Genomic DNA, 43,110 nt, shown 5'->3' on the forward strand with positions numbered 1-43,110 from the left:
CGGCGACATACAGGTACCTACTCCAAAAGGGCGCCTGACAATTCGCATCCCAAAAAACAGTTCAACCGGCAAACGGCTCCGACTTAAGGGCAAGGGCGTACTGCGCGGTGAAGAAGTGGGAAATATGTATGTCACCCTGAAGGTGATGTTGCCGCCTGATCGGGACATCGGCCTTGAGAAGCTGATCAAGGAATGGGGCGTCACGGGAGGGATTGCGCTGAGGCGCAAAGCAGGGCTGAATTGATGAAAATAAAAGTCCCGAACTTGCCCCCTGCCCTGGAGCGGCACAGAAAAGTCTGGACCCAGGCATTTATAAACTTTTTCACCAACAACGGGCTGGACGCGGCGGGCAATATGGCCTTTCTGACCATGCTGTCGCTTTTCCCAGCCATTATTTTTCTGGTCGCCATTTCCGGCTTCATGGGCCAAACGGAACGCGGACTGGAAGCCATCCAGTTTATGTTATCCCTGTTGCCCCCTGAGGTCGCTAAGGTCATTGAAGGACCAGTGCGTGGCATTATTAAAAATACCGGCGCCGAAATTCTCACCGGGTCCATCGTTTTTACCATCTGGTCCGCCGCAAACGGCATTGAGGCGGCCCGGGGTTCCCTTATCAAGGCATTTGGACGGGAACACGCACGCGCCATCTGGATCAGGCGGCTTGAGAGCATCGCAATCGTGGTGTTTGGTGCCATAACGATCGTCGTCGGTATGTCAGTGCAGGTTTTGGGCCCGCCGCTGGTTTCGGCTTTTACGAGCCTTTTCCCTGAAGTCATTTCCAGCGGCCTAAACCTCCTGTGGAAATACCTCAGCCTGCTTGTCAGCCCGGCTGTGCTTCTGCTAGGCCTATACACGATGTTCATCGCCTTGACCCCGCGTCGCATCCATAAAGCGGTTCGACTGCCTGGGTCTTTGCTTAGTTTGCTGGTACTTCTGGCCACAGCTCGTGGTCTCAGCATCTACCTCAAATACGTAGGAAATTATGACCTTACATACGGCTCGCTCGCTGGCGTCGTAGTCATGCAACTTTTCTGCTTCTTCGTCAGCTTGGGTTTTGTTCTGGGCGCAGAACTGAATGCTGCCTACACTTTCGAGGGGCGTGAGAAGAAAGAGCCCGACAGTCTGGATGAGGATATTGAGGCGGAAATGCCAGAGGACTTTCAAGAAGCATTAACCAAGGGTGACCCTGTCGAGCAGACTAACGATACTGGTGCCACCACGGAGGGCAAAGACAGTTAAGCGATTGACGGAGAAGGTTCTTGGTGTAGGATGCGCCAAAAATTCGGCCTAACAGATAAAAGAGGGGCGACAATGACGAAATTAATGGAAGGAAAACGCGGGCTGGTCATGGGTGTGGCCAATGACCGCTCAATGGCGTGGGGCATTGCAAAGGCATGTGCAGAACAAGGCGCTGAGGTGGCTTTCACCTATCAGGGTGACGCGCTAAAGAAACGCGTAGAACCACTCGCAAACTCTATCGGTTCCGACTTTGTTGAGCCATGTGACGTCTCGGACGGGGCATCAATCGACGCCATGTTTGAAAAGCTGGGTGAGAAGTGGGACAATTTGGACTTCTTCGTCCATGCAATCGGCTATTCGGATAAATCCGAGCTGCGCGGGCGCTATATTGATACTTCGCTCGATAACTTCCTGATGACGATGAATATTTCCGCCTATAGCTTCGTCGCTGTTGCCCAGCGTGCTGAAAAAATGATGCACAATGGCGGCAGCATGGTGACACTATCTTATTACGGTTCCGAAAAGGTGGTTCCACATTATAATGTGATGGGCGTAGCGAAAGCTGCGCTTGAGTGCAGCACACGCTATATGGCACGCGACCTTGGTGAGCGCGGTATCCGTGTGAATACCATCAGCGCAGGCCCGATGAAGACGCTCGCAGCATCCGGTGTTGGTGACTTCCGTATGCTGCTGAAATATAACGAAAAAAATGCACCACTTCGCCGCAACATCACCCTTGATGATGTTGCCGGTGCTGGTCTTTACCTGTTGTCGGACCTGTCGTCGGGTGTGACGGGGGAAACCCATCATGTGGATGGCGGATTTTCCACCACCTGTATGCCCACAGACGATGAAGCCATGAAAAAGCTCATCGAATTTATGGAATAAGGCCAAGACACTCATGTCCTACAATACCTTCGGCAGATTGTTCCGTTTCACCACGTGGGGGGAAAGCCACGGCCCGGCGCTTGGTACCACCGTTGATGGTGTACCCCCCTTGTTGGAAATATCTGAAGCCGACATTCAGGTATTTTTGGACAAGCGCAAGCCGGGGCAAAATAAATATACTACCCAGCGGCGTGAGCCAGACGCGGTGAAAATCCTTTCGGGCGTATTTGAGGGTAAAACCACCGGCACGCCGGTCCAACTCATGATCGAAAACACCGACCAGCGCTCAAAAGATTATGGCGATATCGCCAAAACCTTCCGCCCTGGTCATGCTGATTATACCTATATAGCGAAATACGGCATCCGTGACTATCGTGGCGGCGGACGGTCAAGCGCGCGCGAAACAGCCGCCCGCGTTGCCGCTGGCGCCCTTGCCCGTAAGGTATTGGGTGATGGTATCACTATCCGTGCCGCTATGGTACAAATGGGCCGTTCCAAAATCGATTACGACCGGTTCGATTGGGCAGAAGTCGACAACAACCCCTTCTTTTGCCCCGATGCCAAAATGGCGGAACAATGGGCCAAAGAACTGGACAGCATCCGCAAGGCAGGCAGCTCAATTGGTGCAGTGATTGAAGTGGTTGCAGAGGGTGTGCCCCCTGGCTGGGGCGCTCCGGTGTACGGCAAGCTCGACGCTGATCTTGCCACGGCACTCATGAGCATCAATGCCGCCAAGGCGGTTGAAATCGGAGCCGGTTTTGAGGCCGCATGTCTCACCGGCGAAGAGAATGCCGATGAAATGGTGCCCGGTACAAACGGCAGGCCCGAATTTCTATCCAACAAGGCAGGCGGTATTCTCGGTGGCATCTCCACCGGACAGCCGATCGTCGCCCGTTTTGCTGTCAAACCGACCAGCTCGATCCTCACGCCACGCAAGAGCGTGACCTTGGACGGTGAGAGTACCAAAGTGATGACCAAGGGTCGTCATGACCCCTGTGTCGGCATTCGCGCTGTCCCCATTGCGGAAGCGATGATGTCACTCGTGCTGGCTGACCACAAGCTATTACACCGCGCGCAGTGCGGGAATTAAAGCGGCAAAAGCTGGCACGTTTCCGTTTTCTCACGTAAGTTACAGTCTCCATTGCAGGGGATGTTCATGAAAAGATGGCTCAAATACATAGCCGCTGCGCTTGTCGCACTGCTTTTACTTGTCATTTACCGTGCATGGACGCCGGACATTCCGCATGAGGTATTGGTTGCGAAGTATGCCACCGGCGCGTCGGATTTCCTTGACCTGCCTTCTGGCGCCCGTGCCCACTTCCGCATGCGTGGCAATTTTGAGGGGCGTACGCTTGTTCTGCTGCATGGCTCTAATGCGTCGCTGCATACATGGGAGGCATGGGTAGGTGCGCTTGAATCAGACTATTTTATTGTCACCGTTGACCTCCCCGGCCATGGCTTGACTGGCGAAACCCCGAGTAACGACTATACCTATAAGGGCATGGTTGCTTTCGTCGATGAATTTGTCTCCGCCCTGAATCTCAATCATTTTGTACTTGGCGGCAACTCGATGGGGGGTGGCGTCACACTGGCTTACGCGCTAAAGCACGAAAACAAACTGGATGGCCTCGTGCTCGTGAATGCTGCGGGCACCGCGCCGCCCAAGAACACAAGGGTGAAAATCAACCGCCCAGTCGCCTTCGACCTCGCCGGCCACTGGTACAGCGACTGGATTCTACAAAACATAACGCCGCGAAGCATTGTCGAAGAAGGGCTGAAAAAAAGTTTTACAGACGACACAAATGTTACCGACCGGAAGATTGATCTCTATTGGGAACTGGCCCGTCATCCCGGCAATCGGAAAGCGACGGGCAAGCGGTTTGCATGGTACAGAGAAGGGCATTCTTCGCTAGATATTGGCAGCATCACCCTGCCCTCACTCATCCTTTGGGGCGAAGGCGACCAGTTGATCCCGGTGGAAACCGGCATAGTGATGCGTGAAAAACTGGTGAACAGCGAACTTGTCGTCTATCCAGATGTTGGCCACTTGCCGATGGAGGAAATCCCGGCAATATCAGCAACGACTGTACGGAATTTTTTAGCAAAGCTCGACACAAGACCAGACAGCGCCTTACCTCTTGGTGAAGACACCAACTAGCTCAAGGTGGGGCGACCACAGAAACTGGTCCACCGGCAGAACACTTTCAAGAACATAACCCCCATCCGCCAAGGTTCTTGCATCACGGCTGAAAGTATTGGGGTTGCAGGAAACTGCCACCACGCGCGGGACGGGTGACTTAGCGATTTCTGCTACTTGCGCTGCAGCGCCTGCTCGTGGTGGGTCAAACACTACGACTTCAATCTTCTCAAGCTCTCGCGCACTGATGGGTTGCCGAAACAGGTCACGATGCCGGGTTATCACTTGGCTAAGTCCTGTGGCAACCGACAATCCCACCTTCATAGCGTCAAGCGCGCCTTTGGCACCTTCCGCAGCCATCACCTGATGATCTCGCGCCAAGGGAAAAGTAAATGTACCAATACCAGAGAAAAGGTCAGCTACGCGGCCATAGCCCTTGCACGCCTCGAAAACAGCACCGACCAGCGCCTTCTCGCCCTCGGCGGTTGCCTGAATAAAGGCTGCTGGCGGCAGAGGGACACGATTCCCGGCAAAATCCATAACTGGCTCGCGCCGGATTGCCACAGGGTCCAGAAAACCGCTATCCTTCCAATGCAGCGCGGCAATATCGTGCGTATTGGCGAATTCCACCAGCCGCTCGCGCGCGGCGAGATCAAGCGCCATCGGGGCATCAATCATCATGTCCACACCACTGGCCGTCAGCGTCATATGCACGCCCGCAGCCATTTTGGGGGCGAGCGTTGCGCTCAAGAGAGACCGCAAAGGGTCAAAGAGAGCGCTGAGCTCTTGCCGCGTAACCGGGCACATGTTGGCGTTAATTATCTTGTGACTTTGGCGCTCGTTAAACCCTAGTACCACACCACCAGCAACTTTCATGGCCTTGAGGGCGATACGGCGACGGCTTGCAGGCGGACTGATAAGGGGCTCAAGCACCGGCACGCCCTCAAAACCATGTTGATTGAGTGCCATCGTCGCGCGGCCTTTAACCCAAGCACGATATGTATCTTTATTCATATACTGAAGCTGACAGCCGCCACAGGCGCCAAAATGCACACAGACCGGGTCAACACGATCAGCACTTGCCGAAACAATCTCAACAAGGTCCGTGTATATGCTATTGCGGCGTTTATCTTTAAGTGCCACACGCGCGACATCACCTGGCATCGTGAGAGGTACAAACACCGGCACACCGTCGGCCGCACCAACACCATCGCCTTGCGCACCTAGCGAGGTGATTTCGACATCCAGTAGTTCAGCGGTCATCTTTTACACCGTGAATGAGAAATTCGATATTGCCCTCAGGGCCCTTGATCGGGCTTTCAGTGATACCGCGAACGCTCCAACCGTCCAGTCCGCCCAGCCATGCACGAATATCCGCACATACTGCCTCATGAAGCGCCGAGTCACGCACCACACCGCCCTTCCCTACATTCTCACGCCCGACCTCAAACTGAGGTTTGATAAGCGCGATAAGCTGCCCGCCCCCTTTCACCAGTCCCAAGGCGGCCGGCAGCACTGTTTTGAGCGAAATAAAGCTGGCATCACAAACAACAAGGTCAATTGCCTCTGGTATTTCGGTGTCCGTGAGGTAGCGAGCGTTGGTTTTCTCAAGCACAATAACCCGATCATCGTTCCTCAGTTTCCACGCAAGCTGTCCGGAGCCGACATCCACGGCATACACTCGCCGCGCACCGTGTGTAAGCGCTACATCAGTGAAGCCCCCCGTCGATGCACCCACATCAATGACGACCGCATCCGTCACATCTAAAGCAAATTCAGCCAGCCCTTTTTCAAGCTTCAGCCCGCCACGACTGACCCAAGGGTGGTCTTTGCCGCGAACGTCAAGCGGCTGATCTTCCTTGATCTGTTGCCCGGCTTTCAGGACCTTCGTTTCGCCGGTAAATACCACACCCGCCATAATAAGCGCCTGTGCCTTGGCCCGGCTTTCGGCAAGGCCGCGATCCACCAGCGCCACGTCAGCCCGGATTTTTACGGCCATGGCCCTACCCCTGATTATTGCTTGGTGCCTGCGGCTACTTCGGCATTTTCTTGTCCAAGGTCATTCCGCCCCAAAGCCTTGAGGACAGCGGCCAAAATGCCGGAAGCATTCAAGCCTGCATCCTCATACATCTTCTCAGGTTTACCGTGGTCCTGAAACACATCAGGTAATTTCAGTGCGCGGACCTTGAGATTGCCGTCAAGAATGCCCTCGTCGGCCAGAAAATCCATCACATGTGCGCCGAAGCCACCTATCGAGTTTTCCTCGATGGTAATAACCAGTTCGTGCCTGGCAGCCAGATCACGAATAAGCTGTTCGTCCACTGGCTTGGCAAACCTGGCGTCCGCCACTGTTGTTGAAAGCCCACGCGCTTCAAGCTCATCGGCTGCCTTAAGTGCCTCACTCAGGCGTGTCCCAAGCGAGAGAATAGCCACTTTATTACCCTTCCTGACGATACGGCCCTTGCCGATCTCAAGTATCTTGCCTTCTTTTGGCAGCGCCACGCCCGTACCTTCACCGCGTGGATAGCGCACGGCAGACGGACGGTCATCAATGGCATGGGCTGTTGCGACCATGTGAACCAGCTCAGCTTCGTCAGCAGCCGCCATAACAACCATATTGGGTAGACTTGCGAGATAGGTCACATCAAAGCTGCCTGCGTGCGTCGGACCATCCGCGCCCACAAGTCCTGCACGGTCAATCATAAAGCGCACAGGCAATTTTTGCACCGCCACGTCATGAACAATCTGATCGTAAGCGCGCTGCAGGAAGGTTGAATATATGGCCACAAACGGACGGTAGCCTTCTGTTGCCATCCCCGCTGCAAAGGTCACCGCATGTTGTTCGGCTATACCCACATCAAAGGTACGGTCCGGGAACCGTTCACCAAACTTATCAAGCCCGGTACCAGACGGCATAGCAGCGGTGATCGCCACCACCTTGTCGTCTTTTTCCGCAATTTCGCCAAGTGCTTGTGCGAAAATATTAGTATAGGTCGGCGCTTTGGGAGAAGATTTTTTACGCTCCCCCGTCACCACATTGAACTGGGGTACCGCGTGATACTTTTCCTGATTGGGCGCTTCAAACGGATGGCCATGGCCTTTTTCTGTCACCACATGCACAAGGATTGGACCATCCTGTGCGTCGCGAACGTTTTCCAGCACCGGCAGAAGGTGTTCCAGATTATGCCCATCAATCGGGCCCACATAATAGAAACCCAGTTCGTCAAAAAGGGTACCACCGCCTACAGCCATGCCTCTGGCATATTCTTCCGCCTGACGCGCGCGGTCCGCGAGCGGTCGCGGAAGCATATCAATCAGCTTCTTACCAAACCCCCTGAGGCTGAGAAACGTATGCGAACTGACGATCTTGGCAAGATAAGCGCTCAAGCCGCCAACCGCCGGCGCAATAGACATGTCATTGTCATTAAGGATAACAACAAGTCGATTGCCCGCCTGCTCGGCGTTATTCATGGCTTCATAGGCCATACCGGCACTCATGGCGCCGTCACCAATGACGGCTATAGCCTTGCCCGGATTACCCGACATTTTATTGGCGACCGCCATACCCAACGCCGCGCTGATTGACGTGGAGGAATGCCCCGCGCCAAACGGATCAAAATCACTTTCGCCGCGCTTGGTAAATGGCGAAAGCCCATCGGGCTGGCGAATGGTGCGGATACGGTCGCGACGACCGGTCAAGATCTTGTGAGGATATGCCTGATGGCCTACGTCCCATATCAGCCTGTCATCCGGCGTATTGAAGACATAATGCAGCGCGACAGTAAGCTCGACGACACCAAGGCCAGCACCAAAATGCCCGCCAGTAACGGAAACGGCACTGATCATTTCTTGCCGAAGCTCGCCCGCCAGTTGCTCAAGCTTGGTCGGCGACAGCCGCCGCAGATCTTCAGGGGTCAAAACGGTATCCAGCAATGGCGTTTCGGGGCGTACGCTCAACTCTCTTGTCCTTCTAAAGCGCCTGAGAAACTATATTATGTCCGGCATTAGTGCCAATTATATCATTAATGTCTCAGGCGCGTCGATTTATAGCAAAATGCGCGACTGCGCGCAAAAGCGATGCTTTATCGTCGAAACCCGCCAAATGTTCAATAGCCTGATCGGACAACATCCGCGCCTGATTACGAGCGCGTTCAAGCCCCATCAGGCTAACCAGCGTTGCCTTGCCCGCATCAGCGTCTTTACCGACGGCTTTTCCGACTTCGTGTTCTTCGCCTTCAACGTCCAGCAGGTCATCGGCTATCTGGAAAGCAATACCGAGGTCGCGGGCATAGCCCTGAATACTGGCGCGTGCCGCTTTACTGGCATGCCCCATAATAGCACCGGCCTCAGCAGAGAAACTGATAAGAGCACCCGTTTTCATCTGTTGCAATCGGTGGATAAAATTTTCATCCATATCGTAGCGGTCTGCAGTCAAATCAATGATTTGACCCCCTACCATGCCGTGGTGTCCTGATGCCCGTGCGAGTTCATTCACAAGGGTGAGCCTAACGAAAGGATCAGAATGTGTCTCTTCACTGGATAGAATTTCAAATGCAAGGCTTTGAAGAGCATCCCCTGCCAAAATAGCAGTCGCCTCATCGAACGCTTTATGGACAGTCGGCTGCCCTCGGCGGAGATCGTCATCATCCATCGCGGGCAGGTCATCATGAACAAGAGAGAAGCAATGGATACATTCAATCGCCGCAGCAACACGTAAAGCTTGCGTACGGTCGACGCCAAAAAGTTCCGCACTCGCCAAAACCAGAAAAGGACGCAAGCGCTTCCCACCTGAGAAAACCGAATAGCGCATTGCCTCGACAACACGGTCTTCAGGACCACCCGGCAATGCCAAAAAGGGGTCCAGAACTCGTTCGATCGCGGCAGATGTGGCAGCGAGCGCTTCTTTCAAGGGGCCGTTATCTTCCACGATAAAGCCCATCTATTCCACATCAAGCGGCGCAGTGCCAGCCGCTTTACCGGACGTGTCCAAGGTGATTTTTTCGATTTTGGCCTGCGCGTCTTTCAGCTTGGCTTCACAATGCGCCTTGAGGGCAGTGCCCTTGGTATATATTTCGATAGAGTCTTCCAGCGAGGCGTTACCGGATTCCAGTTTTGCCACCACCTCGTCAAGTGCAGACATGGCCTGCTCGAAACTCAATGTTTCCATGTTTTCAGTATCGGTCGTCACGTCTGCCATCCGTCTCATCCGTCATCGAAAATCAAAATCCGTAAAGTTATCGGGCAGTTATAAGCCTGCAAACGCACGGAAGCAAAGATTATTGCTGCGACTAAGTTTCAATAAACTTCTGCGAGTGCTCGCATAGATATACCCGGAAGCTCGATTGTCTCTGAAAGCAGGCTCTCCGGCCGGAGATCTCCAAGCGCGGTAAAATAATTCACGCCATCGCGCACCTCTCTTCGCGCTAGCCCCAGTGCTTCAAGTAGATGCAGGTGGGCAATGGCCTCGCCTAATGCCAAGTAAAAATCCATCCCTGTTATCTTGCGCCTAAACAAGGCAGGAAAAGTCTCAACAGGTGAGCGGCTTTTCTGACACCATTCATGCAGCGTTGCAAGTTTATCAATATGCCCACCGATCAAGGCATCAAGGCGTTGCTGAAGGCCAATGAAGACACGACCATGGCTGGGCAACACCATTGGATCCCCGGGTATGCTGCGCATACGGTCAAGACTGACAATCCAATGTGCAAGGGGATTTGCCCTCGGCTCCCGCGCGTGCACCGAAACGTTTGATGTGATGCTGGGCAGTATCTGGTCACCACCTATAAAAAGCGGTTCATCAAGGCATGACAGGCACGCGTGTTCCGGACTGTGCCCGCGTCCGACGACGACCCGCCAACGCCGCCCCCCCATCTTGAGTAACGAACCATCCTCCAAGCGCCTATATGTAGCAGGAAGCGGCGACACACCGCGTCGATAGTTGTCGAACCTTGCCTCTCGGATCGCGGGCTCATACGAGCGAGCCACTCCATTTTCAAAAAGGAAGCGAATTTCATGTTCGGGGACATCTTTGGTCCCGCCCAGCCAGAGCGAGGAAGCCAGAAGGTATTCGGCTTGTGTAATTAAAAATTCGGCGCCGTGCCTTTCCGCGAGCCAACCTGCGAGCCCGAGATGATCGGGATGCATATGCGTCGCCACGACACGGCGAATTGGCCGGCCGCCGAGCAAACTATGTTCAAGCGTCTCCCAGGCGGCCTTTCCACGGGCTCCATTCGCCCCGGTATCTACCAGAGTCCAGCTATCACCTTCATCAAACAAGTAGACATTGATATGGTCAAGCGACCACGGCAATGGAATTCTCGCCCAATGTAGCCCTTCGGCAACCTGGAGCGTTCTGGCGCCCCCCGGTACATCTGCAAAGGCGAACACAAGCCCCTCCTTTTCGGCGCGCTCATGTTCACGTTTCTCGGCCTCTTTGCGTTTTACCGCACGGTGGTCTGCCACATCCGAACCATCAAGCTCTGACGCAGACCCCTGTCGATTTGTACTGTCCATACTCATGGTTCACGGCAAAAGTCTGGCTCAGTTGCGCGCGAAACTCTCCTCTTCCATTTGCATCAGGCTCCCTGCCCCGCTCCTGATAGGAGCTAGAAGCGCAACTGCAGAAGGCAACAGCTGTTCGATAAAAAACTGCGCTGTTGATTGTTTTGCCGCGCAAAAACTTGGATTGCCGATGCCCGACCTCAGCCGCGAAGCTGCCTCCTCCGCCTGAACTGCAAGCAAGTATGCTCCGGCCACGGTACCAAACAACCTAAGATACGGCGTTGCTGCGGCGGCCGTGTCTACAATTTTATCAACACCATTGGCGAACATGTGTTCGGCCGCCTCCTCCAGCACAGCAATGCCCGCCTGCAGTCCCGAAGCAGAGGCTGTACTCAGGCTCTGCATTTTGCCGGTTACCTCTTTCATCTCAGCAATGAAGGCGCGCCAATGCGCGCCGCCCTCAGTCATGAGCTTTCGCCCGGCAAGGTCAAGCGCCTGAATGCCGTTCGTGCCTTCGTAAATCGGTGCAATGCGACTGTCACGATAGTATTGAGCGACACCGGTTTCTTCAACGAACCCCATGCCACCATGTATCTGTATCGCCAGCGAGGCCGCTTCGACACCAATATCTGTAGAATAGGCCTTCGAGACAGGCGTGAGCAGATCAGCTTCTCCCTTCGCTTTCGCCCGTTCGCTGGCATCTTCATGAACGTGAGCCCGGTCCAACGCCCAGACATTGCGGTAAATGATGGCGCGCGCGGCCTCAGTGGTGGCGCGCATGGTCATCAGCATGCGGCGCACATCGGGGTGGTGAATGATGGTGACGCTTTCCCGACTTCCGGATCCGACAGCTGCCGATTGTACCCTGTCTCGTGCAAAAGCCACGGAGTGCTGGTAGGCCCTTTCGGCCACGGCGACACCTTCAAGGCCTACACCGATACGAGCGTGGTTCATCATGGTGAACATATTTCTCATACCCGCATTTTCGGCCCCAACTATATAGCCGATGCAATCGTCCTCATCACCAAAAGACATCACGCATGTCGGACTTGCATGAATACCCAATTTATGTTCAAGGCTCACACAGCGCACATCATTGCGCTTGCCGAGAGATCCGTCGTCGTTCAGTAGAAATTTCGGCACCAGAAACATTGAGATGCCTTTGGTTCCCGCAGGCGCATCAGGCAAGCGCGCCAGAACAAGGTGAATCACATTCTCCGCAAGGTCATGATCGCCCCACGTGATGAAAATTTTCTGCCCTGAAATGCGATAGCTGCCATCAGCTTGCCGTTCGGCCTTCGCCCTCAAAGCCCCGACATCTGACCCCGCACCCGGTTCGGTCAGGTTCATTGCACCAGACCATTCACCTGAAATCATCTTGGGAAGATACGTGTTCCGTTGTTCATCTGTTCCATGGGCGTCAATCGCTTCAATCGCGCCAGCGGTCAGCAAAGATAACAGGCTGTATGCCATATTGCCAGAAGTCACCATTTCCGTAACTGCAATGGAAAGTGTATGCGGAAGCCCCTGCCCCCCAAGTTCGGGTTTGGCTGACAAGGTGGACCATCCGCCCGTAACATAAGCCTCGTGCATTGGCTTGAAAACATCCGGTGTGACAACACCGCCATCTTTCAGGCAAGCCCCAATTTCATCGCCAACCCTGTTGGTCGGGGCAATCACGTCGCTCGCCAACTTACCCGCCTCGTCAAGTACTGCCGCGACCAGATCCTCCGTTGCTTCCTCAAATGCCTTGTGTGAAGCCCACTCTTTCATCCCGCCGGCGGTTTCCAGAGCAAAGCCAATCTCTTCCAGAGGTGCGCGATATTCACTCATGATCTTTATTCCTTTATTCGGCTATTCGGCGCCAATTAAGCCTTTCGCAGTCAACATGTGGAAATAGCCATTGTCAGTCACTGCCTAGTCGCCTATCAGCTATGGTAATAGTAAAGCTTTGTCCGTTTGAGCGGAAATTGTGCATGGCAATATATAACACTCAAGTCGTTTCTGAACACGAAGATGGTGCAATTTCAAGAGCTGTCGAGCTTTTGCGCGCCGGAAACCTCGTGGCCATTCCTACAGAGACTGTCTATGGCCTGGCCGCTGACGCTACGGAACATTGTGCAGTGCAGCATATATATAGTGTGAAGGGGCGCCCCTCAAATAATCCGCTTATCTGCCATGTGTCCGGCATTGAAATGGCCAAAAGCTATGTCGAGGTCCCACCGCTTGCGGAAAAGCTGATGCAGCGATTCTGGCCCGGCCCCCTTACGCTTGTTCTGACGCGGCTTCAGACAGCGACTGTCTCCCCGGCAGTCTCAGCTGGCTTGAGCACACTAGCCATACGGTGCCCGGCGCAGCATACCACCCGCCAGATTATCGCGGGCCTCGGTCATCCGGTAGCGGCGCCCAGCGCAAACCTTTCAGGTAAACTTTCCCCAACATGTGCCAAGGACGTAGAAATCACGCTCGGCGGAAAAATACCGATGATTCTGGATGGCGGCACCACAAGCGAAGGCATCGAGTCGACAATCATCGGTGTTCGTGATGAACGCCTCTATCTGTTACGCCCCGGCACAGTAACACCCGATGAGATTACCGAAGCCATAGGCCTGCCCGTATACGATAGAGATGACACTGAAATCAGTGCCCCTGGGCAAATGCTTAGCCATTATGCACCTGACGCTCATGTTCGCATGAACGCGACTGAAGCTCATGAGGGTGAAACTCTCATCGGCTTTGGTGCCATCGAAGGCAGTTTCACGCTTAGTCCTGACGGTGATCTGCGGGAAGCCGCCAGGAACCTGTTCAAACGGCTGCGCGATGCAGACAAAACTGATACAAAAACGATCGCTGTAGCCCCGATCCCGAACCATGGGGTTGGAATAGCAATTAACGACCGACTGAAGCGCGCAGCCGCGCCGAGAAAAAATCAATGATCGAGCAAAAGCATATTGACCAGTTACGCGCAATCGCCGGGCCTGGCGGCGCAACATCCGACACAACAACGCTAGAGCCACACCTGCGAGAATGGCGCGACAAATTTCACGGCCACACACCAATAATGCTTTTACCTGATAATGTTGAGACAGCGTCGCAGCTTGTTCGCTATTGTCAGCAACACAACGTCAGCATCGTATCTCAGGGCGGCAATACAGGCCTCGTAGGAGGCAGCACCCCCGGCCTGGAAGGCAGGACCGAGGTTCTGCTTAGCACCAAACGTATGAATAAATACTGCGTCGTTGATGAAGACGATTTTTCGATTACCGCAGACGCGGGCTGTACGGTTGCTGAGCTTCAGGAAAAGGCCGCGGAGAAAGGCCTCCTGTTTCCGCTTTCTCTTGCTTCAGAGGGAAGCTGTACTGTGGGGGGTGTTCTGTCCACGAATGCAGGCGGCATTCACGTATTGCGCTACGGCACCACGAGGGCGCTAACATTGGGATTGCAGGCCATATTACCCGGCGGCGACCTGATTGACGAACTAACCGCCCTCAGAAAAAACAACACCGGCTATAATCTGAGCCAACTCCTGATCGGAGCAGAAGGTACCCTTGGGCTCATCACCCGGGCGACCTTCAAGCTTTACCCACGTGAAGTGCAAAAACATACATGTTTACTTGCCTTGGATAACCCGGAAAAAGCTTTGCAATTGCTTGCTTCGGCACGCATTGCCAGTGGCGACCGAGTATCCGCATTCGAATTGATGCCCCGGTTCGGCATAGATCTGGTACTCAAACACATTCCCGGTACGAGCGATCCTTTGGCCAGGCCTTATAGCTGGTATATTCTGGCAGACATTGCCACCAGTCGTGAAGACACTGCGCTCGCAGCTGACATTGACGACTGGCTTGAAAACTCCTTTGAAAACGGTCTGGTCGTCGACGGGGCTGTCGCTGCATCATTAGCACAAAGCGCAGATTTTTGGCGCCTGCGCGAAAGCATGTCTGAGGCTCAGAAACTGGAAGGAGGCAGCATCAAACATGATATTTCCGTCCCGGTTTCGAAAGTTCCTGCCTTTCTTGAGCAAGGAAGCAAGGCCATTGATGACCTTATTCCGGACGCCCGACTTGTTGCGTTCGGGCATTTAGGCGACGGCAACATTCACTTTAACATCATGCAACCTGAGAATGGCGACAAAACAGAATTTCTCGCGCGCTGGGAAGAGGTGGCCATTCTTGTACACGACATCGTCATCGGCTTCGGCGGTTCGATCTCAGCCGAACACGGTATAGGTACCTTAAAAAAGGAAGAACTCACGCGGGTCAAACCTGCCGCCCTCTTGAACGCAATGACTGCAATCAAAAAAGCACTGGACCCAAATAACATCATGAATCCCGGAGTGTTTTTCGCAGGTCACCTTCCTTCTACTGATTGCGGGGATTAATGCCTGCCTTGTCGGCGTAAAAAGCCTGAATTTTCAAAAGGTCGCCGGACATATCACCTGTCGGCCAGAACGTGGGACCAATCCCCACCTCGCGGGTTTTGCTGTCAAGGAACACAAGAACAATTGGAACGTTGGCTGCTACAGCAATACGGTAAAATCCGGTTTTCCACTTTACCACCCTGGAACGGGTTCCCTCCGGGGCGACGCCCAGTATCAGCTTGGGACTAGCAGCAAACACTTCTTCAGCCTGCGCTACAACACCCGCGACACCAGAGCTTTCCCGGTCAACCGGGATACCGCCAAGCCAGTAGAAAAGGCGGCCTAACGGCCCTTGAAACAGACTATGCTTACCCAAAAACCGCACCTGTAGGCGCAGCACACCAACAACCGCCATAAAAATAGGGAAATCCCAGTTACTGGTGTGAGGAGCAGCCACCGCAACAAACTTTGGGTATTTGGGTACTTGCCCAACCACCCGCCATCTTCCAAAACGTAAAACGAGCCGACCAATGCGGTCCAGAAGGAAAACAAAAAGGCGATTACGATAAATAAGCTTGGACACCTGAAACTCCCCCCAACCCCCGCGGGAGAATTTCCCTATCTCAAAAAAATTAAGCGGACAAGAGAAATCCCGTCCGCTAAATAGTTTAAAGCGCGACCCCACTCAGGCAAAATGAGGTCGCGCTATTATACTCGTTTGAGTACCTATCAGATCTCAGGCAAAATCTGTAAGGCAAGTACATAACAGCAAACGCTGTGCCATTTTTTTAAATGATAAAAATCAATGCTTTATCAAGCTTCGTCTATATACGGGACACTCGATGTCATAGTCCGGCGTGCCAATTTGAGACATTGGATCATATTGATACAATGCATCAGCAATTGTCACTGCGGCCTTGCCCTTCTAAACCCAACAAGACCCAGTCCATGGTTTGCCGTGTTTCATCAACTACCGCGATAGAGCCTGTCATAGGCGATGAGTAAAACACCGATCACAGACCTTGAAAAGCCTGCCGTTTCCAGTAGCCGGGCAACGATATTTCTGTTTCCTGGCACCAGCTTCGCTTCAACCACAGCATAGGGACGCCCCAAGCGCACGGCCACCGCCATGGTAAACAGGCGCACGTTGCCGTTCTGAAGATAGGTAAGTAGTACATCGGATGTCAGCGCGCCGACAGCACTTAGCTGGCGCAAATAGTTTTGCATCTCATTCAGGGGGGCGATTTCCATCGTTCTCGAAAATACGCGCCTATTCGCCATAGACACCAGATAAGATGCATAATCTGTTGCCAGCCCGAACTTTTCTGACAGGTATTCCCCGTACCGCTTTGAAACCTTGAAAATGATCCGCTCCACAACGTCCGACGATAAATCCGCACGTGCTGCCAGCTTTTCCATCAAACCCCGCTCTTCTCGGAACCTGTCAACGACACGATTTTGACTTCGGGGCGAGACATCCGCAGTATCATTATTCATCAGGTTTGAAACGGCGTCGAGGCCAGCCACGTCACTGATGGCAAAACTAACGGCCTCCGACAGATTAGACCGTTGTGCTATCGCCTCCTGTTGCCCACTGCCGCAATTGCGCACAATTTCTTCCAGAAAGGCGTCATCGGTTGCTTGTGAAGCAACAAGAAACGGCATGGAAACCTGATCGATGTCCTGTGCCAGCTTGCTCAGCAATTCGGACGGAAGAAAACTGCAACTCCTCAATTCTTTGGCGAGAGCATCTCGCACAGACACCGCCACGTCTTCCACCAGCAACTGAGCGAGTTGCAGGGCGTCTTTTTTTTCATCGCCGTCATTTTCTCGCGCCAGTATTTTACCGACTTTACGGGCGATTTCGACCCTGGCATCAAGGTCAATGCTCCGAAGCTCCTGCATCTGCCACACGTCAACGTTCATAATATGCACCCAACCCCGCTGCAGAGTTTGCCACCGACTTTATATCGGGGCTACAAATTTGCTGTTGGCATGAACACTCCTAGGAAAAAGTGATCTTTTTTAGACCGCCGGCGAAACGAACTGCATTATCCTGATAGATCTTTGCGGATAAACTGATCATTTCATGCTCCTGATCAGTCAACTTTCGCACGACGCGCGCTGGGGATCCTACGATCAGAACACCGGGGGGAAACTCCTTGCCTTCCGTGATAAGGCTGTTAGCGCCCACGATAGAGCCCTCGCTAATTTTGGCACGGTTCAGAATCGTGCTCCCCATACCTATGAGGGTACGATCTGCAATACTGCACCCATGCAACATAACCTTGTGTCCTATGGTGACATTCGCACCAATATTGATCGGGGCGCCAATGTCGGTGTGCAGGACCGATTGATCCTGAATGTTACTGCCCTCACCCACAATAATTGGATCGTTATCTCCCCTGATGGTGACACCAAACCACACACTTGAGCGGGGTGCGAGCTTCACATTTCCAATAACCGCAGCATTGTCAGCAATCCAGACGGATGCATCCTCAAGAACCGGCCTGACGCCATCTAATTCATACAGCATAACTTCCCCGTACCTTTATAATCAGACTTTCACATGAAATTGGTGGCTTGCCAATCCTTAACAATAATTCACACAGGACAAAAACACACCAATAGGCTATGCAACGCGGTACCCGATAATATTTGGTACCGCGATGAAAAAGATCGAACATAATGAACTTGAATGGCGTGACAATGCGCCTGTATCCACGCATTTTGGTGATGTCTATTATTCCGCCGAAAATGGTCTGGCTGAAACAGAGTTTGTTTTTATCCGCGGTATCGGTGGCCCTCAGGTCTGGCAGGAAACACACCATTATGTGATCGGCGAGACCGGCTTTGGCACGGGCCTGAATTTTCTGGCAACATGGAAGGCCTTCAGAGAGAGCGGCGCCCGTGGCAGGCTGACATTCATATCGGTTGAAGGCTACCCGCTGACTGAAGAGGCGCTGAAGGCGGCTCACGAAACCTTCCCCGATGTTGCCGCATATGCGGCTGAACTGCGGGCGGCGTGGCCCCCTGCTGCGCCGGGTTTTCACACACGATGTTTTGACGGTGGACAAGTTACTCTTTTGCTTCTGTTCGGCGAAGCAGTAACTGCGCTCAGACGACTGAGAGCCAAAGTCGACGCCTGGTATCTTGATGGTTTTGCCCCAGCAAAAAATCCTGCAATGTGGTCAGACGATATGCTGGATGAAATCGCCCGTCTTTCAGAACCCGGCACACGGTTTGCGACCTTCACAGCAGCTGGCTTCGTGCGTAGAGGCTTGGCCGAACGCGGCTTTGAAGTGACCAAGGCGCCGGGTTATGGCCGGAAGCGAGAACGCCTTGTAGGCACGGCGTTAACGCCAGCGCCTCGAAAACAACATAAAGACACCATTCCGGAATGGGCTACGCTTCCTGTGGCGAGCGACGGCCCCATAGCTGTGATTGGCGGCGGTATTGCTGGGGCTAGTGCCGCACATGCTCTTTGTCAACGGGGCCGCGATGTCACGCTGATTACCGCGCCCTCTGCCCCCCAGGCCAGCAGCGTACCCGCTGCTATTTTGGCCCCGCGTTTCCTGCTGGATACTCAACCCGTCGCCGAATTTTTTACCAGCGCCTTTGCCTTCGCCGCCACCTTCCAGCCTTTTCAGGCAGCTTGGGCAGACGTACCCGGCATCAACATCTTGCCCAGGAATGAAAAAGACATGCAACGCATGGCTGCCATCGCAACACACCTTGGTTGGTCAGCCGACTGGCTTGAGCCAAGCTCGCGCGGGTTTATTCTCAAGCGTGGCGGCAGCCTTGATACAGCGCGGGCCTTGCACACGTTAAGGGCTGGTTTACCTGCGCGCGACGCGACCGTGACAGCGCTGGAGCGCACCGGCGCGGGCTGGCTGATAAAAAGCGACAACGACCGCATCATGGAAGCTGCCCATGTGGTGCTCGCCTGCGGCATCAATTCTTCCGCTCTTTTACCGCATCATTCCTGCCCCACCCTGCGCCCCAACCGTGGTCAGGTGGAGCTGATCTGCGCGAAGGCCATGGATATGCCGGATCAGTCCCTTGCTTATGGCGGCTATCTGATCAGTGAGATCGGTGGTATTCGCACTCTAGGGTCGACCTTCGACCGCCTGGATACCGTGGAACCTGACTCGGATCAGCCGCAGGCTGCCGCCCGCGCTCGCATCCTGAAAGCCTTTCGCGAGGTAACAGGCAAGGAAATCACAGAAGAAATGCTGGTGAGCTCCTGGGCCGGGATCAGAGCCACCACACCAGACCACCTGCCCTATGCGGGCCCTGCCTATGACGGCACGGCAGCAAGGGCACGCTACGCACCACTTGGCCTTGACGCCAACACCCGCGACCTTGGCCCTACCCCTGTTGAGGAAGGCCTCAGTATACTGAACGGCCTTGGCTCAAAGGGCTTTCAATATGGTCCCATCCTTGGCGACTATCTGGCCGCAAGCCTGTGTGGCGATCCCCTGCCTTTGGCGACCGACCATATCGCGCTACTACATCCTTTACGCCGATTGATAAAAGATATCATCAAGGGTCAATCCTCGTCCGACAACTGACGCGCCAGCTGCTCCAGTTCCTTCAGTTCACGCTGTTTGCGGCGCAGATAAGGCAACATGGCAAGCAAGACGACAACGATGACCGCAAAGCCAAGGCATAGGAACAGTTCAAAGTGAGCCACGCGTTCCTCGGTCGCTTCTTTTGTGCCGTCATAAAGAACCCAATAAGCCAGCGGTAACATCGAAAGGGAAATAATGCCCAGCCAATTATTTGCTTTAACATATAAAATGGCGGATTGCGCTCGTCTGATCTGTAATTGCACAAGTGACAGTGCGGTGTCCCCCGGCTCACCCCATGCGTTTTTTCGGATGCGAAACGCGGCATAAAGACCACCAAAGCTCAGTAGCATACCAGCGCAGGCCAGAAGGAGTTGTGGCAGGGAGCCCACGCCATAAAGCAAATAGGCAAACACACCAACACCGGCGATGGACACCAATAGCTCCAATACAAAATTGAAACGCATGCGCCACCAAACAAAACGCGCCGTGCGGGCCATGCGCGCCATGTCCACCGGCGGGCTGTCTTGCCATATATCCTTGAGGTCATCCCAGTCTGGCTGCTCAGGTTCTTGTTTGCGGTCACTCATTTTGCGCCTCCCTGGGCGACGCCTCGGCCCCGTGTCATGTGAATTTTTAAGGTTTCCTTAGCGCGACTGAAACGTACCATCGCGTTATTTTCGGATATGCCCAATGCGTCGCCAATTTCCCGATGGGAAAAACCTTCAAGCGCCAGCGTCGTCACCTGCCTGAGGTTGAGAGGCAAGGCACGCACAGCGGCAACGAGATGCTGTCTTTGTTGCCGTTTCTCAAGCCGGTCTTCCGGCCCATCCGCGTCGCAAGCCATATCGTCTTCAAGTTCAGCTTGTTGTGGTCTGTTCGCCGCTTTAGCAACGTGCGAGACCGCCCTGTTTTGGGCAACACGGGCAATGAAGGCTTTGAGGCTACCATCGCCGCGAAACTTCGGCAGCGCCTGCCAAAGGGCAAGAGAGACGTCCTGCAACACTTCCTGCTGAATAGCCGGATCGGCCTCATAAGAGGCAACGATCCGGCTCAGCATGGGGCCATAGTCTTGCAGTATTTTGTTAAACTCCAACGCCAAATGGCCCTCCCGGCAGCTTCAGTCATGCTTCCGCGAGCATATGTTCGCTTGATAGCCGTTTGATCGTCAAGCTCAGGCACAGGGCGGTACCAACCAGGCCTGCCGTCATGGCGGCCAGCGTCAACTGCACATCCACGACACCGGCAAAGAAAATACTGCCAAGACTTTCCATGTCAGAGAATATCGGCAGGTAATTCACAAAGTCCGGCAACTTGCTGTCGCCGTAGATTTTGGAGTAACCTACAATCGCGGGCACCATCATCATCATCGACATATAAGTCTGGCCTTCCTTGAAGCTTTTGGCATGAATGCTAACCACAAGCTGGAGCGAGGCCACGAACATACACAAAGTCACGAGTTGCAGCAAAGCCAGCATCATGCCCGGTGCCGTCACCTTAAGCGTGAAAGGCAACAGATCTGCAGGCAGCAGATTGATAACGATCAGGTTTACCGCCATGGTAGCCAAGGTGCCGATCAACCCGAAGCTGGCAATCATGGCCCACTTTCCGATGGTAATTGTGGCGCTACTAATCGGCATAACCATAAGGGATGCGAGACTTTGGCGCTCCCGCTCACCCGCCAGGGCATCAAGTGCAACACTCAGGCCCACGACAAAGGGAGCAAGGGTAAAGAGTAGCATCACCATGTTGCCCATGACCTTATTAATAAAACTTGCCTGCGACACGTCACCCTTTGATATTTGCATCGGCGTCATAAGCCCCGTGGGAACGCCGCGCGCAACAAGTCGCACAGCCGCAATCTGCTGATTGTAGCCAAGCAGTGCCTCACTGGCCTTCATGCCTCTCTCAGATGTGGCGCGTGAAGTTTCGTCCACGTAAATCCAAACGCTCGCCTGTTGCCCACTGCGCAGGCGCTCGGCATAGTTGTCGGGCAGCACCACCAACGCGTCCGCACCTTGTGGCAGGCCTGTTGGCACTGTTTCGCTCTCGGAGGCGGTCACAGCATAACCTTCGCGCTCGAGATAGGCCACAAGCCCCGGTGCCTGTGCCATGCCGTCAATTGCGATGGTTGTTTTTACATCAGCGGCCCGGTCATCGGACATCAGGTAGAAGAGAAAACCAAACAGCAGAGGAAAGCCGAAAACGTAGGAAACGACTGCAATCAGCGCACGTTTGTCGCGCAGCATGTCTTTCATTTCCTTGCGGTAAATAGTCCCTATTGCGCGGTTCATGCGGCGCTCCTTTTCGCAGTATTGATTGCTTCATTCGTCAGCGCCACAAAGGCTTCCTCAAGGTTCGGCTGACCACTTTCCTTGACCAGCGTCTGCGGGCTGCCATCGGCACAGATCAACCCCTCAGCCATCATCACCACATGATCCGACAGCACCTCGACTTCGGCCATAACGTGCGATGACAACAGCACACAGTGCCCCTCAGCCTTGAGAGCAAGCAATATCTCGCGCAACAGGCGGATACTCATCACATCAAGGCCGCGGGTGGGTTCATCAAGCACAATATTCTGCGGCTTGTGCACAATGGCACCAGCCAGCGCCACCTTCATGCGCTGCCCCTGACTGAAACCTTCGGTGCGCCTGTCGAGGATATCATCCATCTGCAGAAGGCGTGTTACCTCCTCCACGGCATCGTCCCGTGCGTCACCGCGCATACCTTGCAGTTCAGCGAAATAAGCGATGTGTTCCCGCGTCGTCAGTCGGGTATAAAGCCCAAACTGGTCAGGAAAAACGCCAAGACGTGCCTGCGCCGCAATCGGGTTTGTCAGTACGTCGACCCCATCAACCAACACCGTGCCGCTGGTCGGACGCAAAAGCCCGGCGACCGAGCGCAGCGTGGTCGATTTGCCAGAGCCATTGGCACCCAGCAAGGTCGTGATCAGGCCGTCTTCGGCGGTGAAGCTCACATCGCGCACCGCTTGTACGTCGCCGAAATTCTTGGCAATACTGTCTACTTTAATCATGGTGCCGCTCCTATTCCGTGTTGCCGTTGAGGCCAACCGCAAAAGGCAGGCGCTTGAGATGATCAAAGCAGGAAGCGTCCAAAGCTGAAACATCCAGCGTTTCGACAAATTTTGCCATAAGGCTCGGCATGCAACCGACATAACTGGTATTATGGCCGGTGCCTGGAACCACAATGTGCCGCCCGTTCGGGAAGCCTTTCACAAAATGCTCGCCCATCGACGGCGGCGTAATCGGGTCGAGATTGCCCGAAAGCACCAGCGCAGGCACGTCGCTTCCGATCATGGTTAAGGCGTCAGGCTCCGGTGGTGTGCTAACCCAGCCGTCACAACCCGCTTTCCAGAACTGATAATAGCTATCGCCCGCAAAGCTGCCCTCGCCCGCCACACGGGCTTGTTCTGTAGTTAGGCGCGGTACCTCATCACCGCACAGAATGGAATATGTTGTGCCCAGATACATGCTTTCTGAAACCGCCGTACCGCCAAGGAGTGACGCAATCAACGGCCCCAGGTCGCCATTCACGGCCTGGTCAACCACCAGAGGAAGATAGGTTGTGGTATCGGCCAGGTAAAATGCGCCGCGCAGTGCTTCAACCGCGTAGCCATGCAAAAACTTAAGCTCCATGGGTTCGCCGGTGACGGGGTCTGTCCCGCTATAGCGTAACTCTCCCGCCTTCGCCTTCGTCATCAAGGTGTCGATATCTGCCTCGAACGTCGGGAACCGCTCGGCGCACACGGCGTTGTTCGCACAGTCTTGCGCGATCAGATGCTTGGCGCGCTCAGCACTTTGTGCGGCGGTCTCAAAAAGCGAAACATCGGGCGGCAATACACCGTCGACAATAATACTGCGCACCCGTTCCGGATACCGCCTGAGATAAAGCGCAACCGTGCGCGTACCGTAGGAGCCACCCCAGAGATTAAGCTGAGTGTAACCCAGCCGCGCGCGCGCCTCTTCGGTGTCGCGCACAAGATTTTCCATGGTAATATGCCGAACATCGATGCTGGCGCTCTCCATGCATTCCCGCGCCATGGCGGTTAAGCCTGACAATGCCTCCGGGACTGCGTCTCCCTTACATTGCACGCCGGCGGAACGCCCGGTCCCACGTTGGTCCAGTAGGACAATATCCCGTTTGGTCCGAATGGCATCGAATGCCACGCGCGTCAGCGCGCCATACTCACCCGCTGCTTGCCCTGGTCCACCGGCGAAGACGACAAAAGCATCCTCCGCTGGCGTGCCTGCCTTGGCGGGGACAATGGTGGCGTGAAGGGTTATGCTGCCTCTTCCCGGCTCGCTGTAATCCAGCGGCACCTCGAAACTCGCGCACTTTACACGCTCCTTCACGCCTGAAAGGAAACAGGGTTTCAGGGTATCTGGTTCATCGGCTTTTAGTGCACTGCTTATGGCGACACACCAAAACGCCAAGCCTGCTGTCGCTACTCGGGTTATGTTTTTCACTCTGTTCTCCTGTTGAACCAACGTCCTCAGAACATACAGTCTCAGGGGAACAGAAAACCTTACAACTTTTTTTTAGCCAACCGGGCAGGATCAGGTGCGCCGGGCCACCACATGACCGTCCAGCACCTTCTCTTTCAGTTTACCGCCTAGCTCGTTGAGATGGTCAAACTCATGCTCGAATGTGCCGGTCCCCTGAGTAACGGACCTCAATTCAATGATCAGGTCTTGCATCTCGGATGCGGGCATCTGCGCGTCAATCAGATCCCAACCCGGCCACCCCGCGCGGGCGTCAAACCCCATAATCTGCCCCCTGCGGGACGTAATCATGCCGTTGATCTTGGCCATGTGGATTGAAGGAGCCATCACACGCACATGCTCAATCGGTTCCAGAAGCACGGGCTCACACCCCGGTAGCGCGTCAGCCATGGCCATGCGCCCGGCGGTTTTGAACGCCATGTCGGAGCTGTCTACATTATGGCATTGCCCGTCCTTCAAGGTCACGGCCACATCCACGACCGGAAAGCCAAGCGGGCCTTGCTTAAGGTATTCTTTCACCCCAGCTTCTACACTCTGGATATATTGTTTGGGGACGGAACCGCCGTGAATATTTTCCTCAAACTCGAAACCCTGTCCAAGTCCGCGCGGCTTCACCTCAATCACAACATCGCCGAACTGACCATGGCCGCCGGACTGTTTTTTGTAACGGGTGTGCTGCAGCTTGGACCGACGGATGGTTTCCTTATAAGGCACACGCGGAAACGAAAAGGCGACACCAACACCGTATTTATCCACAAGCCGCGCCCTCGCTGTTCGCATATGAATCTCGCCCTGACCCCATAATAGCAATTGTCCGGTGTCCTCCCGGTGCTCAAGCTCAAAAGATGGGTCTTCCTCGATAAGCTTGGTAAGCGCTTCCGACAACCTTGCTTCATCTTTTCGGTCGTGTACCTCCAGCGCCTGAGCGTATACGGCATGAAGATGCTCCGGCTTCTGTGCGCCGGTGCCACCAAGCGTGTCCCCGGCAGCGGCTCCTCCAAGCCGGGCGATGGCGACAATATCGCCTGCATTGGCCTGACCGATTTTCTTAAGTTCCGGCCCGGATATTTTAAACAAACCGCTGATCTTGCTGTCACCAACCTGATCACCGTCTTTCACCGTTCCTTTGAGCACACGCGCGAATGAAACCTTGCCCATATGAGGCAGGTATTTTGTCTTCAGCACATAAGCAACCTTATCTTCGCTCTTCGGCGGCATCAGGCGGTTGCAAGCCAGGCTGAAATCCGGCATCTCGTGCCGCAGCACCTTCATCAAACGTCTGAGCCCATAGGAGTTCAACGCACTTCCCATCAGCACCGGCATGATGTTGCCTGCGCAAAGGTCGGCCCCAAGGTCTTGAAATATCTCCTCCGTGCCCGGGTCGATGTCTTCCAGTAATTCCTCCATCAAGTCATCATGAAAGTCCGCGAGTCGCTCCATCATCTGGAAGCGTTCATCAGCAACCTGCTCTATATAACTTGCCGCAGTTTCAGTAATCTCGCGGCTGCCATCGACCCCGTAGCGATAGGCACGGCGTGAGGCCAGATCAACAAAACCATTTATCTTACCATCCTCGCGGATAGGAACATGCCTCAGTACGCTTGGCAGCACACTGACCTCATCAAGTGACCTAGCCAGATCCCGGATGTGCACATTGCTGTGGTCGATTTTATTGATGAACAGCAAATGGGGTATGCCACCCGCCTCAAGTTCATGCAACAAAGGGCTTAAAGCCTGTAGTTTGTCCGGCTCCGGCTCCGTCACGACAATAGCGACGTCCACAGCATACGCGGCGTTACGCATTTCCTGCATAAGTTCAATAGACCCGGGGCAGTCGATAAATATATATCGGTCGCCCAGATAGCCCGCCTCTGCAACATTGATATCTACCCCCATGGAAAGGGCTTTGGCTTCAACACCGTCGTCAGCAAAAACCCGCTCGCCATTGGCACGGCGGCGGGTCGTATCTGTCATGAAAAGTATGTTCTCAAGAAGCGTGGTTTTACCGCTTGAATATGGGCCCACGAGTGCCACCACCCGCGGGCTTGCCTGAGTGCCATTGGTCATTGATCCCTCCGTCCATGGGTCGTTTTGCAAGGTTAGCGGAAACACGGTTCCGCGCTCGACCGGGCGTAGGCATGGATTGCTTTCATAAAGCGGACAGCTGTAAACCTACCAGACGGATATCAAATTGCAAAAAAGCCGATCCTTTTTTTGAGGAATACACAGTAAAATATTAGAAATTATAACTTATTTCGCAGGAACACAAAACGGCCTGCGGTTTGTCAAAACAAAAATTATGGGCGCGCGAGTCGGAAAACATGTACATCATCATCGTCAGACTTTTGTTGATATTGCGGTGCAACATAGCTATCTAAGGCACAACACACCGCCGGAGAAAATCATGACCACACACCGCGCCGTTGAAATTGTAGAAGTTGGCGCCCGGGACGGGCTGCAAAACGAAAAGGTACATTTCTCAACCGAGCAAAAAGTGAGCCTGATTACCCGTGCCATTGATGCGGGGCTGAAGCGCTTGGAGGTTGCCAGCTTTGTGCACCCGAAGCTTGTACCTCAGATGGCTGATGCGGAAGCCGTTATTGCCGCCCTGCCTGACCAAAAGGACGTGGAATACGTAGGCCTTGTTCTAAACAAACGGGGTTACCTGCGCGCCCTTCAAACCCGTGAAGGCAATAAAAGAGGCGTGGATGAGGTTGGCTGTGTGGCGACAGCGTCAAATACTTTTGGGGAAAAAAATCAGGGCCAGACAAGGGACCAGTCCGTCGAGGTCTGCAAAGAAATCATCAAACTGGCAGCGCGTGATGGCCTGAAAGCGCAGGCAACCATTTCAACCGCTTTTGGCTGCCCATTCGAAGGCGAGGTGGAATTAGATACCGTAGTCGATATGGCCAAATCTCTCGCAGAAGCTGAGCCGCGCGAGATCGCTATTGCTGATACAATCGGCGTTGCGACACCCTATCATGTGAGCAGGCTTATGGCCCGGCTCAAGGAGACATTACCCCACGTTACCTGGCGCGCCCATTTTCACAACACCCGCAACACCGGCATTGCCAACGCCTGGGCGGCATATGAAGCAGGTGCAGCCGTACTCGACAGTTCCATCGCCGGGCTCGGTGGCTGTCCGTTCGCACCGCGTGCCACTGGCAATATCGGCACCGAGGATTTGGTCTATATGCTCAACCGCTCCGGCGTTGACACCGGCGTAGATCTTGAAAAGGCCATTGAGTTTTCGCATTGGATTGAAGGAATTTTGGCACGCCCAGTGCCATCGATGGTTGCCCATGCCGGCGGCTTCCCCCATCCGCAGTAAAACCGGGACACCCCATCAGCTGGAACACCCCGGTCTTTCCTGACGCCGCACTTCTATTGAGCGTCGGCAAGCAAACGCTTTCTATCGCCCTGTAGAGTAGCAAGAGCCTGCCTGGACAATGCATTGTCATCGAGACGAGCGGCGCGCTCATAATCTGCTTGTGCAGCCGTAAGGTCACCCCGCGCCTTATGCACGTTGCCCCGGTTCACATAGGCGCGCCAGAACATTTTGTCCTCTCGAATTGCCCGGTCACAGGCGCCTTTTGCTTCATCGAGATTACCGCGAGCATAATCGATCGCACATAGATTATTAAGGGCCGGGACCAGACGATCACGGCCAATATCAGCCTTCACAGCCCGACGGAGGTGTTTTGCCGCACCGTCAAGATCACCGGAACGCAATGCATTCATGCCGCGCTCAATATTTGCATCCTGCCCAAAATAAAGTGTTTTAACCGTCTGAGCCTCTGCACCTCCAGTTAAACTCGCAACTGCGAAAACCGCGCCAACTGCTATAGACTTCGTAAGCTTGAACATTATTTGTCTCCTCGCATCGGGAACACCGGTTCCCGCCATTAGGGCGGCTCGCTCACCGCCGGTGAAGCCTATATGGCAATGCGCGAATGAATAGTAATTGACAAAATGTGCAGGTCAGATATTCATATTTGAATTGCAAGGCAGCGACAGGTAAACACGGCGAAAAAGGACAGCAAGGTGCTCGACTGGGAAGACCTCAAATATTTTCTAGCCATGGCGGAACATGGAAGCCTGTCTGCAGCCGCCCGGAAGCTGAAGGTTAGCCAACCAACATTATCCCGCCGTCTGACAGCGCTTGAGGAAAATATCGGCGCGGAGCTTTTTGCCCGCACCCGGTCCGGGCTGGAGATGACCTTGTTGGGCGAGCAGATGCGTCATCATGCCCGGCACATGCAAGATGATGTTCATGCAATGGAACGTCTGGTAACCGGGCATGACAGCAGCCTGTCAGGTAGTGTGATGATTTCATGCATAGAGGCCGTAGGCGCTGTATGGCTTGTGCAGCAACTGGGCAAATTCATTGATCAATACCCCGGCATCACTGTCGATATTAAGGTGGATAATGCAGTATCCGACCTGTTGCGACGGGAAGCTGATATCGCCCTCAGGATGTTTCGGCCGGTGCAAAATGACCTAGTCGCTAAGCGTACGGTGACCATGAATTACGGCTATTATGCCAGCAAATCCTACCTTGAATCCCACGGACACCCGCAAAGCCTTAAAGATTTGGGAGACCATAACTTTATTCTGCCCCATGACGAGATACTAACCCACACCAAGACAGACCCGAGACGGGTTTATTCCCTTTCACGCTCGGCAACATTTCGGTCAAACAGCATGATGGCTCTGTCTACGGCGGTGGAGAGCGGCTATGGCATAGGCGCCTATAGCTGTATGATGGCTTTGCATAGGCCAGATCTTGTAAGACTTTTTGATGATCTCGTCGTGTTCAGCACCGACATTTGGCTGGTAAGCCACGCAGAACTGCGCCGCAGTGCCCGCATACGCGCAATGTATGACTATCTGGGTGACATGCTCTCAAGCCATAGTGATGCCTTTGCGGGCCGCCTGGCTTCTACCGCCGCTTGATAGAACCTGGTTCAGCTACCGCGCACCTTACCAACCCAGTTGATAGGCTTTGCCTGCATCCGGGCCCGGTAATCGCTCCAGGACGGGTCTGCGAGATGTGTCTGAAAGGGTAGCCTCTCGGCCGGAATGAGGCTCCAGACGAGTCCCCCAACCTGCCGGCAAGGAAAAACAAGCTCGCCAAGACGACTATGCCAAGGCTTGCTATCGCCAAAATCGTCGAAAAAGTCCCATGCAACCAACTCCCCCCGGCGCAGCCCAACGCTTTCTGGGCAGCAGCCTAACATGTCTTCTACGATATCCCCCATCTCGGACTGCTCCTGCGCATTGCCGATCAGACAAAACTGTTCCTGCCCTTCAATATCGCGTAATAGAAAGCCACGGGAGTTTGGCAGGTAGTAATATTCACTATACGGGAACATGGTGTGAATGCTGTGCATCAACTCAACCGTATCGAAACGGTCCAGACTATGATTGCCGGACACCCTTAAAGCCTTCGTAAGCGGCTCCAGTTTGTCAGCCATATATTCTCGGTGAAGTTCCGCCATCATTGTCTTGATTTTAGGGAGGGCATCCGGGTCGTTTTTCGAAACAAAACGGTCTATCAGACCGTCATTAAAGGCTGCAATCGTAGCCTCATCGCTCATCTGGCCGGTCAACAAAACAGTTTTTACACCCATATCTGCAATATGTGCACAGAATTCCAGCCCGCTGGTAGCGGGCATGACCTGATCTACAATCACAACCGAGATCATCTCGAAGCGGGAGTCCGACATTGCCAACTGGCGTAAGCGAGAGGACTTCAACAAAAGCAGATGGTCGCCAACCTGTGCCCCCGAACCCTCGGCATGGCTGCTGTAGCGCTCAAACACATCAAAGGTGTCGTCCGCGATCTCTTGGGCACGAGCAAGACACTTCAATGCGCAACCTGGCGAAGAATACCCGAGCACGGCAGCATCCCGCCCCAACACAGCTTTCAAGGATGCCAAAAAGTCCTCATCGTCATCAAGCAATAACGCTGTGCACGGGTGATACACTGGGATTTCTGGATGATAGGAACCGATCATAAACTCTCCCCGGCTGGCAGCAAAACACGGAACTCGGTGTATTTACCCGCTTCCGAATAACACTCGACATCTCCGCCAAAACTTTCAACCACTCGCTTGCAAAACGCAAGTCCGAGACCGGCTCCGCCACTGGTATCCGTGTAGAATCTCTCGAATATCTTTTCCCGATTTACCGACGCAATGCCCCTGCCGGTATCGCGGACACACATAATATTCTTTTCTTTCACTCGGGAAAAATAAACTTCCACGGTGCCCTTTTCCGCCGCAGCGACCGCAGCAAATGCGTTTTTCAACAGGTTCATTAGCACGTGCGCCATCAAGAGGTCGTCGCCCCAGAAAATGAAATCTTCTTCTCGGTGAACCTTGATCAGGGTGCGCTCTGTCTCGGTAAGTGGATAACGAGCGAGTACGTCGTCAAGAACCTGCTGCATCGAATGCTGGTTAAAACCACTGTTATCAAAACTCTCCTCGCGCACATTGAGAAGCAGGCAATCAATGATATGCGATGCTTTCTGAACATGGCGATTAAGTCGTTCCGAAACCTCCATATAATGAGATTCACCGGAGGGTACGATTGGCTCGACGTCCAGATCAAGCTGTTGGAAATGTTCAAGCTCAAGACGAATGCCAAGCAGCGGTGTCCGCAATTCGTGCGCAATTGACCCTGCAAGAGCAACGGCCTTTCGTTTATTGGCACGAATGACCCACTCCTCCGCCCACTTCATGGCTAGTGCACCAGAAGCTGCGAAAAAAACGACAGGCAATGCCTCGAGAATATCATAAACAGCAACTGGCTGGTAAGGCTCGTAACGATATGCAAGATACGCCAATGGCATACCAATTAGAAACATGAGAAGGAAGGAAACTGCGTCCGCAACGATGGCGAGGTAAAGCACTGCACAGATCAGCGATCCGAGCCAAATTCCGGATGCCCCATTCTGCAGAAACATATAGGTAAAGAAAAAGGGAGCCGCAAATGTCAACGCCACAACAGACAGGCAGTAATGGAATCTCTCATGGCCTTTTCGAGTGTAGTCGGAAACAATCCACAATACAGCCAATACAACGCCAGCGATGCGTAAATAAATGTTCTCGTATGATTGCGGAAAGAGGTATGCCCAAAAGTAATAATAAAGCGGGAAACCTAGAATAGAGAAAAAGAGCCCAACCCGCATTTTCGCTCGGATATACTCAAAATCTGTCACAAACTTCGAAAACGGCCTCATCTTAAAATCCACTAAAAGTTGTTATTTAGTAGAATAATGAGCGAAATTAATCTGCGATAGTTTCCTGAACCATTTCAGACGCGACGTTTCAGCGAAGGACCGCATGATGCTAAGCTCATTTAAAAATAGTAGTTACATTACCTATGAATGTAAACATGATAGTCCACGGTTTATAGACGCCATCGTGGAATCAATGATGGACCCCACGGGTCATGTCCATAGGGGGCGGGCTGCCCTTACAAATTCCCCTGCTCCGCATAATTCCGTGCATATGCAGTCAAATGATTACCTGTCGATTGCAGCCGACCCACGAATTGCCCGCACAAAAGCAAAGAAACTTCTGGAGGAAGGGCATGGCGACGCCATCTCGCGCGTTTTTGCACACACAAGGCAGGATATGCACCGCGAGTTTGAATACCGCATGGCAGCACTGACCGGCGCGGAAGACGCTGTTCTGATGATGTCTGGCTATAACGCCAACACCGGGCTCGTGCAGGCCTTCGCCAGACCAGAGACCCCTGTCTACATCGACATTATGGCGCACGCTTCATTGTGGGAGGGTATCCTGTGCGCCCGCGCTAAAGCACGCCCCTTCCGCCACAACAATGCTGAAGACCTAAGGCGAAAAATCGCGCGATATGGCCCTGGTCTCGTCATTGTTGACTCGCTCTACAGCACCAACGGCAACCTCTGCCCTTTAAAGGACTTTGTCGAGGTGACCGAAGAGGGAAATTGCGCCATCGTAGTTGATGAAACTCACTCTTTTGGCTGTCACGGCCACGCCGGAGGAGGTATTAGCCTGGCCGAAGGTCTTGCGGACAGGGTCCATTTCCGCACCATTGGGCTGTCAAAAGCCATTGCCGCCCGAGGTGGCGTTATCGTTGGCTCTGCGCGCAACATGGAATTTCTGCGCTATGAAGCCCGCCCCATGATCTTCAGCACCTCAGTATTGGGTTACGAGGTGGCAGGTTTTAATACAGCGCTTGATATCATCGCAGCCGAGCCATGGCGGCAGGAAAAGCTGCATGCAAATCACAGATACCTCCGCGCCGGCCTTTTGGCGTTAGGTTACGATGTAAGTGATTCGGACTGTCAGATAATATCGATTGTCACCGGCAACCTGGAGAATACGGTTCTATTTCGTCAGTATCTGGACAAACACGGCCTGCTTGGGTCCGTCTTTTGTCCGCCCGCCACGCCGGACAATAAGATGTTACTCCGGTTGACCGTCAACGCCAGCCTACAACCACAAGAGTTGCAACATGCGCTTGATGTCTGCGAATCCGCACTCAATGATCTCGACATGTCAGGCTGGCCATCCCTACTAAATTGACATCTCAATCGCGGGCAATGGAATGCACCACGTGCACTTCATTACCCACTCCGTGATATGTCAGTTCATCAAAGCAGTTTTTAGCCATTGTGATACCCCGCCCGTGCTTTTTCCCGTGCGCGGCATCTGCGGTGACAAATGTTCTATGGTCAAACCCCAGGCCGGGGTCCTTGATGATAATGCGCAAAGCGTCGTCATCTCGTGAAAACTCAACATTTACATAGTTGCTCGCATAGGCAGGCATCGCGCGTCGACGAGAGATTTCAGTATTTAGCTCACCCGCCTCCAGCAATTTTCCTTTTTCATCATGACCTATTCCGAGGCAACCATGTTCAATCGCGTTCACAAAAAGTTCCATCAATCCGACGGCTGTTCCAATTGGATCAGTACTGGCGGCAGCAAGCCGGGTGGCGGCCTTTTTGGCTTCGCGACGAGACTGAAAGGTGAAACGTCCACGTTTTGCATCCGGGCTCAGCGACGCAAAATCAGGTGACCGGTGAATAGCCACTGCCGTCAGATCATCAGGCAATTCCTTCGGTACCAGATGATAGAAACGGTCCAGCAAGCGTTCGACCAGCGTAACCCTGGGGCCTTCTCGTTCGCATCCGGCGACAAAATCAACAAGTCCCTCTTCCGCCATGAACTTACCGTCAGCGCCCGGCGCTTCCGTCAGTACGTCGGAATAACAAAACAGGCTCTCGCCTTCATCAAGCCGATCATACTGATTTTCATAGGTCGCCGACTTGATGATGCCTACCGGCGTCCCTGAACTGTCCAGCAGGCGAATATCCCCGCCCGCTGACAAAACAAACGGCCTGGGCGCACCAGCGCCAGCGTAAACCAACTCTCCGGATCTGAAGTTGAGCACCGCATAAAACATGGTTGCAAACTGACCAAGCGGAAAGGCTGGCTGTAACGCTGTATTGAGTAGCCCTAAAAAGTCTGCTGGATTCTCGCGGAATGCCTCAAAACGAGCCATCGTCGCGTGAACGCGGAATGTATTGAGAGCAGCGCTCACACCATGCCCGGAAATATCCAGCACAAAAATACCGACCCTGTCGGCTCCAATAGGCCAACACCCCCAAAGATCCCCACCCAGTTCAAAAGATGCTTTGTAAAAGGCTTCGATTGTGGAGCCACAAAATTCCTCGAGGGAGGTTACCGCCTTTTGATCAGGCAAGAGCGAATGCTGCATTTCCCTTGCCATTGTAAGCTCTGCTTGAATGCGACTTTGGAAATTGCTCAAACTGTTGATGAGGAACCTATTATCAAGGTGCATGCATACACGAGCTAACAACTCTGGCTGGTTTATCGGTTTGGAGACAAAATCTGTCGCGCCCGACGCGAACACCTGCACGCGTTCTTCCGCTGTCTCGGAAGCGGACTGAACAAGTATAGGCAAATTTGCGGTTTCAGGCCTAGCCCGCAAGGTACGACACACCTCATAGCCCGATACTTTAGGCATATTGAGATCAAGCACCAACAAATCAGGAAGCTCTTTTTCCACGAAAGAGAGGGCCTCAGCGCCATCGGCAGCGTACCTGATATTCGAGAAACCGCCTTTTTTAAGACAGGCCCCGATCATGGTACGCATCAGGGGCATATCATCCACAACCAATATCTTGGCAGCACGGACGCCTTCGGCAACCTCTTCCACCCGGCCCGGAATCAAGCCTGTACCTGAGCCCAGATCAGACACCGCATTCTCCGTTACGCACTACCTTAGCCCTGCAGCAGGTCAGATAGTTTAGTCAATTTAAGCATACTGGCAACGTGACCCTGGGCACCTGTCACACTCAACTTCCAGCCGTTGGTATCAGCTTGCTCCTTGGCAATCAAAAACATTCCAAGCCCGGCGGAATCAACCATTTCCACATTGGAAAGATCAAAGACACAAGTGTTGATATCTTTGGTAGACAGGTCTTTCAGAAGCTGACGGAAGGCTACGTTTTCCGAAAAGGTAATATCGCCTTTAAATACTACCGTTGCAGAATTGTCATCTCTAGTTTCGATCCGGTATTCCATTCGGTTTCCCCTGTTCCTGAAGAAGCTTACGATAAGTGAGAAATGCGGCCACAACAAGCATTGCTTCAGAATAAGAATTGTGAGCGCACCGCATGTTCTGTCGTCGTTTTGGCTGATGTTACAGTGATTTAGTTAATTGAATTTAAACAAAATAGCCAAACTTTCTACACTCGCTTTTTCCTGATATCCTCAATGATCGCCATAGCAGCATTGTGTCCGGGCACTCCGGTTACACCGCCACCGGGGTGTGCACCTGAGCCACACAGGTAAAGCCCTTTTAGCGGCATTCTGTAAGCAGCGTGCCCCAACACCGGTCGGGCGCTGAAAAGCTGATTGGGTGTCAACTGGCCATGGAAGATATCACCATCAACCAGGCCAAACTTGCGTTCAAGATCAAGGGGGGAATGGATTTGTCTCGCCAGGATGCTTGATTTGAAATTTGGCGCATATTTGTTCACGGTATCAATTACGCAGTCCGCTGCGGCTTCCCTGCAGTCATCCCAACTTCGCCCTTCCGGAAGGTGGGGAGAGAAATGTTGGCAGAACAGACTGGCGACATGCTGTCCCGGCGGGGCCAATGTGTCATCTATCGTGCTCGGAATCAGCATTTCAACAACCGGTTGGCGTGACCAGCCCTCTCGCTTGGCATCCAGATAGGCGTTCTCAAGATACTGGACGGAAGGACCAATGACGATACCCGACGAATGGTGTGGCGCCTGCCCCTCCGATGGTAAACATGTGAACTGGGGTAATTCACTCAGGGCCACATTCATTCGCAATGTGCCGGAGCCACTTTTCAGACCCATTATTCGTGTCCTGAAATCATCCGGCAAAAGCGAGCCGTCAAGCAGATGCCCAAACAGCAGCTTAGGCGCCACATTGGAAGCGATTATCCGAGCCTTTATGACCGTACCGTCTTCCAGCACCACAGCGGAAACCCCAGTCCCGCCTGCAACAACTTCCCTTACCGGGCTGTCGGTCCTTATCTCGGCGCCAGCTTGGGTCGCCGCTTTTGCCATTGCTTCCGTAATAGCGCCCATACCGCCAACCGCGTGGCCCCACGCGCCTTTTCTTCCGTTCACCTCACCAAAACAATGGTGCAACAACACGTAGGCGGTGCCCAGTGAACGCGGGCTGGCAAAGGCACCTACGATACCATCAAAAGCGAACGCCGCCTTGATAACATCACTCTCAAAGTAACGGTCCAGCAGGTCGGCACAAGACTGGGTTACCATATCAAGAAACAGGCGCTGTGCTGCAATCGGTCTACGCAAGGCTTTCAATCCGAGGCTCGCAGCCTGCATGATATCCTTCAGGCCACCACCCGCGTTTGGAGGAGACTTCAGCAACAGGCTTCTTAGTTCATCCGCCACCATTTCGATATCGTTTTCATAGCGCCCCAACGCAGCGGCGTCATGGCTGGAAAATTTTGCAAATTCGTTTCGTTTGGCCTGATCGTCTGCGGGAAACATCAGATAACGCTCATCATCAAGCGGGAAAAAATTTGAAGCCGCTCGCTCAATTACTTTAAGTCCATGTCGCTCAAGCGACATATCTGCTATGATCTTGGCGTTCAGAAGACTAACGGTGTAAGACGCCGTCGAATTCCTGAAGCCTGGGTGAAATTCCTCCGTTACTGCTGCTCCTCCCACAACAGACCGGCGTTCCAGAACCAAGGTTTTGATCCCTGCCTTGGCAAGATAATACGCGCACGTAAGGCCATTATGACCCCCACCGATGATCACAACATCATACATAAATCCCTCCCTTACCGGAGCATGCCTCATAGCATACGACCGCTATGATCTACGACCTTCGCGCTACCTTGCCGCATCTGCCCTTCACAAGCCAACCACAATTGGATACAAGCGTTTGAAATTAATGTAAGGGCTCAGCGCCTGCCTGAAACGGGGAAAATCCGAATGAAAACAGTTTTTGTCATGATCAAATGTGAACTGGGCAGAACATATGACGTCGCGGCGCATCTTGCCGACAATGTTCCAGAAGTCCGTAGCGTTTATTCTACGTCAGGAAATTATGATTTGCTCGCACAGTTCCAGCTTGCACCCGAGCAGGAGATCGGTCGTTTCATCACCAAGACCGTGCAAGTTGCCCCTGGCGTTAAAGATACGTACACAATCATCGGCCTCAACGCTTTCACTGAAGACAAAGCAAAAGCGGGCCCTGATGCGATTTAGGCAGGGCCTGAACCTTGCCTGAATTAAACAAATAGGGCGCCAACTGCGGCGCCCTAACCCTTAATTACTGATCATTTTCGTTCGGTCATCTACTTCTGCCGCGAAAAAACTTCCTTGCCTTCGATAAAAGCCTTCAGGACAGATATCTCACTAATATCTTCCGGCTCCACCGTGTAGGGGTCGCCATCGAGAACAATAAAGTCGGCTAGTTTGCCAACCTCAAGCGATCCGCGTATTTTCTCCTCGCCAGTGATATAGGCTCCGTCAATCGTCAACGCCCGGATCATATCATCCACGCTCAGCGCTTCGGCCTTATTCCAGGTGTCACCGTTCGCAGCGTGAGGGTCGCGCCGCAATACCGCGACCTCGATCGAGTCAAACGGGTCGCTGGTGGACACGGGCCAGTCACTGCCCCACACAACGCGCACCCCGGCATCTTCAAAACTCTTGGCGGGATAAAGCCAGCGCTGTACATCCTTCTCGAGGAAGGGCTCCGTCAGGTCTGTGATATAAGCATCTCGGAAATGCCACAGCGTTTGCATGTTGGCGGACACGCCAAGCGCTGCAAATCGCTTTATATCCTCTGGCTGAACTACTTCCAGGTGGGCAATATGATGCCTGTTGCCCAACTCGCCATTTTGTTTTTGCGCATCTTCCACAGCGTCCAGAGCAACACGTACAGCCCTGTCGCCAATGGCATGCATATGCACCTGAAAACCAGCTGCGTCCAGTTTCCCGACATAAGCGTGCAACGCCTCTTCACTGAGATTGATATCGCCCTTATGGTCTGCGCCAAGCGGCGCGCCGATATAGGGTTTCAACATCGCTGCGGTATGGTTTTCAGCGACACCGTCAACAAATATTTTCACTGATTCCGCGTTGATGCGACCAGCGCTAGTTTTTCGGTACTCTTCCCGCCGCTTCGATACATTTGCAACTGTCCTGTCGACATTCTCGCCGGTGACTTTGGAAGTCACCATTTCATCGGCAGCAAGAAGCGAGATACGCACCCGCTGAGGAAAATCTCTCCGCTCTCCCGCCTTCAGATATGCCTTCTCCTGCATGTCATCCATAATAGCTGCATCTATGCTGGCGGTAATACCATGAGAAAGCTGGTAATTCACACCAGCTTCAAGGGACGCGATAACTTCAGTTAAATCGGGAACGGGAAGATACGGCACCAACAGGCCCATGGCAGACTCCCGCAGCGTACCCGTAGGGTTACCGTCCGCATCCCTCTCGATACGCCCGTTTTCCGGGTCCGCCGTCTCCGAGGTGATGCCCGCAAGCTCCAGCATGGCGCTGTTTACCCATCCGTTATGACCGTCCGCTGCGGATAAAAAGATAGGCCTGTCAGGAAGGATGGCATCAAGCAGTTCTTTGCCCGGATTTGCCTCAGGAAACAGGCTAAGCTCCCAACCCGAACCAACCAGAACAGGCTGGTCGGGGTGCGCGCCGGCGTAAGCCTTGATCTGCGCCAGCACCTCATCCGGCGATTCTATACCACCAAGACCCAACCCCAAAAGAGTTTCACCGCCTCCGGGCAGGTGCGCATGGCTATCGGTAAAACCGGGAAAGACTGGCCGCCCCGCCAAATCATGTTGTTGTGTCGCTTCACCAATATAGGCTTTGACCCCAGCGTCATCACCGACGTAAAGAATTTTCCCGCCCGCTACCGCCATTGCGGTAGCTTTATGCCCTTCGGGGTCAACAGTGTAGATTGCCCCCCCCGTCAACACCAAATCAGCCGGCTGTCCGGCAGCAACAGGCAAGCCACAAAAAAACAGGCTACTTATTGCACTTGCCGACAAGAATAATCTGCGCATTCCATGCTCCCCGAAAATGTGATCACATTATCAGCTATGCTGGCAGATAATTCGCTTCCTTGCAAGAACTGGCGACCGTCTGAGATTAAAAAGGGTAGTGCAGTCCTCCAGAGGCTCGCCCTGTCAAGGAGGAGCGCGACTGGGTAAGACGATGAAGTAGGCTTATGTGGCTGCCTGCCGCTTCATCTGTGAAAACAGAAGAGAAGCCCAAACCAGCAAAAGCATCATAATCCCGATGCTGACAACAAATGGTAACTCGTGGAAATAGCCATATAAAAATCCGGTCAAAATCGGACCTATAGAACGGCCCAGTGCCTGCATCGACTGGAATACACCCATCACCAGTCCTCGCTCCCCGGCTTCACTTGCGCGGGACGCTATAGACAGTACCGATGTATTGAAAATTGCCGTACCAACGCTGACAAATGTTAGCCCGACAAACACCCCTGCACTCACCGGGGAAAACGCTATCGATCCCAAGCCGATCCCCATAAAGATGATACCGGACCGTGCGAGGTTCACTTCACCGAAACGCGCAGCGAGGCGACCAACCAACCCGCCTTGAACAATGATAAGAACAAGCCCGAAGTAGGCGAACATCACACCGAGGTCGCGCGGGCCCCAATTGTGTTTATCATTCATCAGGTACGACATGATCGATTCCATCATCGCCAGACCAAATGTGAAAAAACACATCACGATACTCAATTGCAGCAGCAACGGTTTATAGCCCAACCGCCGCACAGCTTCAATTCGTCCCACATGCCCTGATTTTATCGCCCCTTCAGGCACCGACAAACTCTCGTGAAAGCGCAAGGCCACAACCAGTGCACCTAGAAGGCACGCAACCACAGACACCTTGGCCGGCGAGGAGATATCGGCACCATCTGCCGAAACGCCACTGAGCATCGCGCCTATTGCCGGGCCAACCGTAAAGGCAAGGCCGATACCTGCGCCTATAACGCCCATACCCTTGGCTCGCCCTTCAATGCCAGTGAGGTCCGTGACGGCAGCATACAATACGGCAGAGTTGCCAGCGCACAAGCCAGCGAACACCAGACCCAGGTGCAGTTTTACAACCGTATTCGCGCCGAAAGCCACAAAGCAATATGATAAGGCCGCCAGCAACAGGCTTGCCACCAATACCGGTTTGCGCCCGACGCGGTCTGAGAGGCGTCCCCACACCGGGCCTGACAAGAACTGAGCAAAGCCATAGCTGGCAAGGATCGGGGTCGCCCAGGCTTCGCTGGCGCCGAGGTTCTGGAGTACAAACATAATCGACGGCAACAACAGCGCGAAACTGGCCATAATTACGAAAATCACTAGAAACAATATCGGCATAATCGCCCTATACAGAAAATGGCAGAACCAAGGGAGGTGCAAATAACACCTCCCTTATATCAAAGCTCAGATATGTTAACCGGTCAAAGACTTCATAGTTGAGGTGTTTCGTCCTCTTCCTCGTCAGGCTCATCCTCGTCCTTAGCCTTCAGGCTGCCATCTTCGATAAGAGCCTGACGCGCTTTCTCCATCTCTTCCCGCTTCTTCGCCAACTCTTCGCGGCGTTTTTCGCGTTCAGCATCCTCTGCAGACTTGGCTATGGCTTCTTCGGCCTGCCATCTCACTACAAGCTCATCGATATATTGTGTCAGATTAGCATCGCCCTTCGCCAGCAGCTTCGCTCTTTTAGCTTGGTTGATCGCGGTAGAGCGCAGGCCCGACAGCGCAAGGGCTTCCGCATAATCTGTCGTGATAATCGCAGATTCGGGAATAATGCTGGTCGCCTGTTTCAGGTGAGGTGCTGCATCCTTACCGTTACCCAATTCAAGATAGACACGCCCAAGCATGGCATGAACCTGCGCATCTTCCGCACCAAGGTCGAGGAGCTTCTTGAAGTCAGCCTTGGCTTCCTCGTACCGTTCGCTCGTCATATAGGCCAGTCCACGGTTTTTAAGCGCGGATTGATACTCTGGATTTTTCGCCAGCGCCTTATTGTATAGAGCAACAGCACCTTCCACATCACGGTTGCGATAGCGGATAGCCCCCAAGAGGTTGTTCCCGATAACGCTATCCGGCTCAATCTTCAGTATGCGCTCCGCTGTATCTCGTGCACGGTCGAGCGCTCCTGTCTCCATTTGCATATTGGCCAGCAGCACCAAACTCTCAGGGTCGCCCTCCACATCCGCATACATCGCCTCCAACTCGGCTACCGCACCGGCAGGGTCGCCATCGATATACCGGCTAAGGGCAAGACGCTGGGACAACTGTTGCACCAGATCTTGGTCCATTTCGTCGTCGGCGCGGGCTACTTTGTTTGCCCGCTCTATATATTCGCGCGCCTCACCCAGCCGGCCCATAGAACCATGAGCGGCAGCAGCTTGCAGCAAGCCCTCGACATCGGGGTTTTCATCGCCAATCAACGGCTCAAGGTAAAGCAGTGCTTTGGCTCCCTGTCCGCGGCGGCTCAGAGTTTCTGCGAGCATGATACGGGTCACACGATCACCAGGCGCGCGCTCCAGAAACCGTTCCAGATAGGGTTGCGCCGATGAATACTTCCCAAGGGTGAAAGCAACATGGCCATATATGCGTGCTGCGGGTGGAAATGTCCGGGTCAAATCACCGATCCGAAGCAAGACATATTCCGCTTCCTGCTCTTTACCTTCAATGGCAAGCATGAGAGCCGTGAAATATTGCGCCATCGGATTATTCGGGGCTAACGCATAAATGCTATCAATTTGCCCTTGCGCCTTTTCTGTCTCACCCGCCTCGATATACAAGTTGATGAGCTCAAAATACGCCAACATGTTGCCGCTGTGCAGTTCAATCGCCTTAAGCAAATGTTGTTCTGCCTCCTCCGGTCGTTGCTGATAACGTGCAACCGTTCCCTGAACGTACCGTAAGATTGGATCATCCTCGACAAGGGCAGCGGCATCGGCCGCATATTTGTCTGCATCCTCTAACTGACCTAAATTCAACGCTTGCAGCGCAAGGCCAAGATGTCCGCGGAAGTCGTCAGGGTTTTGCTCAACAGCCGCAAGGTAAAAACGACGCCCGCCGTCATCATCGCCGACCTGCTGAGCGATATCACCGCGCAATAACAGGGCTGAAAATTTCTCTTCAGCCTCAAACTCGGTATTTTTGAGAATATTCTCCGCCGCTTCAAACTTGCCTTGCAAAAGAAGCGCACGGCCCAGCTTTAACGCGACTTCACCTTCGCTGGCGCCCGCATCCTTTGCCTTTTCGATAGCAACTTCGGCAGCCACACCGTCCATGAGGCTCAGGTAGATATCGGACGCGACAAGAAAGTCTGTCTTGTCAGAGATTTCCATTTCGTCTTGTGCTTTGATGACCTCAAGTGCTTTTTGATATTCACCTTCGTCAACCATCTGCTTGACCGCGGCGTCATCAAATGACGCATAATCAATTTGCTCTGCTTCCTCTTCTGCGCTGCCGCAAGCAGCAAGCATGCCGATGGACGCGACGGAAGCAATGAAAGCAGGCCTGATTGTAAATTTCATGAAATTCCCCATAACTAAAAAACGATGCCGTGGCAGGTCTTGGCGCCCTACGCGCTCACCTCCAGCCCAGCCGGAATCTTCCGTGACCTACAGCACCCCCGGCGGCAATGAACAACTATGGCGCGCCTGTTGCCAATATGGCAAGGCTTGAGCCACCACTTCAGTGCCTAATTTACATAATTTGATCAACTTTTACGAATATTTAGTGAATTGGGAGCATAATATATCATCGAATAATTGCGTTTCATCGTACTACCTCGAACCGATCATACCAGACCGGTTATCTCACCAAGAGCCGTCAGAACTTGATAACTGTATGAAAGTTAGATCCATGTTTAAAAAGATAAAAAAGAAGCACAGTTCATTTGCCAAACTAAGCATTGCGGCAACGATGGGGCTTTGCATTTCGGTTAGCGCAAACGCGACATACAGCTATAACTATTTTGACGTCCTTGCTGACCCGGGCAGCTATGGCCCGGTTTCTCTTGGAGACGACATCTCTCTCAATGCCTGCGGATCGACATTTCACCGCGCTGACAGTTCCTCAGAAAGCTATTCGATCTGCGACCTCAACAATCTGCAAGATTTCACGCTTGCCTGGGTCGGTCGGCAAGGCGAAAATTATGAAGTCCTGTCCTGGTACGAAGGAAGCAATGTTGCCGATGGCCTGGAGACAACCATAAGCACCGGCGCCGGGAGCTTCTTCGGCACAGTGGGCAACTACATGATTGGCCTTTATGTC

At 53.5% G+C, this 43,110-nt stretch carries 38 protein-coding genes (1 of these 38 running past the window's edge); 13 read left to right on the top strand and 25 right to left on the bottom strand.

The window, feature by feature from the left end:
- The 5 genes from ACN0VM_RS04645 to ACN0VM_RS04665 form a co-directional block, all read left to right on the top strand.
- On the top strand, positions 1-244 hold the end of the coding sequence (locus ACN0VM_RS04645; protein WP_417449680.1) for a DnaJ C-terminal domain-containing protein. 728 nt of this gene lie to the left of the window's left edge; the window shows 244 of its 972 coding nt (coding positions 729-972); the start codon falls outside the window, past its left edge; the stop codon is at positions 242-244.
- A complete protein-coding gene (locus ACN0VM_RS04650) occupies positions 244-1,239 on the top strand; it encodes a YihY/virulence factor BrkB family protein (protein ID WP_417449681.1) in 996 nt (331 codons plus the stop codon). The genes ACN0VM_RS04645 and ACN0VM_RS04650 overlap by 1 nt, the downstream gene beginning before the upstream one ends.
- Positions 1,240-1,311: 72 nt before the next feature.
- Complete coding sequence (locus ACN0VM_RS04655; protein WP_417449682.1) at positions 1,312-2,127, top strand: enoyl-ACP reductase FabI; 816 nt, start codon at positions 1,312-1,314, stop codon at positions 2,125-2,127.
- Positions 2,128-2,140: 13 nt separating this feature from the next.
- Positions 2,141-3,217 (top strand): chorismate synthase, encoded by a 1,077-nt coding sequence (gene aroC, locus ACN0VM_RS04660; protein ID WP_417449683.1) that lies wholly within the window; start codon positions 2,141-2,143, stop codon positions 3,215-3,217.
- Between the two features lie 66 nt (positions 3,218-3,283).
- Entirely contained in the window at positions 3,284-4,285 is a 1,002-nt protein-coding gene (locus tag ACN0VM_RS04665; protein WP_417449684.1) for an alpha/beta fold hydrolase, read from the top strand.
- Here the strand turns inward: ACN0VM_RS04665 and ACN0VM_RS04670 are convergent.
- From ACN0VM_RS04670 to ACN0VM_RS04700, 7 genes are all read right to left on the bottom strand, one after another.
- Positions 4,259-5,527 (bottom strand): class I SAM-dependent RNA methyltransferase, encoded by a 1,269-nt coding sequence (locus ACN0VM_RS04670; RefSeq protein WP_417449685.1) that lies wholly within the window; start codon positions 5,525-5,527, stop codon positions 4,259-4,261. The genes ACN0VM_RS04665 and ACN0VM_RS04670 overlap by 27 nt on opposite strands.
- Positions 5,517-6,263: a TlyA family RNA methyltransferase gene (locus ACN0VM_RS04675; RefSeq protein WP_417449686.1), complete on the bottom strand. Its 747-nt coding sequence runs from the start codon at positions 6,261-6,263 to the stop codon at positions 5,517-5,519. Before ACN0VM_RS04675 ends, ACN0VM_RS04670 begins: the two co-directional genes overlap by 11 nt.
- 14 nt (positions 6,264-6,277) lie before the next feature.
- Entirely contained in the window at positions 6,278-8,221 is a 1,944-nt protein-coding gene (dxs, locus tag ACN0VM_RS04680; RefSeq protein ID WP_417449687.1) for a 1-deoxy-D-xylulose-5-phosphate synthase, read from the bottom strand.
- Positions 8,222-8,294: 73 nt separating this feature from the next.
- Positions 8,295-9,191, bottom strand: a complete 897-nt coding sequence (locus ACN0VM_RS04685; RefSeq protein WP_417449688.1) for a polyprenyl synthetase family protein — start codon at positions 9,189-9,191, stop codon at positions 8,295-8,297.
- A gap of 12 nt (positions 9,192-9,203) precedes the next feature.
- Complete coding sequence (locus ACN0VM_RS04690; RefSeq protein ID WP_417449689.1) at positions 9,204-9,461, bottom strand: exodeoxyribonuclease VII small subunit; 258 nt, start codon at positions 9,459-9,461, stop codon at positions 9,204-9,206.
- Between the two features lie 98 nt (positions 9,462-9,559).
- On the bottom strand, positions 9,560-10,777 hold the full coding sequence (locus ACN0VM_RS04695; protein WP_417449690.1) for an MBL fold metallo-hydrolase: 1,218 nt from the start codon (positions 10,775-10,777) through the stop codon (positions 9,560-9,562).
- 27 nt (positions 10,778-10,804) lie between these two features.
- Entirely contained in the window at positions 10,805-12,598 is a 1,794-nt protein-coding gene (locus ACN0VM_RS04700) for an acyl-CoA dehydrogenase (protein WP_417449691.1), read from the bottom strand.
- A gap of 143 nt (positions 12,599-12,741) precedes the next feature.
- On the opposite strand from ACN0VM_RS04700, the gene ACN0VM_RS04705 reads away from it, so the two are divergent.
- Together ACN0VM_RS04705 and ACN0VM_RS04710 are read left to right on the top strand one after the other, a co-directional pair.
- A complete protein-coding gene (locus ACN0VM_RS04705) occupies positions 12,742-13,701 on the top strand; it encodes an L-threonylcarbamoyladenylate synthase (protein WP_417449692.1) in 960 nt (319 codons plus the stop codon).
- Positions 13,698-15,146, top strand: a complete 1,449-nt coding sequence (locus ACN0VM_RS04710; RefSeq protein WP_417449693.1) for an FAD-binding oxidoreductase — start codon at positions 13,698-13,700, stop codon at positions 15,144-15,146. The genes ACN0VM_RS04705 and ACN0VM_RS04710 overlap by 4 nt, the downstream gene beginning before the upstream one ends.
- Here the strand turns inward: ACN0VM_RS04710 and ACN0VM_RS04715 are convergent.
- The 3 genes from ACN0VM_RS04715 to ACN0VM_RS04725 all read right to left on the bottom strand — a co-directional run bounded on the left by ACN0VM_RS04715 (position 15,127) and on the right by ACN0VM_RS04725 (position 17,661).
- Complete coding sequence (locus ACN0VM_RS04715; protein WP_417449694.1) at positions 15,127-15,708, bottom strand: lysophospholipid acyltransferase family protein; 582 nt, start codon at positions 15,706-15,708, stop codon at positions 15,127-15,129. The genes ACN0VM_RS04710 and ACN0VM_RS04715 overlap by 20 nt on opposite strands.
- Before the next feature lie 383 nt (positions 15,709-16,091).
- The gene (locus tag ACN0VM_RS04720; RefSeq protein WP_417449695.1) at positions 16,092-17,051 is read right to left on the bottom strand and encodes a DUF2336 domain-containing protein; all 960 of its coding nucleotides are present in this window, start codon (positions 17,049-17,051) and stop codon (positions 16,092-16,094) included.
- A gap of 79 nt (positions 17,052-17,130) precedes the next feature.
- The gene (locus tag ACN0VM_RS04725; protein ID WP_417449696.1) at positions 17,131-17,661 is read right to left on the bottom strand and encodes a gamma carbonic anhydrase family protein; all 531 of its coding nucleotides are present in this window, start codon (positions 17,659-17,661) and stop codon (positions 17,131-17,133) included.
- 133 nt (positions 17,662-17,794) lie between these two features.
- On the opposite strand from ACN0VM_RS04725, the gene mnmD reads away from it, so the two are divergent.
- Positions 17,795-19,699 (top strand): tRNA (5-methylaminomethyl-2-thiouridine)(34)-methyltransferase MnmD, encoded by a 1,905-nt coding sequence (gene mnmD, locus ACN0VM_RS04730; RefSeq protein ID WP_417449697.1) that lies wholly within the window; start codon positions 17,795-17,797, stop codon positions 19,697-19,699.
- On the opposite strand, the gene ACN0VM_RS04735 is transcribed toward mnmD, so the two are convergent.
- From ACN0VM_RS04735 to ACN0VM_RS04760, 6 genes are all read right to left on the bottom strand, one after another.
- Positions 19,678-20,286: a hypothetical protein gene (locus tag ACN0VM_RS04735; RefSeq protein WP_417449698.1), complete on the bottom strand. Its 609-nt coding sequence runs from the start codon at positions 20,284-20,286 to the stop codon at positions 19,678-19,680. The two genes, mnmD and ACN0VM_RS04735, sit on opposite strands and share 22 nt — an antisense overlap.
- Positions 20,283-20,798: an RNA polymerase sigma factor gene (locus ACN0VM_RS04740; protein WP_417449699.1), complete on the bottom strand. Its 516-nt coding sequence runs from the start codon at positions 20,796-20,798 to the stop codon at positions 20,283-20,285. The genes ACN0VM_RS04735 and ACN0VM_RS04740 overlap by 4 nt, the downstream gene beginning before the upstream one ends.
- A 22-nt stretch (positions 20,799-20,820) precedes the next feature.
- Positions 20,821-21,990 (bottom strand): ABC transporter permease, encoded by a 1,170-nt coding sequence (locus ACN0VM_RS04745; protein ID WP_417449700.1) that lies wholly within the window; start codon positions 21,988-21,990, stop codon positions 20,821-20,823.
- Positions 21,987-22,733 carry an ATP-binding cassette domain-containing protein gene (locus ACN0VM_RS04750; protein ID WP_417449701.1) on the bottom strand — a complete coding sequence of 249 codons (747 nt, stop codon included), beginning with the start codon at positions 22,731-22,733 and terminating at the stop codon, positions 21,987-21,989. Before ACN0VM_RS04750 ends, ACN0VM_RS04745 begins: the two co-directional genes overlap by 4 nt.
- Positions 22,734-22,743: 10 nt before the next feature.
- Positions 22,744-24,186: an alpha/beta fold hydrolase gene (locus tag ACN0VM_RS04755; RefSeq protein WP_417449702.1), complete on the bottom strand. Its 1,443-nt coding sequence runs from the start codon at positions 24,184-24,186 to the stop codon at positions 22,744-22,746.
- Between the two features lie 90 nt (positions 24,187-24,276).
- Positions 24,277-26,289: an elongation factor G gene (locus ACN0VM_RS04760; protein WP_417449703.1), complete on the bottom strand. Its 2,013-nt coding sequence runs from the start codon at positions 26,287-26,289 to the stop codon at positions 24,277-24,279.
- A gap of 337 nt (positions 26,290-26,626) precedes the next feature.
- Between ACN0VM_RS04760 and ACN0VM_RS04765 the strand changes: the two genes are divergently transcribed.
- Positions 26,627-27,553 (top strand): hydroxymethylglutaryl-CoA lyase, encoded by a 927-nt coding sequence (locus ACN0VM_RS04765; RefSeq protein ID WP_417449704.1) that lies wholly within the window; start codon positions 26,627-26,629, stop codon positions 27,551-27,553.
- Positions 27,554-27,606: 53 nt separating this feature from the next.
- Here ACN0VM_RS04765 and ACN0VM_RS04770 read toward each other — a convergent pair whose 3' ends face one another.
- Positions 27,607-28,089 carry a tetratricopeptide repeat protein gene (locus ACN0VM_RS04770; protein ID WP_417449705.1) on the bottom strand — a complete coding sequence of 161 codons (483 nt, stop codon included), beginning with the start codon at positions 28,087-28,089 and terminating at the stop codon, positions 27,607-27,609.
- A 177-nt stretch (positions 28,090-28,266) separates the two neighbouring features.
- On the opposite strand from ACN0VM_RS04770, the gene ACN0VM_RS04775 reads away from it, so the two are divergent.
- Positions 28,267-29,178, top strand: coding sequence for a LysR family transcriptional regulator (locus tag ACN0VM_RS04775; protein ID WP_417449706.1), 912 nt, complete (start codon positions 28,267-28,269; stop codon positions 29,176-29,178).
- Positions 29,179-29,189: 11 nt separating this feature from the next.
- Here the strand turns inward: ACN0VM_RS04775 and ACN0VM_RS04780 are convergent, their stop codons facing one another.
- Both ACN0VM_RS04780 and ACN0VM_RS04785 read right to left on the bottom strand, forming a co-directional pair.
- A complete protein-coding gene (locus tag ACN0VM_RS04780; protein WP_417449707.1) occupies positions 29,190-30,242 on the bottom strand; it encodes a hypothetical protein in 1,053 nt (350 codons plus the stop codon).
- Positions 30,239-31,468: a sensor histidine kinase gene (locus ACN0VM_RS04785; RefSeq protein WP_417449708.1), complete on the bottom strand. Its 1,230-nt coding sequence runs from the start codon at positions 31,466-31,468 to the stop codon at positions 30,239-30,241. The genes ACN0VM_RS04780 and ACN0VM_RS04785 overlap by 4 nt, the downstream gene beginning before the upstream one ends.
- A gap of 106 nt (positions 31,469-31,574) precedes the next feature.
- Between ACN0VM_RS04785 and cqsA the strand changes: the two genes are divergently transcribed.
- Entirely contained in the window at positions 31,575-32,801 is a 1,227-nt protein-coding gene (gene cqsA / locus ACN0VM_RS04790) for an alpha-hydroxyketone-type quorum-sensing autoinducer synthase (RefSeq protein WP_417449720.1), read from the top strand.
- A 4-nt stretch (positions 32,802-32,805) separates the two neighbouring features.
- On the opposite strand, the gene ACN0VM_RS04795 is transcribed toward cqsA, so the two are convergent.
- From ACN0VM_RS04795 to ACN0VM_RS04805, 3 genes are all read right to left on the bottom strand, one after another.
- Positions 32,806-34,500 carry an ATP-binding SpoIIE family protein phosphatase gene (locus ACN0VM_RS04795; RefSeq protein WP_417449709.1) on the bottom strand — a complete coding sequence of 565 codons (1,695 nt, stop codon included), beginning with the start codon at positions 34,498-34,500 and terminating at the stop codon, positions 32,806-32,808.
- Between the two features lie 23 nt (positions 34,501-34,523).
- Entirely contained in the window at positions 34,524-34,826 is a 303-nt protein-coding gene (locus tag ACN0VM_RS04800) for an STAS domain-containing protein (protein WP_417449710.1), read from the bottom strand.
- 164 nt (positions 34,827-34,990) lie between these two features.
- Entirely contained in the window at positions 34,991-36,583 is a 1,593-nt protein-coding gene (locus tag ACN0VM_RS04805; protein ID WP_417449711.1) for a phytoene desaturase family protein, read from the bottom strand.
- A gap of 165 nt (positions 36,584-36,748) precedes the next feature.
- On the opposite strand from ACN0VM_RS04805, the gene ACN0VM_RS04810 reads away from it, so the two are divergent.
- Complete coding sequence (locus ACN0VM_RS04810; protein ID WP_417449712.1) at positions 36,749-37,024, top strand: Lrp/AsnC family transcriptional regulator; 276 nt, start codon at positions 36,749-36,751, stop codon at positions 37,022-37,024.
- Positions 37,025-37,113: 89 nt separating this feature from the next.
- Here the strand turns inward: ACN0VM_RS04810 and ACN0VM_RS04815 are convergent, their stop codons facing one another.
- The 3 genes from ACN0VM_RS04815 to ACN0VM_RS04825 form a co-directional block, all read right to left on the bottom strand.
- Positions 37,114-38,850, bottom strand: coding sequence for an amidohydrolase (locus ACN0VM_RS04815; protein ID WP_417449713.1), 1,737 nt, complete (start codon positions 38,848-38,850; stop codon positions 37,114-37,116).
- A gap of 162 nt (positions 38,851-39,012) precedes the next feature.
- Positions 39,013-40,191, bottom strand: a complete 1,179-nt coding sequence (locus ACN0VM_RS04820; protein WP_417449714.1) for an MFS transporter — start codon at positions 40,189-40,191, stop codon at positions 39,013-39,015.
- Between the two features lie 92 nt (positions 40,192-40,283).
- Positions 40,284-42,368: a tetratricopeptide repeat protein gene (locus ACN0VM_RS04825; RefSeq protein WP_417449715.1), complete on the bottom strand. Its 2,085-nt coding sequence runs from the start codon at positions 42,366-42,368 to the stop codon at positions 40,284-40,286.
- Positions 42,369-42,699: 331 nt separating this feature from the next.
- Between ACN0VM_RS04825 and ACN0VM_RS04830 the strand changes: the two genes are divergently transcribed.
- Positions 42,700-43,110 (top strand): hypothetical protein (locus ACN0VM_RS04830; protein WP_417449716.1); only part of this gene is annotated, 411 nt, incomplete at its 3' end.

It is taken from the genome of Kordiimonas sp., assembly GCF_048260245.1.
Lineage (GTDB): Bacteria > Pseudomonadota > Alphaproteobacteria > Sphingomonadales > Kordiimonadaceae > Kordiimonas.

Excerpts from the sequence above, each read along its gene's own strand:
- ACN0VM_RS04655 (WP_417449682.1), top strand. The coding sequence starts at position 1,312 with ATGACGAAATTAATGGAAGGAAAACGCGGGCTGGTCATGGGTGTGGCC.
- aroC (WP_417449683.1), top strand. The coding sequence starts at position 2,141 with ATGTCCTACAATACCTTCGGCAGATTGTTCCGTTTCACCACGTGGGGG.
- ACN0VM_RS04690 (WP_417449689.1), bottom strand. The coding sequence starts at position 9,461 with ATGGCAGACGTGACGACCGATACTGAAAACATGGAAACATTGAGTTTC.
- ACN0VM_RS04760 (WP_417449703.1), bottom strand. The coding sequence starts at position 26,289 with ATGACCAATGGCACTCAGGCAAGCCCGCGGGTGGTGGCACTCGTGGGC.
- ACN0VM_RS04705 (WP_417449692.1), top strand. The coding sequence starts at position 12,742 with ATGGCAATATATAACACTCAAGTCGTTTCTGAACACGAAGATGGTGCA.
- ACN0VM_RS04725 (WP_417449696.1), bottom strand. The coding sequence starts at position 17,661 with ATGCTGTATGAATTAGATGGCGTCAGGCCGGTTCTTGAGGATGCATCC.
- ACN0VM_RS04750 (WP_417449701.1), bottom strand. The coding sequence starts at position 22,733 with ATGATTAAAGTAGACAGTATTGCCAAGAATTTCGGCGACGTACAAGCG.
- ACN0VM_RS04770 (WP_417449705.1), bottom strand. The coding sequence starts at position 28,089 with ATGTTCAAGCTTACGAAGTCTATAGCAGTTGGCGCGGTTTTCGCAGTT.
- ACN0VM_RS04735 (WP_417449698.1), bottom strand. The coding sequence starts at position 20,286 with ATGAGTGACCGCAAACAAGAACCTGAGCAGCCAGACTGGGATGACCTC.
- ACN0VM_RS04700 (WP_417449691.1), bottom strand. The coding sequence starts at position 12,598 with ATGAGTGAATATCGCGCACCTCTGGAAGAGATTGGCTTTGCTCTGGAA.
- cqsA (WP_417449720.1), top strand. The coding sequence starts at position 31,575 with ATGCTAAGCTCATTTAAAAATAGTAGTTACATTACCTATGAATGTAAA.
- ACN0VM_RS04785 (WP_417449708.1), bottom strand. The coding sequence starts at position 31,468 with ATGAGGCCGTTTTCGAAGTTTGTGACAGATTTTGAGTATATCCGAGCG.
- ACN0VM_RS04675 (WP_417449686.1), bottom strand. The coding sequence starts at position 6,263 with ATGGCCGTAAAAATCCGGGCTGACGTGGCGCTGGTGGATCGCGGCCTT.
- ACN0VM_RS04815 (WP_417449713.1), bottom strand. The coding sequence starts at position 38,850 with ATGCGCAGATTATTCTTGTCGGCAAGTGCAATAAGTAGCCTGTTTTTT.
- ACN0VM_RS04650 (WP_417449681.1), top strand. The coding sequence starts at position 244 with ATGAAAATAAAAGTCCCGAACTTGCCCCCTGCCCTGGAGCGGCACAGA.
- mnmD (WP_417449697.1), top strand. The coding sequence starts at position 17,795 with ATGAAAAAGATCGAACATAATGAACTTGAATGGCGTGACAATGCGCCT.
- ACN0VM_RS04720 (WP_417449695.1), bottom strand. The coding sequence starts at position 17,051 with ATGAACGTTGACGTGTGGCAGATGCAGGAGCTTCGGAGCATTGACCTT.
- ACN0VM_RS04780 (WP_417449707.1), bottom strand. The coding sequence starts at position 30,242 with ATGATCGGTTCCTATCATCCAGAAATCCCAGTGTATCACCCGTGCACA.
- ACN0VM_RS04695 (WP_417449690.1), bottom strand. The coding sequence starts at position 10,777 with ATGGACAGTACAAATCGACAGGGGTCTGCGTCAGAGCTTGATGGTTCG.
- ACN0VM_RS04745 (WP_417449700.1), bottom strand. The coding sequence starts at position 21,990 with ATGAACCGCGCAATAGGGACTATTTACCGCAAGGAAATGAAAGACATG.
- ACN0VM_RS04820 (WP_417449714.1), bottom strand. The coding sequence starts at position 40,191 with ATGCCGATATTGTTTCTAGTGATTTTCGTAATTATGGCCAGTTTCGCG.
- ACN0VM_RS04805 (WP_417449711.1), bottom strand. The coding sequence starts at position 36,583 with ATGTATGATGTTGTGATCATCGGTGGGGGTCATAATGGCCTTACGTGC.
- ACN0VM_RS04670 (WP_417449685.1), bottom strand. The coding sequence starts at position 5,527 with ATGACCGCTGAACTACTGGATGTCGAAATCACCTCGCTAGGTGCGCAA.
- ACN0VM_RS04800 (WP_417449710.1), bottom strand. The coding sequence starts at position 34,826 with ATGGAATACCGGATCGAAACTAGAGATGACAATTCTGCAACGGTAGTA.
- ACN0VM_RS04825 (WP_417449715.1), bottom strand. The coding sequence starts at position 42,368 with ATGAAATTTACAATCAGGCCTGCTTTCATTGCTTCCGTCGCGTCCATC.
- ACN0VM_RS04665 (WP_417449684.1), top strand. The coding sequence starts at position 3,284 with ATGAAAAGATGGCTCAAATACATAGCCGCTGCGCTTGTCGCACTGCTT.
- ACN0VM_RS04810 (WP_417449712.1), top strand. The coding sequence starts at position 36,749 with ATGAAAACAGTTTTTGTCATGATCAAATGTGAACTGGGCAGAACATAT.
- ACN0VM_RS04710 (WP_417449693.1), top strand. The coding sequence starts at position 13,698 with ATGATCGAGCAAAAGCATATTGACCAGTTACGCGCAATCGCCGGGCCT.
- ACN0VM_RS04765 (WP_417449704.1), top strand. The coding sequence starts at position 26,627 with ATGACCACACACCGCGCCGTTGAAATTGTAGAAGTTGGCGCCCGGGAC.